This window comes from Paenochrobactrum pullorum, assembly GCF_041929845.1.
GTDB classification, from domain to species: Bacteria; Pseudomonadota; Alphaproteobacteria; order Rhizobiales; family Rhizobiaceae; genus Paenochrobactrum; species Paenochrobactrum pullorum.
In genome coordinates this window covers 1-54086 of the sequence record NZ_JBHEEH010000001.1, presented here as the reverse complement: position 1 = coordinate 54086, position 54086 = coordinate 1, and the positions used below count along the sequence as shown (strand labels likewise).

Annotated in this window: 68 protein-coding genes, 1 tRNA gene and 2 pseudogenes (1 of these 71 running past the window's edge); 45 read left to right on the top strand and 26 right to left on the bottom strand. The window is 48.5% G+C overall.

The annotated features are described in order from the left end of the window. A protein-coding gene (gene argH, locus JNC77_RS00355) for an argininosuccinate lyase (protein ID WP_374828749.1) crosses the window boundary here: on the bottom strand, positions 1-474 show its 5' portion. 927 nt of this gene lie to the left of the window's left edge; 474 of the gene's 1401 nt are visible here — the first part of the coding sequence; its start codon is at positions 472-474; its stop codon lies beyond the left edge, outside the window. 64 nt (positions 475-538) lie between these two features. Between argH and tlpA the strand changes: the two genes are divergently transcribed. Beyond that, positions 539-1210 (top strand): thiol:disulfide interchange protein TlpA, encoded by a 672-nt coding sequence (gene tlpA / locus JNC77_RS00350; RefSeq protein ID WP_374828748.1) that lies wholly within the window; start codon positions 539-541, stop codon positions 1208-1210. An 11-nt stretch (positions 1211-1221) separates the two neighbouring features. On the opposite strand, the gene JNC77_RS00345 is transcribed toward tlpA, so the two are convergent. After that, positions 1222-1704, bottom strand: coding sequence for a YaiI/YqxD family protein (locus tag JNC77_RS00345; protein WP_374828747.1), 483 nt, complete (start codon positions 1702-1704; stop codon positions 1222-1224). 142 nt (positions 1705-1846) lie between these two features. On the opposite strand from JNC77_RS00345, the gene JNC77_RS00340 reads away from it, so the two are divergent. Continuing rightward, positions 1847-2713, top strand: coding sequence for a DMT family transporter (locus tag JNC77_RS00340; RefSeq protein WP_374828746.1), 867 nt, complete (start codon positions 1847-1849; stop codon positions 2711-2713). A gap of 21 nt (positions 2714-2734) precedes the next feature. On the opposite strand, the gene JNC77_RS00335 is transcribed toward JNC77_RS00340, so the two are convergent. Continuing rightward, on the bottom strand, positions 2735-3598 hold the full coding sequence (locus JNC77_RS00335) for a YihY/virulence factor BrkB family protein (protein ID WP_374828745.1): 864 nt from the start codon (positions 3596-3598) through the stop codon (positions 2735-2737). 166 nt (positions 3599-3764) lie between these two features. Here JNC77_RS00335 and JNC77_RS00330 point away from each other — a divergent pair, with 166 nt between their 5' ends. The 7 genes from JNC77_RS00330 to JNC77_RS00300 all read left to right on the top strand — a co-directional run bounded on the left by JNC77_RS00330 (position 3765) and on the right by JNC77_RS00300 (position 8804). Next, on the top strand, positions 3765-4607 hold the full coding sequence (locus tag JNC77_RS00330; protein WP_374828744.1) for an SDR family oxidoreductase: 843 nt from the start codon (positions 3765-3767) through the stop codon (positions 4605-4607). Positions 4608-4640: 33 nt separating this feature from the next. Further along, positions 4641-4838: a twin transmembrane helix small protein gene (locus JNC77_RS00325; protein ID WP_374828743.1), complete on the top strand. Its 198-nt coding sequence runs from the start codon at positions 4641-4643 to the stop codon at positions 4836-4838. Positions 4839-4841: 3 nt separating this feature from the next. After that, positions 4842-5420, top strand: coding sequence for a cob(I)yrinic acid a,c-diamide adenosyltransferase (locus JNC77_RS00320; protein WP_374828742.1), 579 nt, complete (start codon positions 4842-4844; stop codon positions 5418-5420). Between the two features lie 247 nt (positions 5421-5667). Then, a complete protein-coding gene (locus JNC77_RS00315; protein WP_374828741.1) occupies positions 5668-6417 on the top strand; it encodes an electron transfer flavoprotein subunit beta/FixA family protein in 750 nt (249 codons plus the stop codon). Between the two features lie 24 nt (positions 6418-6441). Continuing rightward, positions 6442-7371 (top strand): electron transfer flavoprotein subunit alpha/FixB family protein, encoded by a 930-nt coding sequence (locus tag JNC77_RS00310; RefSeq protein ID WP_374828740.1) that lies wholly within the window; start codon positions 6442-6444, stop codon positions 7369-7371. A gap of 95 nt (positions 7372-7466) precedes the next feature. Beyond that, positions 7467-8342, top strand: a complete 876-nt coding sequence (locus JNC77_RS00305) for a 3-hydroxybutyryl-CoA dehydrogenase (RefSeq protein WP_374828739.1) — start codon at positions 7467-7469, stop codon at positions 8340-8342. Between the two features lie 333 nt (positions 8343-8675). After that, complete coding sequence (locus JNC77_RS00300; protein WP_374828738.1) at positions 8676-8804, top strand: hypothetical protein; 129 nt, start codon at positions 8676-8678, stop codon at positions 8802-8804. Positions 8805-8884: 80 nt separating this feature from the next. On the opposite strand, the gene cysK is transcribed toward JNC77_RS00300, so the two are convergent. The 5 genes from cysK to JNC77_RS00275 form a co-directional block, all read right to left on the bottom strand. Further along, on the bottom strand, positions 8885-9871 hold the full coding sequence (gene cysK / locus JNC77_RS00295) for a cysteine synthase A (RefSeq protein WP_374828737.1): 987 nt from the start codon (positions 9869-9871) through the stop codon (positions 8885-8887). 239 nt (positions 9872-10110) lie between these two features. Further along, complete coding sequence (locus JNC77_RS00290) at positions 10111-10536, bottom strand: DUF1178 family protein (protein ID WP_374828736.1); 426 nt, start codon at positions 10534-10536, stop codon at positions 10111-10113. Between the two features lie 17 nt (positions 10537-10553). Next, complete coding sequence (locus JNC77_RS00285; protein ID WP_374828735.1) at positions 10554-11390, bottom strand: carbon-nitrogen hydrolase family protein; 837 nt, start codon at positions 11388-11390, stop codon at positions 10554-10556. Between the two features lie 11 nt (positions 11391-11401). Beyond that, positions 11402-11665 (bottom strand): glutaredoxin 3, encoded by a 264-nt coding sequence (gene grxC / locus JNC77_RS00280; protein WP_374828734.1) that lies wholly within the window; start codon positions 11663-11665, stop codon positions 11402-11404. Between the two features lie 70 nt (positions 11666-11735). Further along, the gene (locus JNC77_RS00275; RefSeq protein WP_374828733.1) at positions 11736-12545 is read right to left on the bottom strand and encodes a ComF family protein; all 810 of its coding nucleotides are present in this window, start codon (positions 12543-12545) and stop codon (positions 11736-11738) included. An 80-nt stretch (positions 12546-12625) separates the two neighbouring features. Here JNC77_RS00275 and JNC77_RS00270 point away from each other — a divergent pair, with 80 nt between their 5' ends. Next, complete coding sequence (locus JNC77_RS00270; protein ID WP_374828732.1) at positions 12626-13531, top strand: methyltransferase domain-containing protein; 906 nt, start codon at positions 12626-12628, stop codon at positions 13529-13531. Position 13532: 1 nt separating this feature from the next. On the opposite strand, the gene JNC77_RS00265 is transcribed toward JNC77_RS00270, so the two are convergent. From JNC77_RS00265 to JNC77_RS00245, 5 genes are all read right to left on the bottom strand, one after another. Continuing rightward, the gene (locus tag JNC77_RS00265; protein ID WP_374828731.1) at positions 13533-13763 is read right to left on the bottom strand and encodes a hypothetical protein; all 231 of its coding nucleotides are present in this window, start codon (positions 13761-13763) and stop codon (positions 13533-13535) included. Between the two features lie 108 nt (positions 13764-13871). Then, positions 13872-14300 (bottom strand): 8-oxo-dGTP diphosphatase MutT, encoded by a 429-nt coding sequence (gene mutT / locus JNC77_RS00260; protein WP_374828730.1) that lies wholly within the window; start codon positions 14298-14300, stop codon positions 13872-13874. Between the two features lie 42 nt (positions 14301-14342). Next, a complete protein-coding gene (locus tag JNC77_RS00255) occupies positions 14343-15134 on the bottom strand; it encodes a GNAT family N-acetyltransferase (RefSeq protein ID WP_374828729.1) in 792 nt (263 codons plus the stop codon). Between the two features lie 68 nt (positions 15135-15202). Further along, a complete protein-coding gene (gene argJ / locus JNC77_RS00250) occupies positions 15203-16444 on the bottom strand; it encodes a bifunctional glutamate N-acetyltransferase/amino-acid acetyltransferase ArgJ (RefSeq protein WP_374828728.1) in 1242 nt (413 codons plus the stop codon). Between the two features lie 215 nt (positions 16445-16659). Continuing rightward, complete coding sequence (locus JNC77_RS00245; protein WP_374828727.1) at positions 16660-17583, bottom strand: peptidylprolyl isomerase; 924 nt, start codon at positions 17581-17583, stop codon at positions 16660-16662. A gap of 300 nt (positions 17584-17883) precedes the next feature. On the opposite strand from JNC77_RS00245, the gene secA reads away from it, so the two are divergent. The 5 genes from secA to JNC77_RS00220 all read left to right on the top strand — a co-directional run bounded on the left by secA (position 17884) and on the right by JNC77_RS00220 (position 25608). Next, positions 17884-20610 carry a preprotein translocase subunit SecA gene (gene secA / locus JNC77_RS00240; protein WP_374828726.1) on the top strand — a complete coding sequence of 909 codons (2727 nt, stop codon included), beginning with the start codon at positions 17884-17886 and terminating at the stop codon, positions 20608-20610. Positions 20611-20817: 207 nt separating this feature from the next. Further along, positions 20818-22083, top strand: a complete 1266-nt coding sequence (locus JNC77_RS00235; RefSeq protein WP_374828725.1) for a GNAT family N-acetyltransferase — start codon at positions 20818-20820, stop codon at positions 22081-22083. Between the two features lie 94 nt (positions 22084-22177). Next, positions 22178-23803 carry a phosphoethanolamine transferase gene (locus tag JNC77_RS00230; protein WP_374828724.1) on the top strand — a complete coding sequence of 542 codons (1626 nt, stop codon included), beginning with the start codon at positions 22178-22180 and terminating at the stop codon, positions 23801-23803. Positions 23804-24036: 233 nt separating this feature from the next. Next, positions 24037-24121, top strand: a tRNA-Leu gene (locus JNC77_RS00225). 128 nt (positions 24122-24249) lie between these two features. Then, positions 24250-25608 (top strand): DUF6538 domain-containing protein, encoded by a 1359-nt coding sequence (locus JNC77_RS00220; RefSeq protein ID WP_374828723.1) that lies wholly within the window; start codon positions 24250-24252, stop codon positions 25606-25608. 35 nt (positions 25609-25643) lie between these two features. Here JNC77_RS00220 and JNC77_RS00215 read toward each other — a convergent pair whose 3' ends face one another. The 9 genes from JNC77_RS00215 to JNC77_RS00175 form a co-directional block, all read right to left on the bottom strand. Further along, complete coding sequence (locus tag JNC77_RS00215; RefSeq protein WP_374828722.1) at positions 25644-26252, bottom strand: Fic family protein; 609 nt, start codon at positions 26250-26252, stop codon at positions 25644-25646. Positions 26253-26325: 73 nt separating this feature from the next. Then, complete coding sequence (locus JNC77_RS00210) at positions 26326-26496, bottom strand: hypothetical protein (RefSeq protein WP_374828721.1); 171 nt, start codon at positions 26494-26496, stop codon at positions 26326-26328. A 230-nt stretch (positions 26497-26726) separates the two neighbouring features. Next, positions 26727-26951 (bottom strand): hypothetical protein, encoded by a 225-nt coding sequence (locus JNC77_RS00205; protein ID WP_374828720.1) that lies wholly within the window; start codon positions 26949-26951, stop codon positions 26727-26729. Further along, a complete protein-coding gene (locus JNC77_RS00200) occupies positions 26948-27226 on the bottom strand; it encodes a hypothetical protein (RefSeq protein WP_374828719.1) in 279 nt (92 codons plus the stop codon). The genes JNC77_RS00205 and JNC77_RS00200 overlap by 4 nt, the downstream gene beginning before the upstream one ends. Further along, on the bottom strand, positions 27223-27477 hold the full coding sequence (locus JNC77_RS00195; protein ID WP_374828718.1) for a hypothetical protein: 255 nt from the start codon (positions 27475-27477) through the stop codon (positions 27223-27225). Before JNC77_RS00195 ends, JNC77_RS00200 begins: the two co-directional genes overlap by 4 nt. Continuing rightward, complete coding sequence (locus tag JNC77_RS00190) at positions 27474-28163, bottom strand: hypothetical protein (RefSeq protein WP_374828717.1); 690 nt, start codon at positions 28161-28163, stop codon at positions 27474-27476. Before JNC77_RS00190 ends, JNC77_RS00195 begins: the two co-directional genes overlap by 4 nt. Continuing rightward, the gene (locus JNC77_RS00185) at positions 28160-28396 is read right to left on the bottom strand and encodes a hypothetical protein (protein ID WP_374828716.1); all 237 of its coding nucleotides are present in this window, start codon (positions 28394-28396) and stop codon (positions 28160-28162) included. The genes JNC77_RS00190 and JNC77_RS00185 overlap by 4 nt, the downstream gene beginning before the upstream one ends. A gap of 193 nt (positions 28397-28589) precedes the next feature. Further along, positions 28590-29642 (bottom strand): type I restriction endonuclease, encoded by a 1053-nt coding sequence (locus tag JNC77_RS00180; protein WP_374828715.1) that lies wholly within the window; start codon positions 29640-29642, stop codon positions 28590-28592. A gap of 24 nt (positions 29643-29666) precedes the next feature. After that, on the bottom strand, positions 29667-30281 hold the full coding sequence (locus JNC77_RS00175) for a LexA family transcriptional regulator (RefSeq protein ID WP_374828714.1): 615 nt from the start codon (positions 30279-30281) through the stop codon (positions 29667-29669). Positions 30282-30332: 51 nt separating this feature from the next. On the opposite strand from JNC77_RS00175, the gene JNC77_RS00170 reads away from it, so the two are divergent. From JNC77_RS00170 to nusG, 9 genes and pseudogenes are all read left to right on the top strand, one after another. Next, a complete protein-coding gene (locus tag JNC77_RS00170) occupies positions 30333-30617 on the top strand; it encodes a hypothetical protein (RefSeq protein WP_374828713.1) in 285 nt (94 codons plus the stop codon). A 278-nt stretch (positions 30618-30895) separates the two neighbouring features. Continuing rightward, positions 30896-31381 carry a phage regulatory CII family protein gene (locus JNC77_RS00165; protein ID WP_374828712.1) on the top strand — a complete coding sequence of 162 codons (486 nt, stop codon included), beginning with the start codon at positions 30896-30898 and terminating at the stop codon, positions 31379-31381. After that, the gene (locus JNC77_RS00160) at positions 31378-32037 is read left to right on the top strand and encodes a hypothetical protein (protein ID WP_374828711.1); all 660 of its coding nucleotides are present in this window, start codon (positions 31378-31380) and stop codon (positions 32035-32037) included. The genes JNC77_RS00165 and JNC77_RS00160 overlap by 4 nt, the downstream gene beginning before the upstream one ends. 105 nt (positions 32038-32142) lie before the next feature. Continuing rightward, positions 32143-32466 (top strand): hypothetical protein, encoded by a 324-nt coding sequence (locus tag JNC77_RS00155; RefSeq protein WP_374828710.1) that lies wholly within the window; start codon positions 32143-32145, stop codon positions 32464-32466. Beyond that, a pseudogene (locus JNC77_RS00150) lies at positions 32463-33626 on the top strand (MT-A70 family methyltransferase); the annotation flags it as partial. The gene JNC77_RS00155 and the pseudogene JNC77_RS00150, both read left to right, overlap by 4 nt. A 226-nt stretch (positions 33627-33852) precedes the next feature. Then, the gene (locus JNC77_RS00145; RefSeq protein WP_374828709.1) at positions 33853-34377 is read left to right on the top strand and encodes a hypothetical protein; all 525 of its coding nucleotides are present in this window, start codon (positions 33853-33855) and stop codon (positions 34375-34377) included. Continuing rightward, entirely contained in the window at positions 34374-34625 is a 252-nt protein-coding gene (locus JNC77_RS00140) for a DUF3310 domain-containing protein (protein ID WP_374828708.1), read from the top strand. Before JNC77_RS00145 ends, JNC77_RS00140 begins: the two co-directional genes overlap by 4 nt. Further along, positions 34622-35884, top strand: a complete 1263-nt coding sequence (locus tag JNC77_RS00135) for a hypothetical protein (protein ID WP_374828707.1) — start codon at positions 34622-34624, stop codon at positions 35882-35884. The genes JNC77_RS00140 and JNC77_RS00135 overlap by 4 nt, the downstream gene beginning before the upstream one ends. Beyond that, the gene (gene nusG, locus JNC77_RS00130; RefSeq protein WP_374828706.1) at positions 35871-36512 is read left to right on the top strand and encodes a transcription termination/antitermination protein NusG; all 642 of its coding nucleotides are present in this window, start codon (positions 35871-35873) and stop codon (positions 36510-36512) included. Before JNC77_RS00135 ends, nusG begins: the two co-directional genes overlap by 14 nt. A gap of 165 nt (positions 36513-36677) precedes the next feature. Here nusG and JNC77_RS00125 read toward each other — a convergent pair whose 3' ends face one another. The 3 genes from JNC77_RS00125 to JNC77_RS00115 all read right to left on the bottom strand — a co-directional run bounded on the left by JNC77_RS00125 (position 36678) and on the right by JNC77_RS00115 (position 37878). Beyond that, positions 36678-37037, bottom strand: a complete 360-nt coding sequence (locus JNC77_RS00125) for a VOC family protein (protein WP_374828705.1) — start codon at positions 37035-37037, stop codon at positions 36678-36680. Between the two features lie 34 nt (positions 37038-37071). Then, entirely contained in the window at positions 37072-37548 is a 477-nt protein-coding gene (locus JNC77_RS00120; protein WP_374828704.1) for an MgtC/SapB family protein, read from the bottom strand. 87 nt (positions 37549-37635) lie between these two features. After that, complete coding sequence (locus tag JNC77_RS00115) at positions 37636-37878, bottom strand: hypothetical protein (protein WP_374828703.1); 243 nt, start codon at positions 37876-37878, stop codon at positions 37636-37638. A gap of 110 nt (positions 37879-37988) precedes the next feature. Between JNC77_RS00115 and JNC77_RS00110 the strand changes: the two genes are divergently transcribed. From JNC77_RS00110 to JNC77_RS00025, 18 genes are all read left to right on the top strand, one after another. Further along, complete coding sequence (locus JNC77_RS00110) at positions 37989-38783, top strand: hypothetical protein (RefSeq protein ID WP_374828702.1); 795 nt, start codon at positions 37989-37991, stop codon at positions 38781-38783. 185 nt (positions 38784-38968) lie between these two features. Beyond that, positions 38969-39610, top strand: coding sequence for a hypothetical protein (locus JNC77_RS00105; protein ID WP_374828701.1), 642 nt, complete (start codon positions 38969-38971; stop codon positions 39608-39610). Beyond that, complete coding sequence (locus JNC77_RS00100; RefSeq protein ID WP_374828700.1) at positions 39607-41634, top strand: phage terminase large subunit family protein; 2028 nt, start codon at positions 39607-39609, stop codon at positions 41632-41634. Before JNC77_RS00105 ends, JNC77_RS00100 begins: the two co-directional genes overlap by 4 nt. Positions 41635-41738: 104 nt before the next feature. Continuing rightward, complete coding sequence (locus JNC77_RS00095; RefSeq protein WP_374828699.1) at positions 41739-42290, top strand: hypothetical protein; 552 nt, start codon at positions 41739-41741, stop codon at positions 42288-42290. A gap of 197 nt (positions 42291-42487) precedes the next feature. Beyond that, positions 42488-42709, top strand: a complete 222-nt coding sequence (locus JNC77_RS00090; RefSeq protein ID WP_374828698.1) for a phage head-tail joining protein — start codon at positions 42488-42490, stop codon at positions 42707-42709. Next, entirely contained in the window at positions 42706-44337 is a 1632-nt protein-coding gene (locus tag JNC77_RS00085; protein WP_374828697.1) for a phage portal protein, read from the top strand. Before JNC77_RS00090 ends, JNC77_RS00085 begins: the two co-directional genes overlap by 4 nt. Continuing rightward, entirely contained in the window at positions 44334-45227 is an 894-nt protein-coding gene (locus JNC77_RS00080) for a S49 family peptidase (RefSeq protein ID WP_374828696.1), read from the top strand. Before JNC77_RS00085 ends, JNC77_RS00080 begins: the two co-directional genes overlap by 4 nt. A gap of 49 nt (positions 45228-45276) precedes the next feature. Continuing rightward, positions 45277-45786 carry a hypothetical protein gene (locus JNC77_RS00075; RefSeq protein WP_374828695.1) on the top strand — a complete coding sequence of 170 codons (510 nt, stop codon included), beginning with the start codon at positions 45277-45279 and terminating at the stop codon, positions 45784-45786. A 30-nt stretch (positions 45787-45816) separates the two neighbouring features. After that, positions 45817-46167, top strand: coding sequence for a head decoration protein (locus tag JNC77_RS00070; RefSeq protein WP_374828694.1), 351 nt, complete (start codon positions 45817-45819; stop codon positions 46165-46167). 57 nt (positions 46168-46224) lie between these two features. Next, the gene (locus JNC77_RS00065) at positions 46225-47259 is read left to right on the top strand and encodes a major capsid protein (RefSeq protein WP_374828693.1); all 1035 of its coding nucleotides are present in this window, start codon (positions 46225-46227) and stop codon (positions 47257-47259) included. Positions 47260-47283: 24 nt separating this feature from the next. Then, positions 47284-47667, top strand: a complete 384-nt coding sequence (locus JNC77_RS00060) for a hypothetical protein (RefSeq protein WP_374828692.1) — start codon at positions 47284-47286, stop codon at positions 47665-47667. Continuing rightward, on the top strand, positions 47664-48017 hold the full coding sequence (locus tag JNC77_RS00055; RefSeq protein WP_374828691.1) for a hypothetical protein: 354 nt from the start codon (positions 47664-47666) through the stop codon (positions 48015-48017). Before JNC77_RS00060 ends, JNC77_RS00055 begins: the two co-directional genes overlap by 4 nt. A 10-nt stretch (positions 48018-48027) precedes the next feature. Next, complete coding sequence (locus tag JNC77_RS00050; protein WP_374828690.1) at positions 48028-48489, top strand: hypothetical protein; 462 nt, start codon at positions 48028-48030, stop codon at positions 48487-48489. Between the two features lie 30 nt (positions 48490-48519). Beyond that, positions 48520-48939, top strand: coding sequence for a phage tail tube protein (locus JNC77_RS00045; protein ID WP_374828689.1), 420 nt, complete (start codon positions 48520-48522; stop codon positions 48937-48939). Further along, positions 48940-49359, top strand: a complete 420-nt coding sequence (locus JNC77_RS00040; protein ID WP_374828688.1) for a hypothetical protein — start codon at positions 48940-48942, stop codon at positions 49357-49359. It abuts the gene before it with no gap. A 17-nt stretch (positions 49360-49376) separates the two neighbouring features. Then, positions 49377-49568, top strand: a complete 192-nt coding sequence (locus JNC77_RS00035) for a phage tail assembly chaperone (RefSeq protein WP_374828687.1) — start codon at positions 49377-49379, stop codon at positions 49566-49568. Next, on the top strand, positions 49565-51427 hold the full coding sequence (locus JNC77_RS00030) for a hypothetical protein (protein ID WP_374828686.1): 1863 nt from the start codon (positions 49565-49567) through the stop codon (positions 51425-51427). The genes JNC77_RS00035 and JNC77_RS00030 overlap by 4 nt, the downstream gene beginning before the upstream one ends. Positions 51428-51430: 3 nt before the next feature. After that, the gene (locus JNC77_RS00025; RefSeq protein ID WP_374828685.1) at positions 51431-52039 is read left to right on the top strand and encodes a hypothetical protein; all 609 of its coding nucleotides are present in this window, start codon (positions 51431-51433) and stop codon (positions 52037-52039) included. Positions 52040-52144: 105 nt separating this feature from the next. On the opposite strand, the gene JNC77_RS00020 is transcribed toward JNC77_RS00025, so the two are convergent. Further along, entirely contained in the window at positions 52145-52873 is a 729-nt protein-coding gene (locus JNC77_RS00020; protein WP_374828684.1) for a potassium channel family protein, read from the bottom strand. A 193-nt stretch (positions 52874-53066) separates the two neighbouring features. Between JNC77_RS00020 and JNC77_RS00015 the strand changes: the two genes are divergently transcribed. From JNC77_RS00015 to JNC77_RS00005, 3 genes and pseudogenes are all read left to right on the top strand, one after another. After that, positions 53067-53222 carry a hypothetical protein gene (locus JNC77_RS00015; protein WP_374828683.1) on the top strand — a complete coding sequence of 52 codons (156 nt, stop codon included), beginning with the start codon at positions 53067-53069 and terminating at the stop codon, positions 53220-53222. 19 nt (positions 53223-53241) lie between these two features. Further along, a complete protein-coding gene (locus JNC77_RS00010) occupies positions 53242-53535 on the top strand; it encodes a hypothetical protein (RefSeq protein ID WP_374828682.1) in 294 nt (97 codons plus the stop codon). Between the two features lie 287 nt (positions 53536-53822). Next, positions 53823-54086, top strand: a pseudogene (locus tag JNC77_RS00005) (hypothetical protein); the annotation flags it as partial.

Genomic DNA, 54086 nt, shown 5'->3' with positions numbered 1-54086 from the left:
CGGCATGACGGTGGCTGCATGTTCTTCGGCACGTTCCAAAAACGCTTCGCTGAGGTTTTTCAACGCTGAGGCTGTTTTTTCCAGTTCTTCTTTAACCCAAAGACGGAAATCAAGCGCCACCTGATCGTTGCGGGAGCGGGCAGTGTGCAAACGACCGGCGGAGGCGCCGATCAGTTCGGCAAGACGTGCTTCAACATTCATGTGAATGTCTTCAAGCTTGCGGGAGAAAGTGAATTTGCCGCTTTCAATCTCGGCCAAAACAGCTTTCAGTCCGTCAGTGATTTTTCTGTGATCTTCGGCTGCAATAATGCCGGATTTAACCAACATATTGGCATGAGCAATAGAGCCGCGAATATCCTGACCATAGAGTTTTTGGTCAAAACTGATAGATGCGTTAATCTCTTCCATAATCGCATCGGGTCCTGAGGCAAAACGGCCACCCCACATCTGGTTGCTTGATTTTTGTTCGCTCATGCTCGTATGCCTCAGGCTTAACGGTAAAACTAATATAAGACGAAATGGCAGGAAACAGCGACTGATGACCAATATTCTGAGACAACCGAGAATCATCATACTGGCAGCCGTCGCAGGTATCCTCGCCGGTGTAGGGGCGGTATACGTGATGGAACGCCCTTCTGGCAATGATATTAGCGCGAACTTTGCCACAGGAAACAGTGATCAGGACAAGTTTTGTGCGGCAAAAGCGGGTACCTTGCAAAATCTCGACGCTGCAGCAGGCGGAACTGTTGCTGCCATGCGTGCAGCCGACAAGCCAATTTCGCTGGCGCATCTGGAATTTTCAGATGCCGAGGGCAAGAAAATGACTCTTGGGGATTTCAAAGGCAAAACGCTGCTTGTCAATTTATGGGCAACATGGTGCGCGCCGTGCCGCGAAGAAATGCCTGCCCTTGATCAGTTGCAGCAGATGCAGGGCGGCGATGATTTTGAAGTGGTGGCCGTTAATATTGATACCGGCGACAACACCAATCCGGTTGGCTTTTTAAATGAAATCGGCGTTGAACATCTGGCGCTTTATCGTGATGCAAGCTTAAAAAGTTTTAATGATCTGAAGCGTAAAAGTCTGGCTTTTGGCCTGCCGGTGACGTTGGTGATTGATAAAGATGGCTGCCAGATTTCATCGATGAATGGCCCTGCCGAATGGGACAGCCCCGAAGCGATCAAATTGATCGAGGCTGCCAAAGCGTTTTAAGTGAGGGCGCCTTAAGTTTTAAAGCCTTCTCTTTTGAGCCGTGTGATTGCCTCTTCGAGGCTTGACAAAAAGCTGGAGCGATCACGCGGAGAAAACGGGGCAGGGCCGCCGGTGATCTGGCCGGAAGAGCGTAGACTGTCCATCAGATTGCGGGTGGCCAGCGTATTGCCGATATTATTTGCCGTATGCAGTTTGCCGTTGGGGGCAATGGTGATGGCACCGGCATTGACCGAGCGGCTGGCCAGCGGAATATCGGCGGTAATGACAATCGAGCCTGCTCTGGCGCGTTCTGCAATCCAATCATCAGCCACATCAAGGCCGCTAGGTACAACAACGCGTTCGACATGGGGCACGTCGCGCGGGATCATCATATAGCTATTGGCGACAAGCAGCACTTTAACACCGTGACGCTCGGTAACTTTATATATTTCCGCCTTTACCGGACAAGCATCGGCGTCCACCAAGACGATGATTTGATTATTATCTTCACTCATGCAGCAGCAATGCCAGTTAATGACTATGGCTGCAAGGTCACACTGCTGTGCCGGATGCAATCAATGACCAGAAATAACTTGGATCAGTCTTTGACGCATGATTAATGACGAGGTTTGTTATTGTAGCGTGCAAGGTAAAATCATGTTGGTCCGCTTGTTTCCGGTGTTGTTTGTGTTTTTGTGGGCGACTGGTTTTATTGGTGCAGGGCTTTCGATGCCTTATGCCGAGCCGTTCAGCTTCATGACCATGCGTTTTCTTTTTGCCGGATTGATTTTTACGGTCTGGGCTTTGGCCACTGGCGTTGTCTGGCCAAGGCGAAAAGCTTTTATGCAGGCGGGTGTGACAGGCTTGCTGATCCATGCCATTTATTTATCGGCCATTTTTTGGGCGGTGCGTCATGGTCTGCCTGCCGGTATCGTAGGGCTGGTTTCTGGTTTGCAACCGATGGTGACGCTGTTGATTGCCGCAATGTTTTTGGGTGAGCGCATCAAACAGCAGCAAATTTTAGGGCTGCTGGCGGGCTTTATCGGTGTTGCCATGGTGATCTCGCCGAAGCTTGCAGCCGGTTCTGATGCGATTGACCCTGTGACATTGATTGCAGCTTTTATCGGGGTTGTATCGATCAGCTCTGGCACCGTCTGGCAAAAGCGCTATGGCAGCGCGATGGATTTGAAGGCGGGGACAGCCATTCAATATTTGGCGGCGGGATTGTTCACGTTGGTCTGCGCCATTCTATTTGAAACGGGAACGATTGTGTGGGCACCGGAACTGATTTTCGCCCTGATATGGCTGACAGTGGCAATTTCGGTGGGTGCCGTACTTGCTTTGATGGTGATGATCCGTGAGGGCGCTTTATCGAAAGTCTCGTCGCTATTTTATCTGGTACCGGCAGCGGCCGCTATTATGGCCTATATCCTGTTTGGCGAAACGCTTAACATGCTGCAAATTGCAGGCATGCTGATCACCACCATTGGGGTGGCGCTGACCAGCATGAAGCGTAAAGCCTGACGGGGTTTGCGGATAGAGCGGTTAGTTGACTGATAGTTCCGGTTGCTGGTCGCGTTTGCGGTAATTCATGATTGCCGTGTTGATTTCCGCGCCCAAAATGAAGATCGCGGAAATCATATACAGAAACACAATTGCCACCATGATCGAAGCAAGACCGGCATAGGTGGTGACGTAATTGGCAAATGTTTCAAGATATTTTGCAAAGGCCATCGCACCGGCGAGCCAAGCAATCAGGGTCAGCACAATGCCGGGAAGAATGTCACCGAAAGTACGTTTGCCGGCCGGCAGCCAGATATGGACGATAAAGAGCGCCAAGATCAGTACGGTAACAGCAATGAAATAACGCCAGAAGCTGATGGTACCGGCAAAGAGTTCAATATCGGGAAACCATTGCACCGCAATGCGGAAGGCAAGAGGCGCCAAAATCAACAGGAAACTGATGACCAGTAATGCCATCGTGCCGATAATTACAAAGCCCAAGCTTTGCAGGCGGCAGAAGATGATGGAGCGGGTGTCGGTCACACGATAGGCGCGGTTAAGTGCAATGCGCAAAGCTTCCACACCATTGGATGCAAAGTAAGCGGCAGCAATAACACTCAATGTCAAAAGACCACTGCGTTGTACGGTTAGGACGTTTTGCACTTCGTTGGCAATCGGCCCCGCAATTGCGGACGGCCAGATATCAAAAACGATATGCACGGCCGTATCAGCAAAAGCTTTTGCACCTAAAAAGGAAGCAAGGCTTGTGGCAAAGATCAAAAACGGAAATAATGCCATCAGGCCGGAAAGCGTAATATGACTGGCAAAAGCCCAGCCGTCATCGGAGTTAAAATGACCAACGGCATCAAAAATAACTTTGGTCAGAAACGTTTTTACTCTTCGCATATCTCTGAGCTTACCCTTAATATCCGGCACTCGTATTGCTTAAATCTTCACTTCAGGTCTGGCATGACTGTTGTAAGAAAGAAAGTCTTAATCGAATCGTTTAATGGCTTTGCCGAAAGATTTGATAAGTTTTAGCCAAGTTTTGGCGCATGAAGGATCAGAAGTTTTGACGGCGACCGCGCGACAAAAGACCATTATCATCACTGGCTGCTCGTCAGGCATTGGCGCTTATGCAGCGCGCGAATTGAAAACCCGTGGTTGGCGGGTTTTTGCAACCGCCCGTAAGCCGGAAGATATCGAGGTGCTGGAGCGCGACGGGTTGGAGGCTTTTTATTTTGATTACAGAGATGAAGCCTCCATTGAAGCGCTGGTGAACACTGTGCTGGAGAAAACCGGCGGCACTCTCGATGCGCTTTATAATAATGGTGCTTATGCTCTGCCTGCTGCGGTGGAAGATTTGCCGGTTGATGCGCTTCGTGAGTTGTTTGAAGCCAATTTCTTCGGGTGGCATAGTTTGACGCGTAAAATCGTGCCGGTGATGCGCCGTCAAGGTTATGGCCGTATTGTGCATTGCTCTTCTATTTTGGGGCGTGTGCCGATGAAATGGCGCGGTGCTTATGTGGCATCCAAATATGCGCTGGAAGGCTTGATGCTGGTGCAAAGAATGGAATTGCAAGGCACCGGCATTGAGGTATCATTGATCGAGCCGGGGCCGATTGCCACGCAATTTACCTATAATGCGGCAAAACAGGCCGAAAAACATATTGATATGGCGGCATCGGTTCATCATGATCTGTATTTGCGCCAGATGCAGAAATTGAAATCGGGTGGCAAACAGTCAAAAGACAAGCTTGGTCCTGAAGCGGTTTTTGATGTATTGCTGCATGCATTGGATGCAGCTAAACCACGGCCACATTATTTGGTGACACGTCCGGCGAAGCTTGGCGTCATTGCGCAGCGTTTTATGCCGATGCGCTGGTTCTATAGAATGCTGTCAGGCCAGTCATAAACGTCTTACAGTGATAAACATAATGGGTGGATGATGGATTCTCTATTAAAATATGGCGCGATGCTTGCGATGGCCGCTGTTGCCTTCGTGCTGTTTTTAGGTTTGCGCAATATGATGCGTGGCGGCGACGGGCACTATTCCAACAAGATGATGCAATTGCGCATTTTTTTGCAGTTCATCGCATTGGTGCTGATCTTTGCAACCATTTATTTCAGTCGTCATGCAGGTTAATCCATGGTCAAGCTCAACAAGATTTATACCCGCACCGGCGATGATGGCACCACAGGGCTGACCATTGGCGCGCGCCGCAAGAAAAGTGATCTGCGCGTTGAAGCCTATGGCACGGTGGATGAAACCAATGCTTGTGTCGGCATGGCGCGCTTGCATCTGGAAGCCTATCCGGAAGTGGATGCGATGCTGTCGCGTATTCAAAATGATCTGTTTGATTTGGGCGCTGATCTTTCCGCACCTGATGATGGTACAGTGTTACCATATGAGCCTTTGCGCATTGTGGCCTCCCAAGTGGAACGCGTGGAAGCCGATATTGATGCGTTGAATGCTCATCTGGCACCACTGCGTTCTTTCATTTTGCCGGGTGGGTCAGCGGCTTCCGCGATGCTGCATTTGGCACGCACTGTTTCAAGACGTGCCGAACGTCTGATGGTGGCATTGAGCGATATTGAAGGCGAGGTCGTCTCCCGCGAGGCCTTGCAATATATCAATCGTCTGTCGGATTTTTTCTTTGTCGCATCGCGTGCGGTGAACGATAATGGCGCGCTTGATGTTTTGTGGGTGCCGGGCCAAAACCGTTAAGAGAAGCTAAAAATGCTGATAAAAATCAGCGTCAGCAAAGAACCGTTATCTTTAATGCGGCTTTCAGCGTTATCTGATTGACGGATAGATGAAGCGTCATTACGTTTCAGTAAAATTTATCGCCAAACTCATCAATTGTGTGAACAGGCTTCTGATGGTGGTGAAATCGGATGAAGATGCCAGCAGGATGTTTAAGCGAAGTGACAATTATCATTTTGCTGCATTGATGAAATGAAAGGTTATGTGGATGAAAGTCCTCGTCGCAGTCAAACGTGTCGTCGATTACAACGTCAATATCCGTGTCAAACCTGACGGAACCGGCGTTGAACTGAACAATGTAAAAATGTCGATGAATCCGTTTGATGAGATTGCGGTTGAAGAAGCAATCCGTTTGAAAGAAGCTGGTCACGTTTCTGAAATCGTCGTTGTTTCAATTGGTCCGGCTCAGGCACAGGAAACATTGCGCACCGCGCTGGCGATGGGCGCCGACCGTGCCATTCTGGTTAAAACCGATGATCAGGTCGAGCCTTTAGGCGTTGCCAAGGTGTTAAAGGGCGTTGTTGAAGCCGAACAGCCGAATATGGTGTTTTTGGGCAAGCAAGCCATTGATGACGACAGCAATCAGACCGGCCAGATGCTGGCAGCGCTTCTCAACTGGGCGCAGGCAACATTTGCTTCCAAGCTCGAGCTTGGCGATGGTAAAGCAACAGTAACGCGTGAAGTTGATGGCGGCTTGCAGACAATCAATGTCAAACTACCGGCAATTGTAACCGTTGATCTGCGTTTAAATGAGCCGCGTTATGCGTCCTTGCCGAATATTATGAAGGCGAAGAAAAAGCCGCTGGATGAGAAATCACCGGCTGATTTTGGTGTCGATATTGCACCGCGCTTGAAGGTTTTGAAAACAGAAGAACCGGGCGGCCGCAAGGCTGGCGTCAAAGTGGCTTCCGTTGCCGAGCTGGTTGAAAAGCTCAAAAACGAAGCTGGCGTTCTGTAAGTTAAGGATCAAGGATTTATACTGATGGCTATTCTTCTGTTTGCTGAACATGATAATGCGACCTTGTCCGACCAGACCGCAAAAGCACTGAGCGCTGCACAGGCGATTGGTGGGGATGTCGATATTCTGATTGCCGGTCAAAATGCGCAAAGCGTTGCCGATCAGGCAGTAAAACTTCAAGGTGTGCGTAAAGTTCTGCTGGCTCAATCCGATGCGTTGGAACATCGCTTGGCAGAGCCAGTGGCGGCGCTGATCATTAAGCTTTCCGATGGTTATGACACGGTGATTGCTGCAGCCACCACAAGCGCTAAAAACATTTTGCCACGCGTGGCAGCTTTGCTTGATGTGGCGCAGATTTCCGAAATCATGGAAGTGGTTTCGGCGGATACTTTCAAGCGTCCGATCTATGCTGGCAATGCCATTCAAACCGTACAGTCGACTGACGCCAAAAAAGTTATCACTGTGCGTAGTGCTTCTTTCTCTGCCGCTGGCACTGGTGGTTCTGCGGCGATTGAAACTGTTGAAGCTGTGGCTGATCCGGCTCTGTCTTCTTTTGTTGGTGCAGATTTATCAGGCGGTGAACGTCCTGAGCTGACATCTGCGAAGATCATTGTTTCGGGCGGTCGTGCGCTTGGTTCTGAAGAGAAGTTCAACGAAGTGATCTTGCCTTTGGCAGACAAGCTTGGTGCAGCTGTTGGTGCATCGCGCGCGGCAGTGGATGCAGGCTACGCGCCTAATGATTGGCAGGTGGGGCAGACCGGTAAAGTGGTTGCACCTGAACTTTATATCGCGGCTGGTATTTCCGGTGCCATTCAGCATCTGGCTGGTATGAAGGATGCAAAAGTTATTGTTGCGATCAACAAAGACGAAGAAGCACCGATTTTTCAGGTGGCTGATTATGGTCTGGTGGGCGATCTCTTTACGATCTTGCCGGAACTGGAAAAAGCGCTTTAATTTTTTGTCAGAACCAGCTTGGTTCTGACAAATTTTATCAACGGTTTTAGCCCTGACTGAATGACAGCGGGGCGTTTAAACGGAGGAGTGTTACGGTGGCGATTAAGTCAGTTGGAATTATCGGTGCCGGACAAATGGGCAGCGGAATTGCACATGTATGTGCGCTCGCCGGATATACAGTGCTGTTGCATGATGCAGATGCCGACCGTTTGGAAAAAGGTATTGCCACTATCAATGGCAATATGGCGCGTCAGGTTGCTTCCGGTAAGCTGGAAGATGCGCAGCGCAGTGAAGCGATGAAAAAAATCGTGCCCGCCAAATCCATGGAGGAACTGGCTGGCGTTGATCTGGCGATTGAAGCCGCAACCGAAGATGAAGATGTCAAACGAAAAATCTTTGCTTCCCTTTGTCCAATCCTTAATCCGGAAGCGATTCTAGCGACCAATACCTCATCCATCTCCATCACCCGACTGGCGGCAACCACTGACCGTCCGGAGCGTTTCATGGGCATTCATTTTATGAATCCTGTGCCAGTGATGAAACTGGTTGAGCTGGTGCGCGGCATTGCGACCGAAGAAGTCACCTTCAAGGAAGCACAAGCTTTCGTAAAGTCGCTGGATAAAACCATCACTGTAGCGGAAGATTTTCCGGCCTTTATCGTCAACCGAATTTTGCTGCCGATGATTAATGAGGCGATTTATACGCTTTATGAAGGTGTCGGTTCGGTGGATTCAATCGACACTGCGATGCGCCTTGGTGCCAATCATCCGATGGGGCCATTGCAGCTCGCTGATTTTATTGGTCTCGACACATGCTTGTCGATCATGCAGGTTCTTTATGACGGATTGTCGGATAGCAAATATCGCCCGTGCCCACTGTTGGTCAAATATGTAGAGGCTGGATGGCTGGGGCGTAAAGCAGGCCGTGGTTTCTATGATTACCGTGGTGATGAGCCAGTGCCGACACGTTAAGTTCGGATCGTATGTTACGAATTCTAATGGCGCTGGTGCTTATGCATTTAAAGCATGTCTCCCAAAAGTGGGCACCGGTTTTGGGATAAAGACATGCATAAAAACAAAACGCTAGAGCGAGCACAGTGGATACGATTAAGTGCGACACGCTTTAGCGCCATTTTTTATTTTCTGATTGTGGATAACAATCAATGAAACCTGATTTAAGATTTCATTAACCAGAGCTGTTCAGTGTGTATTCATCTTTAAATGTTAAATATTTGATTAATGAGAGCGTAAAAAAATTAACGCATCATTGGTTGTATATGGATGAAGATATCAAGGGTGAAAGTGATGGGCATTTTGGTTCAAATTTTTGCAAGTATGAACGTTATTCGTGAATTCGTGGTGCCAAGCTATCGTCCGGAACGTCATTATATGCGTGGTCCGGGACCTGCTTGTGCAGCGCGTGGTGCACGATGAGTAGCATGTCAGACTATCTTAAATAAAAGCCCGGTCGTAATCGAAACCGGGCTTTTTCTTTATGCTAATGATTGAAAAGATTAGTCGTCGAGACCTTCAAACAAAGCGGTCGACAGATAACGTTCGGCAAATGAAGGAATGATGATAACGATATTCTTGCCCTTGTTTTCGGGACGTTTACCAACTTCGATAGCAGCGGTTAGTGCCGCGCCCGATGAAATACCAACCGGAATACCTTCAACGCGTGCCAGTTCACGTGATTTGGCAAATGAGTCTTCATTGGAAACCTGAATGATTTCGTCGTAGACTTCAGTGTCCAAAGTCTTTGGTGCAAAGCCTGCACCAATGCCTTGAATTTTATGCGGGCCCGGCGCGCCGCCGGAAAGAACGGGCGAATCTTTTGGTTCAACCGCAACCACTTTAAATTCAGGTTTACGCGCTTTCAAAACTTGTCCCACGCCGGTGATGGTGCCGCCGGTACCAATACCGGAAATCAGGATGTCGGCTTCACCATTGGTGTCGTTCCAGATTTCTTCTGCTGTGGTTTTGCGGTGAATTTCAGGGTTGGCCTGATTTTCAAACTGCTGAGGAATAATGGCATACGGTGTGCTTTCAGCCAATTCTTCGGCCTTGGCAATCGCACCTTTCATGCCTTTCGCGCCTTCCGTCAGCACCAATTCCGCACCGAGGAATTTCAGCAATTTGCGTCGTTCAACCGACATGGTTTCCGGCATGGTCAAAATCAGGCGGTAGCCTTTGGCAGCAGCTGCAAAAGCCAAAGCAATGCCGGTATTGCCTGAAGTTGGCTCAATTAATGTTGTTTGGCCTGGCACGGCTTTGCCCTGCGCTTCCAGTGCTTCGATCAATGCCAGACCGATACGGTCTTTGACGCTGGCTAATGGGTTGAAGAATTCAAGCTTGACGAGAAGGTTGGCGACAACACCATTTTCTTTGGCGAATTTGTCAATCCGCACCAAAGGTGTGTTGCCGATCGTATCAAGGATCGAGTCGTAAACATGACCGCGACCGATTTGCTTATCTGAAGTTTGGCTATCTGATTTCGACATGGTTAGATCCTTATACCTTAGAACCCTTGAGTAAAATCTCTTGTGACATTGGCAGTGATCTTAGTCCTGCTTTGGATAAACTCAAGTTTTCACCTTGCGTAGAAATCTATATATGGGGTATATAATTCCAATATTAAAGTTTATTAGAAAAATATTTCCCTAAATGGGAGCGCTGCTTCCATATCGGGAAAATATCTTGTTCATGAAGCGCGCTGCTTTTAAAAAATGAAATAAAGTGATCAGTTTTTGTCTTCAGGCAAAGCCGGAAGCGGCATGATTTCAATGCCTTCATCAACGAGGGATGTCACGTCTTCGGTAGTTGCTTCGCCGTAAATGCCGCGTTTTTTTGTTTCGCCATAATGGATTTTACGTGCTTCTTCGGCAAATTTATCACCGACATAATCCGCATTTTCCCGCACCTTACGTGCCAGATCCTGAATGTCGTTCAGAATTTTTTTCTGCGCTTCATCCAGGGTAACTGCGATCTGGTCTTTTTTGCGTCCGGTTGAAACAGATGGTGCCATCAGCGCTTTTTGCACGTTTTGTGAGCCGCATTGCGGGCAGCTGACAAAACCGCTTTTCAGCTGCTGGTCAAAATCATCATTGTTTCGAAACCATGCTTCGAAATGATGGTTGCTGGCACAATTAAGTGAAAAGCGGATCATTTTCTTTGTTTTAGTCCTTAAAATTTGACAATTTGCGTGCTGAATTTGCGCGCATTGGCTAGATTAGGAATTTTTTTGCGCGCAAAAGTGGATTCACTGACGTCAATTTCTGCAACAATCACACATGGCTCATCATGGTTGGCTTCCGCCAAAATTGTGCCCCAAGGCGAGACGATGATGGAGTGACCATAAGTGCCGCGCCCATCTTCATGAAAACCGCCTTGAGCGGCAGAAATCAGGAAGGCACCATTTTCAATGGCGCGGGCGCGCTGCAAAATATGCCAATGCGCTTCACCGGTCTGGCGGGTGAAGGCTGCAGGTGCTGTCAGCAGATTGGCACCAAGCAAAGCCTGTGCCTGAAAAAGCTGCGGAAAGCGGATATCGTAGCAAATACCCATGCCGATCTTGGCAAGCGGCGTTTCAACAACAATCGCTTTGTCACCCGGTTCATAAGTGGCGGATTCGCGCCAGCTTTCGCCATTATCCAAATCCACATCAAACATATGGATTTTGTCATAGGTGGTAACTTTTTCGCCCGTCGGCGCAAAAATCACACCACGATTGGCGGCTTTATTATCAGCTGAACGAATGGCGGTGGAACCAATATGCAGATAAATGCCGTGTGCTTTGGCAAGCTTTGCGGCCGCCAGAAATACCGGATCATCGGCCTCGTCGCGGATAGTGGCGAGCAGCACGTTTTTATCGCGTTGAAAGCCGCCGGTTGCTTCAGGGGTTTGAACATAGTGAGCACCTTGGCGCGCAGCCTCTGCAACAAGTTGGTCCAGAGATTCAACATTGGCGTTGATATCACTGCCGACACGCATTTGGATGGCGGCTGCGCGAAAAGTGCTCATGGTTTTTTCCCTTATAGTGTTCCGGTCTCTAGAAGTGTGTCCAGCTTGCCAGTTGCGTCCAGAGCATGCAAATCATCACAGCCGCCGACATGATAATCACCGACAAAAATTTGCGGAAATGTGTTGCGGCCTGATTTTTGTTGCATTTCTGCACGAAGTTCGGGGGTGCCACCTGCATTGATTTCGTTAAATGCAACATTTTTCTGTGACAGCAAAGCTTTTGCTTTGGTGCAATAAGGGCAGCCCGGACGGGTATAAATTGTAACATCAACCATGATTAACTCCATTGTTGATGCTCATATATGCTTTTATTGCGTGTGCTGAAAGCCCCCGTTGTTTAAAGCTTCATTGTATATGTTCGGGCAAAACACGGCTGAAAGTTAAAACGTCTACGGATTGCGCGCCGTGACGCAATAATGTGCGGGTGGCAGAGCGTACTGTTGCACCTGTCGTATAAACATCATCAATGAGCAAAATCCGTCGCCCGCGAATATGGATATCGCCTCTATCGGGCACTTTGAAAGCACCATCGACATTGCGTTGGCGTTCTTTGCTGCCAAGGCCGGTTTGTTGTACCGTGTTGCGGGTGCGGATCAAAGCATCAACGCAAAAGGTTTTGTTGGCGGATTTAGCCAGGCTGCGTGCAAGCTCTGCCGATTGGTTATAACGGCGCTGCCAGAAGCGCCAGCGATGGAGAGGCACGGGGATGATCACATCGCAATCATCAAGCAATTCACGTCCTGCACGTGCCAGCCACTGTGCCATCCATGGTGCCAGATCGGTACGGTCATAAAATTTCAATGATACCGCCATGCGTTGCGCCGCCCCCTTGTGCAAGACGGCCGAGCGCAGGCGCTTGAAAGGCGGTGGAATGGCAATGGCCTCGGCACATAAAAAATGCGAGCCGAAATCATGGGCAAAGGGTGTGCCGAGCACAGGACAAAAGGGTTGTTCGATAAAGCGGATTTCACACCAGCAGGTCGGGCACAAGGAACCAGGATGCGAAACATGGCGTTTGCAGCCGATGCAGGTAGGCGGAAATAAAATATCGGCAGCGGTTTTGAACGCCTTTTTACTGAACGCAGAAAAGCTGAAATTGAGCCTTTTCGGCTCTTCATCATCGTCATTATTTTTCAAACTGACATGGTTTGTCATTGCATTCGCTCCCAATCGAACGCATGTAACACTGGTTCACCATGCCAGAAGAAATGCGGATTGTAAAAGGCGGATTATAAATGTCGGGTAGCGGAATTTTTGACCGCCGATTGATGTTGCAGTTTCAAAAGCGTGCTTTGGCAAAGCCCGTCGCAGACGCTGACTTTTTACTATCGCGCGCAGTTGAAGATGTGCTGGATCGCTTAAGTGCGGTCGAAAAGCATTTCGGCACCGGTGTGGCGCTGATGGGCTATACGGATGCCTTGGCGCAAGGTTTAGCGCATTCGGAAAAAGTCGATAAAGTCATCCGCATTGAGCAGGGCGATTTCTATTTTCAAGACAGCGGTGCTGCTTTTGAAAAAGGCGTGGTTGAGCCAAACGAAATCCTGCCGCTGGAGCCACAAAGCGCTGATCTGATTATATCCTTGATGTCTCTGCATCTGGTCAATGATTTGCCTGGTATGCTGATCCAGATTTCCCGTGCATTGCGCCCTGATGGTTTGTTTCTGGCAGCTTTTCCCGGCACCGGCACTTTGGGTGAATTGCGTGAAAGCCTGATGCAAGCCGAGATCGAATTGACCGGCGGTGCGGCTGCCCGTATTGCGCCTTTTGCAGATATTCGCGATGCGGGCGCTTTGTTGCAGCGAGCCGGATTTGCATTGCCTGTTACTGATGTTGATACAGTGACGGTTCGTTATAATTCTATGTTCGATTTGCTTAAAGATATTCGCGCCATGGGTATGCAGAATATTCTGCTTGATCGATCGAGAAAGCCACTGACGCGCAGTGTTTTCATGCGTGCGGCGCAGATTTATACTGATCGTTTTTCTGATCTGGACGGGCGCATCAGAGCAAGTTTTTCAACACTGTGGATGTCGGGCTGGAAGCCGCATGAATCACAGCAAAAGCCGTTAAAGCCCGGTTCTGCCAAAGCCTCGCTGGCAGATGCATTACAGCAATTTCAAACCAAACCGGATGAAGAATAGATTAGTTACGGATTGAGCCTGTCTTGGTCATGTCGACACTATACGGGAACAATGCTTGCATGTCTTGACGGTTGGCACGTTCATTCATCAATGGAATGATGATCATACCAAGGGCAAGAGCCGCCGAGCCGAATAATAGTGCAATACGCAATGCGCTGCTTTTGGCATTGGAAAGCGGACGATAGGATGGATCGCGGTCGATCTCTTTGATGTCTTTTTGTTGATTACCCATTACTCAAAACTCCGGGTGGTATGAGCCGCAGTGTGGCGTAATGAAGTGAAAGATAAATTAACAAAACTGCACAGATTGGTTATTGTCACAGTTAATCACAGATAGATATTACAATAAATCGCATAAAATAGGGATGAGTGGTTCGTCAGCCGGTGGCATCGGATAATCACGCATGTCACGCGGCTGTACCCATTTTATCGCTTGGCCTTCCATGCCGCGCGCAATGCCTTCATAACGGCGGCAAATATAAAGCGGCATAAGTAAATGAAAATCATCATAAGTGTGGCTGGCAAAGGTAAGCGGTGCCAGACAAGCTGTTTGGGTGATAATGCCAAGTTCTTCCTGCAATTCGCGGATGAGGGTTTCTTCCGGTGTTTCACCGGCCTCCACCTTGCCGCCCGGAAACTCCCATAAGCCTGCCAATTGTTTGCCTTCAGGGCGCTGCGCCAGCAAAACGCGGCCGTCATTATCCACCAAGGCGCAGGCGGCAACTAACAGAATACGGCGTTGTGGGGTGCCTGATTGAGTGCTGGTCATGATAATCCCGTTGATTGAATTGACATTATAACTGAAGAAATATCAGCCTTGCGGCATTTCTCGGTAACAGTAGCGATAGCTCTCGCTAAAGCCCAGTTTACGGTAAAGCGCTAATCCCGCAAGATTGCCTTCTTCGATTTGCAGCCATGCGCGTTTGGCGCCCCGTTGCTGTGCCCATTGCAGGCTAGTGGCAATGAGTGCTGCCGCCAACCCTTGGCGTTGATGCGAGGGAGCAGTTGCCAGATCAAAAAGCCCTGCCCATGCATAATCTTTAACGCAAAGACCCGCTGCAACTGTCTGATCGCTTTCTTTGGCAATCATCATCGTTTTTGCGGGGCGGATCTGGCTTAAAATAGCGGTGAGGGCTGGTGAGAGTGCATTTTGTTCAGCAAGGCTTTTACCATGCGCCGCAAGTGATGCTTTGGCATAAGCCTCAATATCGTCGCTCAGCATAATATCAGTCGGTTTACTGGCAAAATCCGGTTCAATGGATCGCACCATAGTAATGGTGCGTCCTTTTTCCACCCAGCCAAGATCATCAAGATATTGGGTCAGTTCGGGTGCAGCAAGCGGAGACAGGCGGAAAACAGGGCATTTTCCGGCTTGCTCAAACATTGTTTTGATCGCTGTAACGCGTTCATCAAGATTATGAAAATCGCCCGGATCAAGCGGATTGACCGAATTCAAGCGCTTCGACTGATGATCCGGTGTCAGACGGATGGCCCAGCTCCCGCTATATTGCACCTGACTTGCAGGCCATGCGCGAAAGCCTAAAGCTTCGAGCTGGCGCACAATAGTGAGATCAGGTGTTGTGATGGACGGGGAGCTGGTCATCATCTGTGTCTTTTTTTGCGCGCACCTCATCCGAAAACCGCTTAACACTTTTCGGGATGCGCTGTTATTTAACTGCGGTAATCGCCGTTGATGGCGACATATTCTTTGGTCAGATCACATGTCCAAACCGTTGCTTTGCCGCGGCCAAGACCAATATCCACACGGATATAAATATCTTCGCCTTTCATATAGGCAGAAGCTGCATCCTCCGAATAATCCGGATCACGTTCGCCCTGATGCGCCACGCGGATGTCACCAAACCAGATGGCTAGCAGATCGCGCTCGGCTGGTTCACCGGCTTTACCAACGGCCATAACCACACGACCCCAATTGGCATCTTCACCGGCAGCTGCGGTTTTAACCAGTGGTGAGTTGGCAATGGAAAGTGCAATTTTCTTGGCAGAAACAGCAGATTTGGCACCGGTTACTTCAATTTCCAGCATTTTTCGGGCGCCTTCGCCGTCACGCGCAACCTGCATGGCGAGTGATTTTAATAAGCGGTTCAGCGCTTTTTTGAACTGGTTGAGACGGGTGTCTTTCACATCGGTGATTGCCGGTGCGCCGCGCTCAATAGCTGTGCCGGTCGAAAACAGCATTAAAGTGTCGGAGGTGGATGTGTCGCTATCAACTGTCATCGAGTTGAATGTCGGATCAACACCCTTCGACAACAGGCTCTGCAATACTGCGGAAGAGATCGGCGCATCGGTGACGATGAAAGACAACATAGTGGCCATGTCGGGCGCAATCATGCCTGCACCTTTGGCAATACCATTGATGGTAACAGGCACTTCACCGATCAGCACGGTTTCGGTTGCAACCTTCGGATAAGTATCCGTAGTCATGATCGCTTTGGCAGCTTCCGTCCAATAATTATCGACGGCATTTTGTGCCATATCACCCAGCAGATGCGAGAATTTGCTTGCATCCAATGGTTCACCGATCACGCCGGTGGAAGCGAGAAAAATTTCTGTAGTCGAGCAGCCGATAGCCTGAGCTGCGGCTTCTGCGGTGGCTTGCGTACTGGCGCGGCCTTTGGAGCCGGTGAAAGCATTTGCATTGCCGGAATTGACCACAACTGCGCGAGCCTTACCATGAACAAGGTTCTGCCGGCAGAAATCAACTGGAGCTGACGGGCATTTCGAGCGGGTGAAAACACCTGCTGCTTCTGCCGGCTGATCAAAGATCAGCATCATAACGTCTGTTCGGCCTTTATATTTGATACCCGCTTCTGCGGTGGCAATACGCGCTCCCTTGATCGCGGGCATTGCCGGATAATGTTTAGGAGCAAGCGGAGAAATAGGTGCCGACATGATAGCCTCAAATACTGGTCATGTAATGTAATTGTGAATTTTTCTGCTTTTAAAGCAATCAACTTCTGCATCTCTTATGCTGCTTTTCCAAGCCTTTGCATAGAGATACCTTGTGCGGGGCGTAAAAAAACGGGCACTTTCAAAATTAATTAAAAGCACCCGTTGTATTTTTGTCTGATCAGGCGATGATTTTATGCCTGAAACCAAGGCCAGACTTACGGCTTGGCAGCTTCTTCTGCATCCTGTTCAGCTGCAGCTTCCTTCATGGCCTTTTCAACAGCCGGATCATTATAGGTGATTTTCATGCCATCGCGCAGATCTTTGATCATGGTGACATAGCGCTCACGCATAATCATTGAACGGATTTCATCTTTTACCTGATCAAATGCTGGTGGCTGTTTGGCGCGTTTGTCTTCCAGCTTGATAATGTGGAAGCCAAACTGTGATTCGACCGGCTCTTTGGTGTAGCTGCCCGGTTCCAGTGCGAAGGCGGCTTTTTCAAATTCCGGCACCATCATACCCTCGCCGAAATAGCCCAGATCACCACCTTGTGCGGCAGAGCCGTCAGTGGAGTTTTCTTTGGCCATATCTTCAAATTTTGCGCCGCCATCCAGTTTTTTGATGATTTCTTCAGCGTCTTTTTTCTCTTTGACGAGAATGTGACGGGCGCGCACTTCGTTTTGAGCAGGCAAAGCTGCAATTTCTTTGTCATAACGAGCGCGTGCATCTTCATCGGAGATTTTGTCGACGATTTCAGCTTTGAAAACTTCGTTATGCAGCGCGCGGTCCTTCAAGAAGCCCATACGGTTTTTAAATTCTTCTGTCTGGTCGAGCTTGTTTTTCTCGCCTTCAGCGGCCAGTGCTTTAATGTCGATGAGTGCAGCCAATGCAGCCAAACGGCGCTGTTCAACCGGCAGGCGGCCAAATTGCGGATCCAGATCGGTTGCAGCCTGATCGACTTCGCCTTGCGTGATGGCAACACCATTAACAGTGGCCAGAACTTTGCCCGGTTCATCTTTTTCGGTTGTCGCTGCAGCAGGGGCCGGAGCGGCTGCTTCCTGTGCGATAGCTGTGCCCATTACGCCACCCAAAAATGCTGTTGCGGCGAGCATGGCAAGGCTTTTACGGTATAGTGTCATCAAAAATTCTCCATTGGAACCGTCTACCGACCTGATAAATACGGCATAATTTGGCCTTAAAAAGCATCTGTTATCATAGATGATAACGCGCTACTACGTTGACATCACGCAATCCCACTCTTATCTCTCCAACGGCTTTGCGTCCAGTAAGCTTGCGTTGTTTGCACGATGGTTCGAAAATTGCGCCTTCAAGGTTGCATGCGAATATTGTGCTTTTTATGCTAATGCTTAGATTGATGTAGATAAAAGCATTTTAATGCCGGTAGTTTAGCTGGCTGAACGGACAGGAAAGGACCAGGAATGGTCAGCTTTGGCGGTCTCGCCCGTAAGATTTTCGGCTCATCTAATGACCGCCGTGTCAAAAGCATGCGTCAGCGCGTTCAAGAAATTACAGCGCTTGAGAAAAATTACGAGGCACTTACAAACGAACAGTTGCAGGCAAAAACCGCGGAATTTCGTGCGGCGTTAGCCAATGGCAAAACTGTGGATGATTTGCTTCCCGATGCGTTTGCCACGGCCAGAGAAGCCGCAAAACGTGTGTTGGACATGCGTCCCTTCGATGTGCAGCTGATTGGCGGTATTGTGCTGCATGAGCGTGGTATTGCCGAAATGCGTACCGGTGAAGGTAAAACCTTGATGGCAACCTTGCCGGTTTACCTCAACGCCCTTGAAGGCAAAGGCGTGCATGTGGTGACGGTCAATGACTATCTCGCCGGTCGTGATGCCCAGACAATGGCGAAGCTTTACAACTTCCTTGGCCTCACGGTTGGTGTGATCGGTCATGGTATGGATGATGATCAGCGCCGCGCTTCATATAATTGCGACATTACGTACGCGACCAATAACGAACTTGGTTTCGATTATTTGCGCGACAATATGAAATATGAGCGCGCCCAGATGGTGCAGCGCCCGCATCATTACGCGATTGTCGATGAAGTTGATTCGATTCTCATCGATGAGGCTCGCACGCCACTGATTATTTCCGGTCCGCTGGAAGATCGTACCGAATTTTATAACCTCATCAATAATTTTATTCCGAAATTGACTGCGGAAGATTTTGAAGTTGATGAGAAAGCAAAAACGGCGATTTTCACAGAAGCCGGTACCGAACGCATGGAACAGCTTTTGGCAGAAGCCGGACACCTGAAAGGTGAAGGACTTTATGACATCGAGAATGTCGCCATTGTTCACCATCTCAATAATGCGCTACGTGCCCATACATTGTTCCAGCGTGATAAAGATTACATCGTCAATAATGACGAGATTGTTATCATCGACGAATTCACCGGCCGTATGATGCCGGGGCGCCGTTACTCCGAAGGTTTGCATCAGGCATTGGAAGCCAAAGAAGAGGTGACGATCCAGCCTGAAAACCAGACACTGGCTTCGATTACGTTCCAGAATTATTTCCGCATGTATACCAAGCTTTCCGGTATGACTGGCACAGCGGCAACGGAAGCTGAAGAATTCGGCAATATTTACGGTTTGGAAGTTGTAGAAATTCCAACCAATCTGCCGGTTGCCCGTATTGATGATCATGATGAAGTTTATCGTACGGTTGAAGAGAAATTCAAAGCGATTGTGCGTGATATTCGTGAAGCGCATGCCAAGTCGCAACCAGTGCTGGTCGGCACCACTTCGATTGAAAAATCTGAAATGCTGGCGGATCGTCTGCGTAAAGAAGGTATCAAAGGTTTTCAGGTTCTGAACGCCCGTTATCACGAACAGGAAGCGTTCATTATTGCACAGGCCGGTGTACCGGGGGCAGTGACTATTGCAACGAATATGGCTGGCCGTGGTACAGATATTCAGCTCGGCGGCAATTTGGAAATGCGGGTGCAGCAGGAACTGGCCGATGTGCCGGAAGGTGAAGAACGCGAACAGAAAATTGCGGCCATTAAAGCTGATATTGCCCGATTGAAAGAAAAAGCACTTGCTGCCGGTGGGCTTTATGTTCTGGCAACCGAGCGTCATGAAAGCCGCCGCATTGATAATCAGTTGCGTGGTCGTTCCGGTCGTCAGGGTGATCCGGGACGCTCGAAATTCTTCCTTTCCTTGCAGGATGACTTGATGCGCATTTTCGGCTCCGATCGTATGGATGGGATGCTCCAGAAACTGGGTCTGAAGGAAGACGAAGCCATCGTTCATCCATGGATTAACAAGGCTTTGGAAAAGGCGCAGAAGAAGGTGGAAGCGCGTAACTTTGAAATGCGCAAAAATCTGCTCAAATATGACGATGTGATGAATGATCAGCGTAAGGTGATCTTCGAGCAGCGCCTTGAAATGATGGACAGTGAAAACCTGACCGATGCCGTTACTGAAATGCGCCATGAAGTGATTGAAGACATGGTCGCAGCCCGTATCCCTGAAAATGCCTATGCGGAAAAATGGGATATTGCCGGCTTGAAGGAAGATGTGGCAAAGAGCTTGAACCTTGATCTGCCTGTTGAAGAATGGGCCAAGGAAGAAGGTATTGCTGAGGAAGAATTTCTCAATCGCATCATGGAAGCCGCAGATAAAGCAGCGGCTGATCGTGCCGAGCGCTTTGGCGAACAGATTATGACATATGTGGAAAAATCTGTGATCCTGCAATCGTTGGATAATCTGTGGCGCGAGCATTTGGTCAATCTCGATCATTTACGCTCAGTCGTTGGTTTCCGTGGTTATGCGCAGCGCGATCCACTGAGCGAATATAAGACCGAAGGTTTTGAACTGTTTCAGGCCATGCTCGGCAATTTGCGCGAAGTTGTGACATCGCAGTTGATGCGGGTGGAGCTGGTGCGTGAGGCAGCGAGTGAGCCTGCACCAGAATTGCCGGTCATGAGTGGCAGCCATATTGACAGCTCTACCGGGATGAATGATTTCGATCCGGATGCATGGGCAGAACATCAAGAAGATGACCGGATTATTGAGCCGTCCAGCCGTGATGCCAGTGATCCACGCACATGGGGGCGTGTCAGCCGTAATGAAAATTGCCCTTGTGGCTCCGGCAAGAAATACAAGCATTGCCACGGTGCGTTCGATTAAGAGTGCGTTCGATTAAGAGCGTCAATACTGCATAAACCAGTTAAGCCGTTGTTTTGTTTGCATTGACAAAACAACGGCTTTTTTATTTGTGTTTTATTAAGCTTCTGGTTTTCTTTATATTAAAGGATTTGCCCTATAGAAATTGCACAATATGCTATTCAGGCAGTAATGAATGATGCCTGAGGAAAATTGGTCGAGGGGATTTCGATGGTTGTGCATCCATTGCTTGAGGAGAAGGCGCAAGAAGCAGAAAGGGCAGCAAAATCTGTTTTTGCATGCGCGCTCATGCCGGAAAATGGCACGCCATACGCCTTGCAACCGGAAATTCCGCGTAAACTGGATATTTATGCCGCTTCCGCAGGTTATGAATTACGCGATGAACTGGATTTTTTAAGCAAGCGCACCATTGAACCCAATATTTTTTTCAATGCGCGGTTTTTAGCACCGGCTATGCCGCGGCTGGAAGATCGTATTGTCCGTTTTATGGTAATGCGTGACGAGAATGAAGAACGCAGCCGTTTGCGTTTTGTGATGCCCTATACGATGGAGCGTCTGGGCTGGAAAACAGGACAGGCGATGATGCGGGCATGGACAACCGGCTTTTCTCCGCAAGGCACGCCTTTGATTGATCAGGATGACCCTTCAGGTGTCGTGAATGATCTTTTTGATATTTTGAACCGCAAGCATTTGCAATTGCCACAGGTGCTGGTTTTTCCACATATGCGCTCGCATGGTGCAACAACGCAGGTGATCCGCGATGTTGCAGATAAGCGAAAACTGCCCATGCATGTGCTTGAGAATGAGCCACGCCCGTTTCTAATCAGTGATCTGGCGGGGGACGCGTATTGCCGAGAATACATAGATGCCGGTCACAATATGCAGTTGCAATATTTGTCTGAAAGTCTTTCAGAGCTTGGAGCCGTGCGATATGTGGTCAGCACTAGTATTGATGATATCCGGCTGAAGTTTGAGCGTTTCATTCTGTTGGAAAACCGTACGGAAAGAGCCCGGCATAAAACAAAGATCGTCGGGGATCGTTATCGTGAAGCGTTTGCACGTGAAGCCGTTAATAATCTGGCAGAACGTGGTGCCGTGCAGCTTCATTCATTGGAACTCAATGATAAGACAATTGCGGCAGTCATCATTTTTATTGAAAATAGCGATGCATGGATTTGGAAAAGTGCTTATGCGGAAGGGTTACATGCATTTTCACCCGATGTTTTATTGTTGCGCGATGTGATTAAAAATACGATCGACGATCCGAATATCAAACGCATGGATGCTTGTGTACTGGCTGAACATCCGTTGATTGAAAGTATGTTCAATACGTGCGAGCCGCAAGAGACACTGATTGTCGGCTTGAATAGAGATGCGCATCGTTTGGTTGAAAAGGCGGCGGTTAAAGTCAGGCTACGAAACCAAAGCAGTGCTTTGAAGCAAGCATACCGTAAATTAATCCGCCATTTTAAATAGGGATAAGCTTGTTATAATCGTCAATTTAACCGGACATAAAAAGCGCAAATTCAGAACATAAAGAGCTGGATTATAAATTCAGAAAGTATAATTTATGCATTTTACTCGTCCTTCAATTTCCAGTGGTCTGCTTTGTGTTTTGACCGCGATCTATTTTTTATTATTTACCAACAAGACATTTTGGCCCCTGATTTTTGACTATTTTAATGGCCAGCCGCTGAAAGTGGCTGTCATGGCAGTGGCTTTGTTGTTGCTGCATATTGCCATTTTGGTTTTGTTTTCAGCACATTATGTCATTAAACCCTTTTTGATCTTTATGATTATGGTGGCCGCGGCCGGCTCATATTTTGCCGAGACATTCGGCACGATCATCACCCGAAATGTGGTTGAGGCAACCTTGACGACAACCGCCGGGGAATCTCGCAATCTGCTGACAGCAGGTTTTATTACGCACATGTTGCTATATGGCCTGCTTCCATCGGCTTTGATCGCATGGGTAAGGGTCATTCACCGGCCTATTTTAAATAAGATCATGATCAATACCCCAATCATCTTGGGCTGTGTGGCTGGTTTTGTTATTTTGATCGGCGCTGATTTTGGCGCTTATTCTTCGATGTATCGTATGCACCGCCATGATATTATGGGCTATCTGGTGCCCTATAAGCCCGTCGCAAGCACGATCGATTACTTTATTCGTGATTTAACCGAGCGCCAGATTGTCATGCAGCCGCTAGGTCAGGATGCCAAACAGGTACAAATGACATTACCGGCGGGTAAAAAAATGCTGACTGTTGTAGTGGTGGGCGAAACCGCAAGAGCACAAAATTTCAGTCTCAATGGTTATGAACGAGAAACTAATCCGGAATTGAAGAAACGTGATGTGCTCGCATTTACCAATACGACCAGCTGCGGCACGGAGACCTCTGTTTCGGTGCCTTGTATGTTCTCGCCATTTCCACGCACCGATTATTCCAGTGCTAAATTCAAGGCTTCAGAAAACCTGCTTGATGTGTTGCAGCATGCCGGTGTGAACGTTGAGTGGTGGGAAAACAATACCGGTGACAAAGGGGTTGCCGACAGGTCAAAGATGATTGATCTGCAAACTTCCAATGATCCGAAATATTGTGCGGGCGGTGAGTGTATTGATCAGATTCTATCGGATTATTTGCGTGACCATTTGGCAGAGTTCGAGGAAAATACGACGCTTGTTTTGCATATGACGGGTAGCCATGGCCCTGCCTATTATATGCGCTATCCGCCGGAAATCGCACAGTTCAAACCAGAGTGCCGCACGGCCGAGTTCTCGAAATGTGAGGATAGTCAGATCGTCAATTCTTATGACAATTCCATTCTTTATACGGATAAGGTTTTGTCGCAGATCATCGATATTCTTAAAGACAATGAAGACAAGTTTGTTTCGTCGATGATTTATATGTCCGATCACGGCGAATCACTGGGCGAGAATGGCCTTTATCTGCATGCAGCGCCTTATTTTATTGCACCCGATACGCAGACACATATTCCGTTCATTGCATGGTTTTCACCAGATTATCAGGCCGTGACGGGTATGGATTTGTCGTGTTTGCGGGCAAGTTCCGGCGAGGAGGCATCACATGACAATCTTTTTCATACGGTTTTGGGCATGATGAATGTGAAAACATCGGTTTATGATCAGTCACTTGATCGATTTGCAGCCTGCCGGAAACAGGCTGAACCTTAAACTTATTCAAGCCGTTTGATGATCCACTTTGTCATCAAACGGCTGTTTTGCTCATAATGGCTGTGCGGTCTCTTGCTCCAGGGATAAATATTCTTAAAAAAGTCATTTTAGTGCATGAAGTTTTGTCAGTGGTGATTGACCTGAGAGAGGGAAGCCGTTATATCCCTGACCGCTACCGAATAATAGTTCCCCGTTCTGGTTTACAGGACGTACCCTCGGTAGTTTAGAAATGTGCGGGTGTGGTGGAACTGGTAGACGCGCTGGATTCAAAATCCAGTTCCGAAAGGAGTGTCGGTTCGATTCCGACCACCCGCACCACTTTTCCCACTTAAAAATCCCCGTAACCTATTGATTTAACTCGATAATTTAAATCAACCAAAATACCCCTCTTGCAGGGCACATGATTTCTGTTACATTCTTTGTTACACAAAGGGCGGCAGAACATCATGGCAGCTAAAAAATCGAACTATAATGCTGATCGATATCTCCTCATAAGAGCAGGTAATTTTCATTACAAACGCCGCATACCAACAAGCGTCATCGCAATGGATGATCGAGGAGAGTTCGCTCAACAATCACTCAAAACAAGTGATCTGGCCGAAGCACGCGCAAAGCGCGATATTCTGGAACGGGCAGACGACGAATACTGGGCCGCCCTGATCCTTGGCGGCGATTGCGAAAGAGCGATAGATAAATATAATCAAGCCAGAAAAAGAGTGGAAGCTCTTGGCTTTACATATCGCCATCCAGCCGAAATTTCGACAGAACAAGTCGATACTATCCTGCGGCGCATAGAAACAGTCCTTAATGACCAAATGCCAAAGCCCGTCGTTCAAGCCGTGCTCGGCGGCGTGAAAAAACCCGCAATGTCAGTTCAAAAAGCGTTCGAACTATATCGGGATGAAATTGCAGCCCATGAGATTGCCGGTAAAAGTCCCGCTCAGCGCAAAAAATGGGAAAAGGTCAAACAACTCGCCGTTGATTATTTCACACAAGTTGTTGGTCAAAGAGCCATCGATGAGATCTCACGCGAAGATGCCCAGAAATTTTATCGTTATTGGATCGATCGTGTCGCGCCGGCTAAAGGTGTGGCAACGCATTCAGCCTCTATGGGCAACCGTGTCATCGGCAATATGCGGGTGCTTTATGATGCTTATTTTAAATATCTGGGCGATGACGGACGCGTAAATCCGTTTGCCAATTTAAGCTTCAACGAGCGCCAGAAAAACACGCGGCCGCCATTTGAAACTGAATGGATCCGCGACGTAATCATGAAGCCCGGGGCGCTTGCGAATATGAATGACCAAGGGCGCGGCGTTATTCTGGCAATGATCGAGACAGGGGCGCGTCCCAGCGAGCTTTGCAACCTGACCGCTGCCGAGATCGTGCTTGATCATGACGTGCCGCATCTCAAGATCGCGCCGCGTTTTGATCCGGATGACAAGCGGGAAATCAAAACACAATCTTCAATCCGCGATGTGCCTTTGGTTGGTGTGGCTCTGGAAGTTTTTAAAAAGCATCCAAATGGCTTCCCGCGTTATAAAGACCGTGAATCCAGCATGTCTGCGGCGTTGAATAAATATCTGCGTGAGCATGGTCTTCTGCCGTCTGAAAAGCACAAGGTTTATTCATTCCGGCACTCGTTTGAGGATCGTATGAAAGAGGCGGGCATTGATTCAGAGCTTCGTCGTATTTTGATGGGGCATACAGTTGACCGGCCAACTTATGGATCGGGCGGGGCGCTCAAATGGCGCCAGCAGGAACTGCTTAAAATTCAGCTGCCGTTCGAGCCTTCGATTGTTTGAACTGTATATGCTAATGAAATATACAGTTCATGCTTCTACTTTCCCTCGCCAGTCGCGGCATCAATTACAGATAAAAGTTGATTGGCCAGCATGCCCTTTAAGAGTTCTTCCATAATAGAAACGTCAATTGTGCCATTAGCTTCTGCTTCGTCTGCTGCTTCTAGTGCTGCGAAATAGCCGCTTCTATCTTCTTGGATCTGTTGTGGGATAGTCGGGCTGCCTGGGAGTTCCGATTTTAGAGCGACACAAAGAATTATATAGGAGAGCATTCTGCTTGTTCGTCCGTTTCCGTCTACGAATGGGTGAATCCAGTTATGTCTCCACATTATATACGCAGCTAAATGGAATGGTGATTTTTCATGTAGGTTATTGTTGATGTATTCGCACATCTCAATTACTAAATTTTTGACAAGGTGTGGCTCTGGAGGAATATGTTTAGATTTTGTTATTCCTACAGATGTTCCTCTGTATTGCCCTGGATTTTGAACTAGCTCTTTTACTGCGATCGCTTGCAACTCCAGAATCAAAGATTCTCGCAAAGAAAATGGAAAATGTGGATCAAGTGACTGTCGTATTACTTCGAGGCCATAATCAAATTGTTCAAACCCATTTTGGATTTCAAGCTGTTCAACAACAAGAGACATTTAGTTTTTACCTTATCGATTGCTAAAAAAAAAGCCGTGCAGATCGCACGGCTCTTATTTGTTGTTAAATCGATCAGCTAGCGGTCGCAGCTTGCTGGTCTACCATTTCTTTTGTTATTTTTTCATTTTCAAATGCAGTGTTACCGAACACAAAACTCCGGCGCTGTTCATCTTTGTGCTGCTCGGATACTGTGATCGCTTTAGCGAGCTCTATAAGCCTGGAAATGCTTTGTGTTGTCGTCATGATCGTACTCCTAATGTATCGATAAAATATATATGGTTTAATTAATGTCAATAATAGCCAGATGATAAATATAATATGTTGCAAAAACATATGCTTGGAAGATTTTGTGGTGACAATAGTATTGTTTTAGAGCTCTAGTGCTAATGAATTGGCCGTCATGTTGGTTAGCCTGAGCTTCATGATAACATATTAATGCAGAAAAATGTTCAAATGGCGGCAGCAGGAACTGCTTAAAATTCAGCTGCCATTCGAGCCTTCGATTGTTTGAGGCGTTCGCGTAGCTTGTTGAGCTGCCCTTCTTGTTCAAGAACTATTTCCCGCTCCTGCTCCAGTCGCTCATAAATAACCAAATATTGTAAGCCTTCTTGCCCATGCTCCAATATGATCTGGGCAAGTCTGTCCATTGCACGATCTATGCGCTCAAGTGTGACAGGGCGTGGTTTGATTTTTCTCATTCTCCACTTCCCGGTGCCAAGGCCGCGCGGCCAAAACCATATTTATCGGCCATATCAAACACCCATTCCGGTAATTCTGGTTGCCTTTTGTATTTTGACCGACGTTCACCAAACCAAAGACCAATAGCTGATAGATACATTTGTGCAGCTTCTGCCTTCGTCGGATTTTGCATTAAGTTTAATCGTGCGCTATCCAGTTCGACATGATCGTGAAGCTCAATAACACTCTCAAGCTTTTCAAAGTCGGCTCTTACTTCTGCGTATGCTAACTTCATCGCTCGCCCCCTTGCGCCAAGGCGCCGCGGCCTGATTTAAGAATGCGGATGCGTCGAATAGCTTCTGTTGTGCTTATATCGCTCGAAAGTAGGTAGTCGTAACTCTCTATAATCATCGCTGCCGTGTATCTTACTTCTTCACAATTATCGTATCTTACGCGCCATATTACACCCCCATCATTGAAAGACTGGGGGTTTACGATGGTGGCAATTGCACCACCACCAAGGTCAACCTGTGCTGTCAGCTTCATCGTCCTGCCACCGTGGTCGGGGCGGCGGGTAAAGATGCAATCGCTTCTTTACGTTCTGTTGCCGCCGCAATTGCTTCCTCTTCGGTTTCGAAGTTCAATACCTCGTCGTCGTCATCGCTTGGATCAAGTGTAGGGGCGCGAAACACATATCTGCTATCGCCCCTGTAACTTGAGTGAACTAGGTGTATCGAATATTCAGGATGGTTTACGATTGCTTCGTAAGCTGTATCGCCATTATCATCCGGATCATTATCTCGGTAATACCAGTCGGCGTTAGCGAAGCCTGCCTGTGCTGGGTCGGCAGATGGGGCGCGGATGGCATCACGGGCATATGATTTTACAAGCTTCTCGTGAGTTTGCGCACTCATAGCGGGGTAGTATTCATAAAGCTCGTCTGGCAGCTCAGGTAGCCGCCCTTTAGATCCACGCACCGCCGCCGCATCAGTTTTCGACAAGTTTGCAGGTGCTGATAGCTTTTCACTCGCAGAATCTCTGTTCACGTCAAGGTAGTGATGGAGTGTATGCAAAAGCCATTTCGCTTCTTTCTTCTGCATCTGTATTCGAAGAATTTCGCCGCCCTGTGCGTTGAAGGAGAGTGAGATTAATTCTCTTTCTTTTGGCCAGGTGGAGCCACGTCCTGTCACTGGCTGCCCAAAGCGTCTGATATTTTCTTCTTGGCTGATCATGCCCGCACCGCCTTAACTGCGTTTTTGCGAGCAAGGCTGGCGGCGGCTGCTGCGAAGCGCATAATTGCGCAATCGCTAAAACCGTGCAGCTTCAAGTTTTCAGGTGTCACCGCTTCTCCGGCTGCTGCCATGTCTTGCATGGTCGCGGCCATTTCTTTGACCGTTAGCGCTTCGCTAGCCTGCAGTGTGATGGCTGCTTGTTGGGCGGGTTTGATGCTTTGATAAATGATCATGATACACTCCAATTGAGAAGGTTGGTGCGTTAAAATCAGCACATCTGATTGTTACCAACTCGAATGTATATGATGTTTCTATAATCGCTACAGTTAGTCAAGTCATTTGTAGCTATTAACGCTACAAAATAAAAAACGAGCCCCGCAAAGGACGGGACTCGTTTGTAATTAGCCTTTGAACCTAGACTAAAGTTTAGCCGTATTTGAGTGCTGTAGCTTTGATACGATCGGAATAATCGTACATCTGATCAAGGCTTTCAATCACAAGCCTTTCTTCAGTCTCTCCATCAAATAATCCAATGTATTTTGTTGTCCTATTAAAGTGTAGGCGAATTAATGGCTTGCGGTTGTTGTCGTCTAGCAGAACTGCACAGTAAGATTTCGCATCGCGCATAATGACACGATTGGCGCTCACAGCTTCGCGCACTATGGCTTTGACGATCATATAACCTTCAATTTCTTCTTCCGTTGTCACAATGTCAGACGTTGTTTCTATAGGTTGGTCGTTATTGGTAACTGGTTTTGGGTCTGCCTCTGCTAGGGCATTGGTTAGGCGGTTTTTAACGGCATCCATAATGACTTCACGAAAAGCTGTCTTGGTCACATCTGTAAGCATTTCGCGAACTGGAGCAGTTAATCTACCTTCGTAAATGCTTGCAGAAACGATTCGAACAAAATCGTCTGTCGGGTTCTCGATTAATTTGTAAATTGCTTGCTTAATGCCCGAAGTATATTTGAGGCGCTCTGCCGTTGCTAAAATATTTTCTTCATTAAAGCTATTTTTTTCAAACTTTTTCAATTCTGATAAAATTGATGAGTTGTAGTCTAGTGCGTCAAAGACAAAGAATGGTCGCGTATCCAGCCTATTTGGGGACTCTAAGTCTGTGTAGAAATTGAATTTTTGCCCATTTGTTAGGATCGCAAATTTAGCGTTCGTTACACTAAAATAACGATATAGTTGATCAAGATGTTTCTTCTCAAGTGTTACTGATATTGGTTTGCACTCTATCAGAATTCTGATGTCGTTATCTATTTTTACCGCGTAATCAACTTTTTCGCCTTTTTTTCCGACTGCGTCCGCGGTGAACTCTGGTATTACCTCACTAGGATCAAAAACATCATAACCCAATGCACGTAAAAAAGGTAAGACAACCGCAGTTTTTACTGCTTCCTCAGTGAGTAGTGTGTCGGCATGGGTTTTTACTCGCTCTGAAATGCTACGTAAGCTTTCATCGATACTGCTCATGTTTCTCCCCCTTTAGTGAATGGCCTACCTTGGTTTAATCCAATCGATAGGTGCTGCCCATTCAACTTCTATATTAGTTATATCGGCTACTGTTGGATTTAAGCTTTGAAGTGTCCAGGTTCCGTCATGGTCACCTTTACGCAGTACTTTGACAAAGATTCTTTGATCTACCAGTTGTACTACGCAGCGGCGATTAATCATCTCGGCTGGTGGTAATAGCTTGGAATAATATAATAGGGTTCCTGCTTCATATGCAGGAAACATGGAGTCGCCAGCAACTTCTACCGCTACCGTATTGGGCTTGGATTCGGCTGGTGCTTCTACATATTCTTGGTCGCCATTATCAATTGCTTCAATAATAGCTCCAGCGCCTACACGGCCTTTTAGGGGGACTTGTATTTCTTTTGGGGCAGTCAAGCCAGTGATAGCTTCAATGGTTAAAAGCTCGTCACCATTTATGCCTCTTTTGCCTGTCAGCATTTTATTTACGGCTGCGCGATCAATCGACCGGTTTAACCTCTCGGTTAACAGGCGTGATAGTTCCGACTGTGATATATCTGTTTGTTCAAGTGCTGAACGTAGCCAATCTGACAACATGTCATAGCCATAACTTATAGAGCTTGTCACGTCACTTTCCATGATCGCTACATTAAACCTTGCATTTGTATCTAAAATCGCTACATGTGTGGTATGGAACCAGCTAAAACAATCATTCTTTGTCTTGGTGGCTCGTCGTCGGTAGCGGCGATTGTTGGTGTTCATCGTACGCGTGTTTGGAATTGGATGAGGCCGAAGGAAAAAGGCGGTACGGGAGGTGTCATTCCTTTTAAGCACGCTCCTTTACTTATTGCTGTCGCACATCAGCGTGGAATCGATTTAACTGCTGACGATTTTTTGCCACCAATCACCCTTGAAATTCAGGATGATGTTTCTCTTACGAAATTGAATGAGGAGGGTGTGAATGGCAGCATTTAAGCGATGTAGGCATTCGTCAGACCCTCCGTTGGTCGCAGATTAATTCTCAAATTTCATCAAACTAAGTGCCTCGAATTTCGGGGCTTGCACTGGCTTGCCCCAGAACGGGAAAGCTGTGCCGTTTTTTTAGGTGCCTCCTATGATTCAAGTGAAAAACACCAGCCTGAAAGACCACATTTTTCATAGCTCTCATTTGAGCAAGCAGGATTCTGCTTGTCACGGAAACGATGTGATCAATGTTTTCTGTGATGCCTTAAGCTCCAGTGCAGGTGCCCATTATGAGTAATCTGCGCCCGACAAATGAACAACAGCGCCGCCAGTTAAAAGCTGTCGTTCGCCGTTTGCTTGAAATGGCTGGCGGTGTTTCCAGTTTTGAGCATGTGACACGTGTGCAAGCACCGGCGCTTTCAAAATATGGCTCGCTGGATGATGCGGCGGCGCATATGCCGATCGATATCGCAATGGATTTGATGTTGGACACACGTTCCAACGGCATTTTGTCTGCTATGGCCGCAATGCTTGGGTTTAAACTTGTGGCACTGGATGCTGACGGGCAGGGCGAAAACCTACCGGACATTACCGATGTTGCTTCACTTTTGTGTGGAATTAGCCAGCTCGTTAAAGCTGTCTCAAACTCTGTTGCCGATGGTGTGATTACGCCTGAAGAAGAGCGGATTATCTCCGGTAAAATGGAAAAATCCATACAGGAAATCCGTGCTTTGCAGCGCCGGGTTAAGGCCGCTGTGAAGGGCGGTGCGGCATGAGTGAGCCACAGTTTTTGTCCGCACGATGTGATGAATGTCACGGAAAATCTCAAACTCAATATTTACTTATCATCTGGCGCATTCTCCCTCGGCAGATGATTGCCCGCTTTCGCGTTTTGGTTCTCGAACGCGAAGGCGGGTTTGCATTTGCTCAATTATCTAACGAAAGGAATGCGAAATGTCGCCAATCAATAAGCTTGAAAGCATTGAAGTTATCAATGGCAAAGCGGATGCTGAAGTTGGCGTGCGGGTCAAAACGCTTGATTTCAGCCAGCTCATTGCTGGATGCGTCAAGCGAGCTATTGCGCGGCAGCAAGCAAGGCGAAAGCGCTGGGAAGCCATGGGATGGGATACTAATCGAGAGCGCCACGGCTCGAGCGATTGAAGGCTTTAAAAGATGCCGCCCAGTCTTCAACTCCTCTAAAGTTTTCAGCAACTTCACGGGCTATTTCGACGCTGCTTTGAAGGTCGACGTCATTTGTTTCTTTAGCGACTTCGGCCAGTTTATCAGCATATTCGCCAATTGTCCGATGAATAAACTCCCTCTGCTCGTTCGTCATTGTGGCAATGGTGATGCACAGTGCTTGCTGCAAAAACTGGTTGATAGCGAGCGTATAGCAGAAGGTTTGCCACCTTTGCGGAGGGCTTACGTATGATGCACTTCATTCGTGGAAACTCCGACATAGTGCTTGGCTGCTTAATTGCGCTCGTCTGTGCGTCACCATTTTTCATCATCATCTGGCTGGCAGAAAGGCACTGATATGCATCAACCTTCCGTCATTCTGAATTTGAAACTGACAGATCGGGTTTCAAGGCGTTTGAACTTAAGTGCCAAACGGCTTGGCTACAGCCCGCGTGAATATGCACAGCTGTTGTTTGAGGCGGCCTTTGCAGCGCGTATTGGTCAAGAACGCGACATCCCGCCATCCGATGCTGAATTGGATGAACAGGTGAAGTGCGTCCTGCTTTTGGCAGGCAAAACCGACACCGCCAGTATGGCAAAAGCGACGGGTATTCCTGAAGCCAGATGCGCGGCAATATTGGAAGCCGTGCGTCGGCATAAACGCGGGAGAGCAAACAAATGACGCTTTATCCTGCGCATCCGCTGGCCGATATTTTTCCGATGCTTGATGAAGTCAATTTACGCACATTGAGCCTCGACATTAAAGAAAACGGACAATTTGAACCTATCCTTTTGCTGGATGGCAAAGTGCTGGACGGACGCAACCGGCAGGCGGCATGTGCGCTTGCAGGTGTCGAGCCGGTTTATGAGCAATTTTCCCTTGATGATCCGCTGTCTTTCGTTTTGTCAAAAAACCTGCACCGCAGGCATCTAACTGAATCTCAACGAGCGATGGCCGCTGCTTTAATCGTAGATTGGGAACGTGGAATTAATCAAAATACAGGTGGGTCAGCAAATTTGCCGACCCGCCGAGCGGCAGAAAAGCTAACAATTTCAGAGCGTGCGGTAACAGCCGCTCGACGTGTAAGAGATCATGGCTCATCAGAGTTAATTGAAGCTATCCGTCAAGGAAAAGTGTCTATTCACGCCGGTGAAGCACTTTCAGAGCTTGAACATGCAGAGCAAACAAAAGTTCTGCGGCAGGAAAAGAAGGCTATTTTATCCGCGGCCAAGCATATCCGCGCCGAGCAAGCCAAAGTGCGTCATGCGGTGCGTTTGACCAAGATGGAAATCGTGGCAGAGCGCGGACGGCAGACGGCATCAACTTCTGAAGCGCTTATTTATCCGGTTTATTATGCTGATCCGCCTTGGCGCTTTGGTGTGCATTCGGAAGTGACTGGGCGCGAAAAGTCGGCCGAAAACCATTATCCGACAATGCCAACGCCTGAAATTATTGAGCTTATGCAAAAACTGATTGGCGGCAATCACCCGGCTGTGTTCTTTTGCTGGGCAACCAACCCGATGTTGCTTGATGCTTTGCAGGTGATGGAAGCTTGCGGCTTCACATACGTTCATCACTGGATTTGGGACAAGGTTGTCGTTGGCACGGGCTATTGGGGCAGGGATTGCCATGAGCTTTTGCTGATCGGACGGCGTGGCGATGTGGCCGCGCCTTTGGCCGGAAAACAACCAAATACGGTTTACAGCGAGCGCAAGACGGATCATTCGGTGAAGCCTGATTATTTCGCTGAGCAGATCGAGCGGCTTTTTCCGGACATTGCCAAGGTTGAATTGTTTTGTCGTCGTCCGCGCAAAGGTTGGGACGCATGGGGCTTTGAGGCCACGCAGCCGGTTGAGCCGGACGAAGAAACGATTGACGAGCCAGATCCGCATTATGATGCGGTTTGCGCGGTTTTTGCGCATAACAAAATGGCCTCGCCCAACATCATCAGCAAGCTTTCCCAAGTGCCATATGCGGATGTGTGCCGCGTGTTGGAGCAATTGGAAGCTCAAGGTCTGGTCAGTGCGCCAACCAGCTCCGGCAGGCGCAAGTGGATCGGAGGGCGCAATGTCTGACGAAGGTAAAGAGTTGCGCAGAATTCGTAATAAGCTTTCAGCCTTGAGCGGCGCGCAATGGTTTTTGGCGGCGGATGATATCGGCAATTTTGTCGAGGCCAAAACTGCTCAAGGTGACGTGGTGGAAGTGGCACGGTTTCACAAAGGCGCAACGCCTGAAGAAATCGAATTCTTCGCCAATGCGCCATATATCGCAATGTTTTTGCTTGGGCTGGTTGATCGGGCGATTGCGAGCGTTAAGTGCGGCCAGTCAGCGCGTGCAAATAAACCTGCACAGCATGATCCGCGCAATTATGCGGCGGAAGCGTCCATGAAGTGCGGTGAGCCTGCATTCAAGCTTTACATCCACGAAAAGCACGGGCTGGAAAAGCCGCTCACCGATGATCGGGTGGCGGTCAAACTGCGCTCGTTGCTCGGTGTGTCATCACGCAAAGCACTCAATAGTGATCCGCAAGCGGCAGAGCGCTGGCGCTCGCTTCGTGCCGGTTACACAGCATGGCGGAGGGCATCACGATGAGCGATCCGGTCAATAATCCTAAGCATTATAACAGCCATCCGTCTGGCGTGGAATGCATCACTATCACTGAGCATATGGGCTTCAATCTTGGCAATGCCATGAAATATATCTGGCGGGCAGATCTTAAAAACGATGCCATGGAAGATCTGAAAAAAGCACATTGGTATATCGAGCGCGAATTGGCTTTGCGGGCACGAGAGGGCGACCGGCCCAACCCTGTATATGAGGGAAAGGAGGTGGCGGAATGAAAGAGGAAGCCACCATCAGAAGAGGTGTACGCAATGCACGCTACGCGGCCATACCGAACCATGTCTTTGAGGATGTGCGGTTGAGTATGGAAGCAAGGTGGTTGCTTGGTTACCTTTTGTCAAAGCCGGATAATTGGACTGTCGTCTTGCGTGACATCATGAATAAAGGCTCATGCGGGCGCGATAAGGCGCGCCGGATTGTTGCCGAGCTGGTCGAGACTGGTTATGCGGAAAAAGAGCAGGCGCGGGAAGGTGGACGTTTCAGCGCATTATCTTTGGTTATCTATGATGAGCCGATTAGGTCGGCTGTAGTTGAGCCGCAAACCGACTGCGCTGTGATGGATGAAAGTGTTGCATTTCTACCGCAGACTGAAAAACCGTCGACGGTGAATCCGTCAACGGAAAAACCGGCGCCGGTAAATCCCCCCCTAGTAATAACTGATAATCTAGAAAATACTGATCATAAGAAAGAAAAAAAAGCGCGCGAAAGCGAAAGTTCGAAAAAGAGTTTAGAGCAGGATAGTGTCTCCGCTGAGGATGATCCAAAAACCGCGGCGTTCGAGAAGAGGGTTATCCGGTTCTTGAACGGAGTTGGCTATGATGCTGGGATCTGGCCAAAATGGGATCACCAAACTACTTTGGCTTGGATCAAGGGGCATTTTGCTGGGCTTATACCGGCTGAGCGCAAAGAGGCTGAGCGTTGGCGTGATGCTTATTTGCTGAATGCTGCCGAGCGCAAAGTAAAACCCCAAGGAGCAGGGATATTCTTCCGAGATCGGCTTTGGAATGCGCTTAATCCGGCAATTCTGGATCGTTTGGAGGATGCCAAGGCGGCAGACGCTTCGAAAACAAACAAGCCTGATGGTTGGGCTGCTTGTTTCGGGCCGGTTGGTATGGCGCGTTTGTTCGGTCATTTCTACGAAGGCGCGGCTGATGAGGCGCTGGCGAGCAAGACTTTCCTGCCAAATGCTCTGTTTGCCAAAGCTTGGCCAAAGGTGATGCAGTTCCGCATGGTGCAGCAGCAAAAGGGCGGGGCGGTGTTTGGTCAACTTTGGCAAGAACTTGCTCATTTATTCGAACCTGTGCCGCAAGGCACTGAAGGCTTGGATGCATGGAAGCGTGAGTTTAAACGGCGTAATTGGCCTTGGTTGTCCGAGTTTGACCGTTTGCCGGTGGTTTATTGCCCGAAGGGTGGCGTGGCTGGATTGGCTGCATTTGAAACAAAGCTTGCAGAGGTGAAACAAGATGCTGCTCAATGATATCGAACGCTCTGCACTTGAAGCCAAGATCAATCAGCATCCAAAGGTGATGATGTTGGCGGCTGAGAAAGAAAGACGGCGCCGTGAAATTGCAGCAGCAGCTGTGCGGCTTGATTCGGACGCACCGTGGATTGCAGCCCGTGTGATGTCCGGAAAAGAGCTGATTCTGGAAAAAAAGCTCATTGAATGCGGAATTGAGTGCTTTGTGCCTGTGCGTAAAGGGGCAGAAAAGCGTCGCAATCATAAAAAAATTCCCGCTGAAATGATTCCGATGATGACAGGTTATGTGCTTATCCGCTGTCCAATATCCGGCGAAGCACTACACGGAATTCTTGGTTTTGAGCATGTGATCAATTTGGTCGGTGGAAATGAAAAACCGTACTTAGTCCAAACTGCAATGGTGAAGCTTATCAAGGGCAAGGCACAATCTGGTGCCTATGATTGGGATAAGGAAAGCACAATTCAACTCAATCGCGGCATGCGTGTCCGCATCATTGAAGGGCTGTTTGCCGGTGCTGTTGGGATGGTTGTTCAAGCGGGTAAAAAGGGTGATGCAGTGCTTGAGATTGAGTTTCTGGGTGGTTGTGTTCCTGCACTCATCCCTCTTGCAATGCTCGAAAACTTGTGACAGCTATTATGGCGGATGATCTGTTTAAGATAGTGAACCTCACTACACGGTAAAACGTGGGGCTATATGCCTGAGGTGTCCGCGCACAGACCCCGCCCTGACACTCTCAACTTTGAGAGATCGATTCAGGGCCAGTGCGTAAGCTATGTCTAGACAACTCTAGCATTAATCAACTGAACTTCTGCCAATTCGCACGAGGTTCTCATCTGGGTCTGATGCAGCGAATTCATATGTTCCCCATGGTGTTTGTCGGGGTGGGTGTAATGCATGTTTTCCAACTTGAGCCGCCAGTTCGTCAATGTTATCTGCGTAAAAATATACGCCGCATGGACTTTTACCTGGTATCAACCAACCATCAGGTGCTTTGGTTAAATGCAACTCAGCACCTTTACCGTCGATAAGCATCTGGTAGTCATCGTACACGACATCATCTTTTGGTTTGAAACCTAGCAATTTATAGAACTGAATGGATGCTTTGAGATCATTAGAAGGCAATACGGCTATCATACGTGTGGGGGTAATCATGAAGGCTCCGGTAAAAAAGGAAGTCTCGCGTGGTTTATTCTTCGTCTTCTACTGTGTTTTTTTCAGCCTTACCATTTGAAAAAAGTAACAGCGTTATAAAGGCAAAAACCATTACCATAATGGCAACGTCAAATGCACCTAATGCACAAGCAATACCAATAGCCCCGGTTGCCCAAAGACTAGCCGCTGTAGCAGTTCCTTTAACGGATGAGCTTAATCTAAGAATAGCACCGCCACCGATAAAGCCCATGCCGGTAATTACGCCTTCAATGATACGTGCAAGTGCTTCAGGATTGTCAGTCGTAATTCCTTCAGCAGCTTGTACAAATCCGCAACTTGCTACCGCCACTAATGGAAAGGTACGAAGCCCCGCGCTTCTTTCTTCTCGTTCACGATGCCAGCCGATTGGTAGAGCCAGTATGTAAGCCGCAACCAGTGTGAAAATATGAGGCCAGACATTAAAGTTGTCAGTAAAAAAGGTTTCAATTAAAGCGCTGTTAAAATCATTCATTTGGGTGCTCTCGTTTTTTATGAATGAGAAAGCAACGAAATATCAGCGTAAAAGTTCCGCTTTAGAACTTCTATAATTAATTGGACGCTATGCGGCCAGCATTAATGAATTGTAGGTTGTTTCAAGGGCTACAGTTTGGAGCGCGATTGCGTGAGGATTGTTCTCGCCTTTGCGAAACACTCTCATTACTAAACGAGCAATGCGATTTTTCTCCTCATAAGTCTTTGGGCATATATTCAGTTTGTTGCAGGTTATCTCGTATGCTTTTTGCATTACGACTAGATCCTCTGGAACAAAAACGCCATTAGCAGGGCCATTAGTAAAAGGCATGGTCAGTACTCCTTAAATCGTTTTATCGAATAGGGGCAACTAAACTTTGACTGATACAAATTGTTTGTAAACACACAACAAGTTACAGTTTATTACAAAGACCACAGGAAATGAAGCTTAACACTTCGACTGGTTTAAACGCTAGTTACAACCTTGGCGCAAACAAAGCTGCCTATCTAAACTTTGATATACGTGGCTTTGAAGCGATGCTGACAAGGGCAGAGCAACAGGTTTTGCCAACTGCAATCAGTAATGGCTTAAACCGAGTGGCGGCTATCAGTCGGCAGGAAGTGCAAAAGGCAATGGACTTGCAGCTTGATCGGGTCACACCTTACGCCAAGCGCGGTGTGGTTTATGAGAAAGCCAATAAGGATCGTCAGTCTGCTCTGGTCATGATTGCCGGACGCTCATGGGGGCTGAAGAACTCAACGCCACCGGCCAATTTTCTGACGCCGCAATTCTTTGGCGGTGAGCGTAATCTGAAGTCTTTCGAAGTGCAGCTGCAAAAATATGGCTTCTTGCTGAAGGGTGAGTATGCCGTACCAGCTCGGGACACACCACTTGATAATTACGGAAACATGCGGGTAGCCCTGATAGTCCGTATCCTTGCTGACCTGAGAATGGCACCAAGAACCGAGGGGTATAACCGTAGACGTACCGATGCCTCTTTGAAACGGAATAAGAATTACCGCTTCGCTCGTTTCTTTGTGCCGGAACGAAACTCACACCTCTACCCTGGTGTTTGGCAGCGGGATCCGCGTGATAACAGTATTAAACCTGTCATGCTCTTTGTGAAGGTCAGGCCGTATTCCAAACGCATAGACTTTGTTCGCATCGTCCAAGATACATCAGAGCGTTTATTGGGCAGGTTTATTGCTGAGGAAATCGGCAAGCGGATGAAATAGTTTAAGGCTATTAAACGCAATTCAATCTCAAATCTTTTCGGGTCCTTCCTGACCAGTCTCAGCTGCGGGTATTTCGCACCGCAGCTCATGCCCAGTCTGAGGCTAAAATCAAAGCCTAAAGTCGGGACTAAAGAACTAAAGTCGACACTAAACAATTCCGATTTATTAAACTCAGGGTGCAAGTCTTGCCAACTTTATCGAAGGGTGAGTTTGCGAAGCTGATCAACGTCTCGCCCGGGCGTATCTCGCAATATATTGCATCTGGCCAGATCGGCGGTGATGCACTGGAAGGTTCGGGGCGCAGCGCCCGAATTATCGTTGAGAAAGCCAAGCGCCACTTAAACAATCGTCTGGATGTCTCGCAGCGCGTTGGCCTTAATGGTTTAGCCACCAAGGTTGGTAGCACCACTGAAGAGCCGGATTTATTAAAGTCTGTGCCGCCAGCGCCTTCATTCCAAAGCCATGCTGATTTGGTTTCAGACCAGATTGCACTCGAAAAGCTTGAACAGGCGCGCATGCAAACTGCGCGGGCAAGGCGTGAAGAGGCATTAGCTGAAGGTCGTTATATAGAGACAAATGAGGCGAAAGCTGAAATCACCCGCGCAGTGGCAATGGCCTATCGTGTGATGGAGGGTGGCTTGGCAGACATGGCCACAATGCTGGCAGGCGAATTTGAAATCCCGCAGCGCGATATTCTGCATCACCTGAAACGTGGTTTTCGCGATGTGCGTGAACGCGCAGCACAAGGATTTAAACAGGATATGGAAACTGTGCCATTACTGATTGATGATGGTGAGGAGGCTATTGAAGAGGCAGGTTCATCATGACGCGATTGAGCAATGCTCAAAGGCTTGGCCTTGAGGTCTTGTTTGAACAAACGCAGCCGCCACCGCCGGTTGATTATCTAAAATGGGCAAAACAGAATATCGTCTTTTCCGATCGCATCACGCAGTTTCCGGGGCCATATAACGAGGCTCTCTTTCCGTTTTTCTCCGAGATATTAAAATCACTCACACCGGACGACCCATGCCGGATGGTGACGATCTCGAAATCGGCGCAGGTTGGCGGGACAGTGCTGGCAAATATCTTTACACTCGGCACCATGGATATGGATCCGTGCGATTTTCTTTATGTGCATCCGACAGAAGAAAACGCGTCTCGTTGGTCTAAGCAAAAGCTGATGCCCTTGTTGCGGGAAACGACATCTCTGGCGGCGCTCTTTCCTGAGAAAAGCCGCGATGGTGGCAATTCGATCCACTATAAAGAACGTGCGGACGGGCGTGGTGCTATTCAGGCAGCGGGTGCCAATTCGCCTTCAGGCTTGTCGATGATCTCACCGCGCAAACAAGTGCAGGATGATTTGTCGAAGTGGCAGAATAACGAGGCCGGTGATCCGGAAAGTCAGGCAGAAAGTCGGTCAAAAGCGTTTATTGCAGCCAAGATTTTAAAAATCTCAACACCGCTGATTGCGCCGGGCTGCCGGATCAGCAGCAATTTTGAACGGGGAAGCCAAGAATATTACCATGTGCCTTGTCCGCATTGCCGGCATTTGCATCCGCTTGAGTGGGAGCATATGCGCGATCACATTGATGCCGATCATCCGGAACGTGCTTGTTTCTATTGTCCGAAATGCGGCTCCGAAATCCGCGAGCATCATCGGGCATGGATGGTTGATCCGGCCAATGGTGCGAAATGGGTGGCAAAATATCCGGAGCGGGCGCGTTATCACCGCTCGTTTCATATTTGGGTGGCCTACTCGCCGCTGGAAAGTTGGGAGGCGCTGGCACGGGCCTATCTGAATGTTCAATCAGGTGGCCCCGATGACAAGACCAAGAAGTCCGGTGCGGAGCAGGTTTTTTATAATGACTGGCTTGGCGCACCTTTTGAGGTTGATGGTGAGTCAGTTGATTGGGAAATCCTGCGTGACCGTGCCGAGCTTGGCGATATTAAGCGGGGTGTTATTCCGCCACGCGCTTTGATCCTGACTATCGGCATTGATGTGCAGGGGGATCGGGTTGAATGGCAGTTGGTCGGCCATGGTAAAAAGCATTATCGGGTTGTGATTGATCGCGGAATTATTGATGAGAGTGCAGGTCGTCACCTGCCGGGCTTCGTGGCACATTCCGGTCATATCTCAGAACAACAGGTGCAAGCGGCTCTTTCCAATCTAATACGGCGAGAATGGCCGGATTGCTGGGGCAATAAACGCCGAGCTGATCTCAGCGCTATTGATGGCAATGCTTACACGGAAGATGTGTGGGAATGGGCACGTAAACATCCTATTTCTGATGTGATTATGGTTCGTGGTGATAACCGTGAAACAGCATCGAATTTGACACAGGTCAAAAAGGAAAAAGACAAACGCGGTCGAACGCTCAAATATCAGCGCCGCTTCTTTAACTTTAATGCGAGTGTTTTGAAGGCGTCTCTCTATCGTTCATTTAAAAAAGAGGACCCGGAGCAAGCAGGCTATGTGGATTTTGCGTCCGGCTTGGGCGATGATTTCTTCCAGCAGATCACCTCTGAGCGCCGTGTGCAAAGAAAGAACCGTGCCGGTCATCCTTTCTATGAATGGGAATTACCTTCAGGGGTTCGCAATGAGGCGCTGGACATGATGAACCAAGCGCAAGCCGCAGCTTTTCGCATCGGTATTAATCGCTGGACTGAAGATGAATGGGACGCTTTGCGTGAGCGTCTTTCACAAGAACCAAAGCCTGCACAGATGGATCTCGAAGACCTGATGCATCAGCCGCAGGTGAATGAAGCATCAGTGCCGATTGCCGCAAATCAATCCATGATTGATGCCGCTATTGCGCGAGCAAAACAACGTGCGGCAAGGCGCGGCATTTGACTTGATAGTTCAAACTATTCAAATATATAAAGTTGTTACAATAAATTGATTTAAATTGGTTGCCGATTTAAAATTTAATAATCCTGTGAAGGTCAGACCATTTTATGGAAACAGAACAGTTTATTGAGATCTTTACTCATGTCCGCATCTTGATTGCGATGATAATAAGTATCTCGGTAGCTCGCATTTTGTCTGGCGTGGCTAAATTTCTTCAGCATCCAAAACGAAATAAACTATCAGCACTACACTTGCTGTGGGCCTTTTCAATTTTGCTTGAGCTCATTCTATTTTGGTGGTGGGGTGTTCGTCTTGGCGTAGATATCGACTGGACTTTTTCTACTTATATGCTTCACATCACTTACGGTGTTACGCTGTATTTGATGTCGGCATTGTTATTTCCTGACGATATTTTGGAATACCAAGGCTATCAGGATTTTTTCATTCAGCGTCGATATTGGTTTTTCACACTACTTGCCTCAACCTGGGTGATAGATATAGCCAAAATTATTGCTGTGGGAGGCAATGTAAGTTCAGCTTTTGTCGTACATGCATTCACTACAATTAGTGTGTGTATCCTTGCGGTAATCTTTAAGAACCCCAAGATTCAAATCGCTCTGGTTTTAATTTACATAGCTCGACAATTATTTTCTATCTGATTGAAAAATAAGGCGATCCAATCACGCAATATGTTGCTGCGCTGTTTAGGATCGTCACTATCACATGCTGATTGGCTAAACGGATAGCGTTTTTTTCAGATATTTTCAAAACTAAATAAAACTGCTGACGCCTGACCAAGACTTGGCTGCCCCGCACCCAAAAGCACGCTCTAAATTTCTTTAAAAGGTAAAATCTCATGACAAATCGCGCATTGCTAGAGCAGCGGTTAACGCAGGCGCGTGAAGCCTTGCATAAATTGCTCACCGGAGCTTCAACCGTGCAGCTTAGCTATCAGGGTGAGAGCATCACCTATAGCAGTTCGGATGAAGGCCGTTTGCGCAACTATATCCGCGAGCTGGAAAGCCAGCTCGGTGTGAGTAGTGGTCGCACACGCTCAAGGCGGGTGATGTTCGGATGAGCACAGTAATCCTTGATCAAAACGGCACGCCGTTGCCTGAGCGTGTGCGGGTTGCAGCCCGCAGACGTGCCGCAATGAATGCGGCAGCTTATACGGCGGCAGGCTTTGACCACTCTTCGATGGCTTCATGGCGACCCGGTACTTATTCCGGCCAGTCTGCTTTGGGTTTGTCACGTGATACGGCGATTGATCGTATCAATGATGCTGTGCGCAATTCCGGCTGGGCTTCAGCCGGTGTCAGCCGTCTGGTTGATAATGTCGTTGGTACAGGTTGGCGATTGTCTTCAAAGCCAAATGCCCGAACGCTGAATTTGACCGAAGATGAAGCCGATGAGATCGGTGATCAGATCGAAGCGCTGTGGTCTGATGTGGCAACGGATCCGGGCAACTGGTTTGATGCGGAACGTACCAAGTCGATCTCCGGATTGCTTGGCCTTGCTGCAAGACATCGCTTTACTGATGGTGAAGCTTTGGCCGTATTACCATATCGGATGGGAGCCACCGGATATGGCACTTGCGTTCATATTATTGATCCGGCGCGGATTTCCAATCCGTTGGGGCAAGTTGACACTGACACATTGCGTGATGGTGTCGAGCTTGATGAATATGGTGCACCGGTTGCTTACAATATCCGCAAGGCGCATCCGGGTGATGTGTTTATGCGTCAAAGAGAAATGTTCATCTGGGAGCGTGTTGAGCGCGAAGATGATTATGGCCGTCCGCATGTGGTGCATTCATTTGATGCTGTTCGCGCCGGTATGACACGCGGTGTATCGCGCTGGGCAAGTGTGCTTCAGCAGCTCAAGCAAGTCTCCGACTATAATGATTATGAATTGCAGGCAGCCTCACTTAATGCGGTGATGGCGGCATTTATCAAGACCCCGCTCGACATGGACGAGCTGGCGGATTCCCTTGGCGGCAGTGGTGCCGGTAAGTCACTGAGTGCACTGTCGATGGCACAGGATGCTGCCTATAAAACAGACCCGATCCGATTGCGCGGGGCGCAGGTTAATTTCCTCAATCCGGGTGAGGATGTGGTCTTTACGAAATCGGAACATCCTAATGCGGCCTTTGAAGTGTTTGTGAATGCGGGCTTGCGCAATGTCGCAGCCGCCATTGGCCTGACCTATGAGCAGCTCACTATGGATTGGTCCAAGGTCAATTACTCCTCGGCACGTGCGGCATTGTTGGAAATCTGGCGCAGTCTTTCTTCAGAGAAACATTCATTTGCACATTCCTTCATGCAGCCGATTTATCGGGCATGGCTGGAAGAGGTCTTTGATCGCAGGCTTATTAAACTGCCGTCTCGTGCCACCTCCTTTGAAGCTAATCCGGCCGGATGGGTGAGGGCTGCATGGATTGGCAGCGGTCGCGGTTGGGTGGATCCGGAGAAGGAAGCCAAGGCAACGGCTATCCGTTTGGCCACTGGTATCACCACGCAGGAATCCGAGTCTGCCGAACAAGGCCGCGACTGGAAGGAAGATATGATGCAGCGGGCGCGTGAGCAGAAATATGCAGAAAAACTCGGTATCAAGTCGGGTGAAAATGCCAGTGCCGGCGTGGTGTCACGTTTTGTCAGCCCGCCTGAAACACAAGATCAGGATGATGAGGAAGAAAACGCACAATGATTTCCTATGCTATGCCTGAGATTGCCGCCCGTTTGTTCAATACACCTTTGATGCTGAATGAAGGCAAAGCCAATATTATTGCGCGCGCATTCGGACCACGGGTGCTTGGGCGTGAGGTGGATGTGCAAAGCGGCACACAGATGGGCATTCTTACAGAAGATATGCGAGCGTTACGTGATGGTTGGACGGGTGAGAAAATCTATAATGGCCCGAAGATGGTTGGTAATGTTGCTGTCATCGAAGTGGAAGGTTCACTCGTCCATAAAGGTGCATGGGTCGGCAAATCTTCCGGTGTGACATCCTATGAAGGTTTGAACATCCAGATTGCTGATTGCATAAGTCGTGATGATATCAAGGCTGTTGTATTTGAAATCGACAGCTTTGGCGGTGAAGTGGATGGGTGTTTTGACTGTGCGGATGGTTTGTTTGCGCTGTCTGCCCAAAAACCAACCATTGCCATTTTGACCGATCACGCTTGTTCGGCGGCTTATATGATTGCATCAGCCTGCCGCCAGATTGTTATTCCTTCCACCGGATATGCCGGATCGATTGGTGTGATTTCGATGCATATTGATGCGTCTGAATGGGCAAAAAAACAGGGCATTGGTGTTACCATTTTAAGAGCGGGTGAAAAGAAAGCCCGCCCTGGTACATTTGAAGCGATGTCTGATCAGGAATATGAAGAGGCTATTTCTGATCTGGAAGAAATGCGCATGGAATTTGCGCAAAAGGTTGCCCGTTACCGTGAGGGCAGACTGAGCTTAGAACAGATCATGGCGACCGAAGCCGATACTTATCGCGGTGAAAAAGCGCGTTCCCTTGGACTTGTCGATGCTGTGGCTTCGCCAAGGGATGCTTTTGAGAGTTTCATTGCTGCAACGGGCGCGTAACGCTCTCAAGTTTTATACAACTCCACAATAATCAAACAGGAAAAATCAGATGTCTTTAGCACGCGCTATTCAGGCTGCCGTGGGCGGCCGGTCTATGAAATCACGTCTTGAGGAAGAAAAGCCAGAAGACTTGGAAGAAGAGCATCGTGAAGATGATGCCACGGAAGAAGAACACGACAATGATGCTGAAGGCGATGACGACGAAAAGCCTGAAGCAGACGAGGATGATGTCGTCACGGAAGATGAAGACAAGCCGAATGCTTTTGCCCGCGGTCGCCGTGCGGAAAAGACCCGTATGTCGGCAATTCTTGGATCAACTTATGCTGACCGCGATCCTTCATTGGCCGCACATCTCGCGTTTAAAACGTCGATGAGCGCGAAAGATGCGATTGCAACATTGAAGGCAAGCGGCGGGAGTCAACCGCAAGGCGGTAACTTGGCCTCACGCATGCAAGGGCGGGTGCCTGCCTTGGGAAATGGTGGTGGGGCATCTAAGCCCCGATCGGCAGATGACGCGCTTGTAAGTTTTGCCAAGAACCGTAACGCCTCGCGCAAATAATGCGGGCAAAGTTCACGAAGGGATCGAATAATGAATACCCAAGATTATAATCCGGGTGATCTGCTGGTTGGCGATTATCCTGTCGCGGTGCGAACCGTAAAGATTGCGCAAGGTCAGGTGTTAAAGCGCGGCGCTGTTGTCGGTGATACCGGTACTGCTTTTGTCTTGTCTGAAGCGGCAAGCACAGATGGTTCTGAAACGCCGGCCGGTGTATTGGCAATTGATGTGGATGCCACCGCGGGTGCAATCGCAACGCGCATTTACGCCTCGGGCGGCTTTGATGCATCGAAGCTCATTTTGGGTGATGGTCACACCATTGATACGGTGGAAACAGCTTGGCGCAAATCACAAGCCCCGCTTTTCACTCACCGTTTGGCCTGATCAGACACTGATCTTAGGCCGAAGCTTTAACAGTTCTTTTTCCCATAGGTAACAACAATGGAAAATCTTTTTAGCACAGTCGCGCTTGTGACTGTTATCGAAGCGCGCGACCGTCCGACAGCGTGGATCCGCGATACTTTCTTTGCCAACGGCTTTCAGTCGGATACGGAAGAAATCGCTTTTGACAAACTGAAGCGCCGTCGCAATGTCGCACCGTTCGTTTCGCCACTGGTGCCAGGGCGTGAACGTGCCATTCGTGGCCGTCAAACCACGATGTTTACACCCGCCTATGTAAAGCCGAAAAACACCATTCGTGCCGGTGAAGGCATGCGCCGTCGCCCGGGCGAACGCATTGGCGGTGAAATGACAGCAGAAGAGCGCTATCTGCAAACCGTCACCGACACATTGTATGATCAGGATGATGAAATCACCCGCCGTGAAGAAATCATGGCCAGTGAAGCGCTGCGCTCCGGCAAGATCATTGTGAAGGGTGAGGATTATCAAACCCAGATCATTGATTATGGCCGTGCAGCTGATCTGACCGTGGCTCTGACCGGTGCTGACCGCTGGGGTGAAGGCGGCATTAATGTGCGCAAGTCCATTCGTGATTGGGCAACACGTGTTGCACTTCGTTCCGGTGGAACGGCCACGGAAGTGATCTTGGGTGCAGAAGCGGCAGAGCTTTTGCAGACTGATGAAGAAATTCGTCAGCTGCTTGATAATCGCCGTCAGGCTGGTGGCGAAATGCAACTCGGTCCGATTGCGGCAGGCGCTGAGGATATGGTCGCGGTTTATCTGGGCTCGATAGGCCAGTTCAACTTCTGGCAATATACGCAGCTCTTCCAGGATGATGAAGGCAACGACATTGAAGTCTGGCCAAGCTTTGGTGTGGGCGTGGTTTCCAAAACACAATTGCAGGGCTTTACCGCACATGGTGCCATTCAGGATGTGCAGGCACAGCTCAAGCCGTTGTCCCGTTTCCCGAAAATGTGGGTGCAGGAAGATCCGTCCGCCACACTGATGATGACGCAGAGTGCGCCATTGTTGGTGCCTGGTGATCCGAACGCCTCACTCTTTGCGCTTGTTCGCTAATCATCAGCTTGAAAGGATTAAATCATGGCAGCGAAAATGATCAAACAAGCCTATGGAGCAACATTGGTGGTTGGCGGCAAAGATGTGCCGCCCGGCACACCCGTCACATTGCCGGAAGATGAGGCCAAACGCTTGGCCGCAATCTTTGGCGTTGTTGGCGGCAAGGTGTCAACGGATCCGGCAGCGGATAAGACTGATCGCAAAACGGAAGCACAAAAAGCAAAGCTTGATGCCAAGTTGAAGGCTTTGCAAAAGGCCGTGGATGATGCGCGTGAAGCCTATGACGAAGCGGAAGCCGCACTCAGTGACGCCAAGCCAGAAGACAGCGATGCAGCTTTGAAGGCGTTCGAGGCGGCTGAAACGGCGCTTGATGAAGCTGAAAAGGCTTTATCCGAGGCCACAGTATGACACGGCCCGCGGTTTTTGCCGGAATGGGGGAGGCGTTTGTCTCTTCTCTTGGCAATGTCGATGTGAGTTTGAGCCGTAAAGGCGAGCCACTTGAATCCGTATCAAAAAGACTTCGTGGAATTTTACGTGCTGTGCGTGAAGCTGACCTGCTGGAGTTAGAAGGTGTATCGGCTGAAGGTGTGCGTTTTACGCTGAGCCTGCAAGCCGTAACTTGCGAGCCTGTACGCAATGGCGATCAGGTTGAAATTTTGAACTCTGATGATGGGCGCAATATTGGTGACCGGTTTATCATCCTCTCGCATGTGGATGATGGCCGCTCCATGAAGCGTTTTTATCTGGGCAGTGAATAAGGTGAAACACATGCATGTGCGTTATCAAATCTTGGAAGCCATTCAAAAACGTTTGGAAAATGTAGTTGCCTCAGTCGCTGGCACTGTCAGCCTGATGCGGGCGGGTGCCGTTGATGAAGAAAGCCAGCCGCATTTTACCGTTCTTCATACTGGTGAAACCGCGACACCGGATGGTCTCGTTTATGATGACGAAAGCGGTCAGGAACGGGTGCGTTATAATCGCCGTTTGAACGTTAATGTCATCGTGCATTTTAAAGGCCGCAGTGATCCGCAAAAAGAGTTTGATCAATTGGCGGTGCTGATTGAAAAGGCTTTGCCGCCTTCGCATCTTGATGATCTGGCAATCGACATTCTGCTCACTGCATCTGAAATGTTCATTGATCCGCAGACCGCGCAAAGTCTTGGTTCCGGCCGCCTGATCTTTGAGGTCACTTATCGCACCTATGCAGGTGACGCGGCGCGCGCTGCATAAATTTATCCGACAATTTAGGAGTTTAAAGCCATGGCTCAACATATGGGGCGTGAGCTGGTGATCAAACGCAAGATGGAAACAGAGGATGATTTTGTTTCTGTTTGCGTGACGGAAAACCGCTCGATTGAAATCAATAACGAAGAAATCGACATCACCAAGCCGGATTGCGCCAATCCGGGCAGCAAGCTGGTGCGCTCATTAATGTATGGCATGCAGAGCATTTCCATCCAGCTTGATGGTGCCTTTGTCGGCAATGGCGCACAAAAAGCCATGACGGCCGATGCGGTCAATCAGGTTGTGACGCCATATCAGATTGTTGTGCCGGGTGTTGGTACATTCGAAGCAGATTTTTTGGTCTCAATGACATTTTCAGGCGATAAAACCGGTGAGCTGCAAGCGCAAGGGCGCATGGCGGCATCCGGTACTATCGGCTTTACCGCGGCGGCGTAAATGATGGATCCATTCGTTAATCCTGTGCGCGGTGAAGCGCCTTGTCAGATCGGTAATGTTAAGCTGGTTCTGGTGGTTGAGTTTGGTCGTCTGGCACAATTATGCCAGCTGGCTGACTGCGATGATATGCAAACGCTTTATCGCCGTCTCATTGGCTTCCATCCAAAAACTGTAATGGCTGCCATTCGTACACTCACCACGCATCCTGATGGTGATGATGCAGCGCGTGAACTGGCGCATAATGCTTTGCAGCAATTAAGTGCGGCCGATGAGCCAGCCTTTCGTGAAGCCATTACATCGGCCTTGTCTGGTCACATTGCCAAGGGGCGTGAAACGCGTGGTGATGCTGATCCGATCTCTGATTTGGAAAAAGCCTTTGAAAGAACCAGTCAGGGAAACGCCGAAAGCCCTTCAGTGTAAAAACACGCATTATCCATATGCAGCGTGTGGCCACCGGTCAACTTGGCTGGTCGCCACAGCAGTTCTGGCGCTCGACATGGTTGGAAGTGCAGGCTGCCATTGAAGGGCGATCAGGGCGCAATTTTGACGATGTGATTACACCGGAACGTGCGCGCGAAGTGGCACGTCATTATCCGCCAACCAAATCAATCAGGGAGAAAGCCGAATGAGCGCTCGTGCCGATATTATGGCTTTTATTGATGCCAATAGCCGTGGCTTCCACGATGCGATGAAGCGTGTGCGAAGTGACGCGAAAAACACTGCACAATCGGCACAGCGCGATTTTTCAAAGCTTTCGGATGGCATGGTTCGCTCCATGAACTTCCTCAAAGCTTCGCTGGCTGGGTTGGGGGTTGGCTTAAGCTTACAAGGTGCCAAAGAAATCATTAGTGATGTGGCATCAATTGAGCGGGAGGCCAAACGTGCCGGTGTTTCGATCAAAGAGTTTCAACAGCTGAAATATGTTGCAGAAAGCAATCATGTGGATGTCAATTCCATGATTGATGCCATGAAGAAGTTGAAGATGCATGCTGATGAGTTTGCCTCCGGTGGCAAAGGCACCAATGCAGATATTTTTACGCAATTGGGCATTAGTGCAAGCCAGATGCAGGAAAAGCTCAAAAAGCCTGCTGATCTGTTCGCCGAGATTTTGGACAAGGTTGGCCAGCTTACCAAAGCATCACAAGTCAAAGTGATGGATAATCTTTTTGGTGGCGGGGCTGGTGAGCGCTTTGTCGATCTGATCGCCATGGGTGAAGACGGCATTCGAAAAGCCAAAGAAGAGGCAACAAGGCTTGGCTATGTCATCGAGGACGATCTGGTCAAACGCGCGGCAGAACTGGATGAAGCGTTTAATTCTGTTGTCTCAACAGTCAGCCAAAGCTTGAAAGTGGCGATTGTCAGTGCCGCAACCGAATTAAAATTCTTCTTAGACCTTTTTAACAAGACCGAAGATCGTAGTCTTTCGACACTTGAGCGTCAGCTGGAAGAGAAAAAACGCTCTCGCACGATTATGAGTGAGGACTCCTATCGTGGTTTCATTCTACGTGGCCGTGATAATGGCCGTATTGCTGTCATCGATGAGGAAATAGCAGGGCTCGAAAAACAGATTGGTCTGATTAAAGAACGGAATAATCTTAATAAGCCCAACGAGGGGATTAAGCTCAAAGAAATCATCATTGATGACAAACCGAAAGGACGTTCCGGCTCATCGCGCAAAGAGGCGATTTCCGAGGCAGAAAAACAGAAAAAAGCTGCCGATGAGCTTATTCAATCGCTTGAGCATGAATATCAGATGCTTGGTAGAACAGCCTCTGAGCAGCGTATTGCTAATGAACTGCGGAAATTATCCATTGGAGCAACCGATGAGCAGAAAACGCGCATTGAGCATTTAATTACGGCTATTGATGCGCAAAGCAAAGCGCAGGAACTCGCCAATAAACGGCAACAACAGTTCATTGATGGTGTCAATCAGCTGGAAAGCGATACGGTTGATGCTTTGGGGCAGGTGATTGCCGGCACCGAGAATGCGGCAGATGCCTTTAAAAAGCTGGCCATTGAGATTGTGAAATCTGCAATCACAGGCAAAGGCGCTTATGCTGATTTTTTCCAAAGCATGTTTGGTGGTTCTGGTGGCGGTCTTGGCAATGTTCTTGGCGGGTTGCTTGGCTTTGGTGGTCAAAAATCCATCGCTATGGCTGGCGGCATTGGCCTTTATGCCAAAGGCGGTATTAGTGACCGACCGGCAATCTTTGGCGAGGCGGGGCCTGAAGCAGCAGTACCATTGCCTGATGGTCGCAGTATTCCGGTTGATCTTCGTATGTCGGCACTGCCGTCTCTTCAGCCGGCGCATCATGAGAACAATCAATCTGCGACGGTTTTTAACTTCGCGCCTGTCATTAATGCACCGAATGCCGATGCTAAAGGGCTGGAACAGGTCGAAAAGCGGCTGGATAAAATGCAGCGCGAAATGCCTGCCACTGTCATTGAGACAATGCGTAAGGCACAAAGCTCCAATGTAAAGTTTTGACGTATGGCGATTTCATATCCTTACGATCTCCTGAAAAACATGCCTGGTTGGTCAACCGAATTTGAGCTGTTTTACCGACAGGAGATGAGCCGCACAGCAGGTGGTGTTACGATCATCAAAAACCTCGGCTCTCCATTGTGGAAAGCAACGTTCCAGATCAGAATATTGAGCATCAATGCACTGGATCAATGGCGCGCCAGATTAAACACATTGGATGGTGGCTTGAATGCATTCTGGGGGTATGCGTCCAGTCGCAATTATCCAATTGCGTATCCAAATGGTGTCGGTATGGGCAGTTATGCCGGCGCAAAACTGGCCGAGATTGATGCGAACCGAAAGATTATCCGCATAGGCTCATTGCCCTCTGGTTTTAAAATCAGCATTGGCGATCATATCCAGATCGGGGCGCGCAATCTGCATCAGGTCATCGATGTGGCCGGTAGCCAGTTGGAAATCAGGCCGCATTTATGGCCGGAATCGAAGGTGAATGATCCGGTCACTTTGGTGCGGCCGTCATGCAAGATGGTGATGGTGCCGGGTTCATTAACAAGCACTGCCGATCCGGCTACAGGGCGCGGATCTATAACATTTCAGGCGATTGAGAGCCGGTGAGCAATAATGACGACGGTTAGATGGTGTACTGTCACCATCCTAAGGCGCCAGACTTGGGTTGCAGCTGCTATCGTCTGGTTTGATACATCAATCACGGCGCTTATTTTAGTCTTTCTTGGAGGTCTCCGATTGTTTGAGTGCCTGATTTTCTGCAAATTCACGCTGCGCAATCCCATTGATCATGGTGGTGATATACGCCGTAAAGATCGGTAAAATAGTCAATCCCACCATCGCCATGGCGGTGGTAATAAATTTGCCGGCAACAGTTACCGGTAGGATGCTTGAGCCTAATGTCGTGACTGTCATGGCGGCCCACCACAGTGCGTCAGGGAAGGTTTGAACGCTGTGATTGACATTGTTTTCAACGACAAAAAATATAAGAGTAAGAAAATAAATAATTGATGCCAGAAATATTAAATAAGAAATAAGTATGGCAGTGGTGTTGTGCCGTACAAGAATTAAAACAATAAAAACAAGCGCCGCCGCTCCTCTTATGAGCGGTATAAGACGTATGAAATAGATTTGTTCTTGGCTCAGATAAAGATTAACATCCGAAATTAAAGATAAATATGGAATAGCAATCAGCAGAATGAAGAAATAGCGTCTGAAGAATTGCCGTTTTTTATCTGCTAATAATAATAGTATGAAAAAATCAAAGATGTAATAAAGGCAAACAAAAAGTTGTATTTCTGAATAAATCGTTTTTCCCATGAATGGATTATCGCCAAATGCCTCCAGCGATAGACTTACGATTAAAATCGTAGAAGCAATAACAGCGAATACATTTAGAATGCCTTTAATCTTTAAAGCATGTTCTGGCTTGAGATGTTTCATACTTCACCTAAATGGCAGCTGTTATGCGGATCGATTCTTTAATTGATATAACGCCATATCTGATTGATTACAAAGTTGTGGCGTTCATGCCGCATAATAATCGACATATTAAGTCGTGACATCAATGTCGACCTGATCATGGGATGCAGGTCTGTTTTATTTCCGATGATTGAGAGTAGGTAGGATTTATACGATGATTAAAACAAGACGAAACGGTGCCACCCTTTTTATTGAGGAAGGCACCAATGCACAAATATTATTTTTTATTTCCGATGCTGCTGCGGCAAGTGTCCAACGACACCTGAAGAACATTAACACCAATTCCGATCATCGTGATTCAGGGAATTGAGAGTAGGTAGAAGTTCGCTATGAAAAATCAAAAGCCATGGTATCTTAAGTCAATTACGAGAAAAGACGAAGGCCTGCACGAAATTGTATTCAATGTTGACGGCAAGCCTTCGGTCGTAATGACCATTAAGGGCTCATTCTCACTTGATGGTAGAGATGGTGAGTGCGGTACGCTCTCAACTCCTAATAGTGAGCTAGAAAATTACCCTGATCCTGTTCAATTTATTGCTGAAAAGAATGGGGGTAAAGGTGAGCTTATTTTGACTGTTGCGACAAGCGATCTTTCGCCATGTCCGCTGTCGCCTCTACAATAGATATAGCCATTTTCGTCACTTCTCGCGGTCTCTGATCGCCACTTCCTGCAAGGGTTTTTGTGCCGTTAACTTCCGTTATCACTGCATTCCGAAATTCTTCAATCCAGTGGTCGCCATTCTCACCTTTTGTTGCTGCGAGCTCTAAAAGTAGTCTCTGGATCATCATTAATTTGGCTTGTTCCATCGCATTATAGCGAATTTCAAATTCTGTCGTGTTTACCACTCCCAATTATTGAGCAGCCAGCAAACACGATTCCCCATTCATCACCTAATTCGTAGGTTCTAATATGCGCCATATTTCAACCGCCAATCAGGCGGCGCTTGAAGCGCGTGCCTTGGAGGCGCGTGACTTCTTATGGATCGTTGCCCGTAATCGCTTGACCGGCATCCAGCAGACAGAAGGTTTGTGGTCCGATGTCGGTAATGTCTCTGCCGCCGTCATCAATCCCGATAATGGCTTGCCTGTCACGCGTTATTGGTATGGAACTGGCAGTCTCGTTGTGATTGACGATATCCCGCTGGTTGCCAATCTTTCCGTGCAAGAGATCAGG

Coding starts and splice junctions, on each gene's coding strand:
- tlpA (WP_374828748.1), top strand. CDS start 539: ATGACCAATATTCTGAGACAACCGAGAATCATCATACTGGCAGCCGTC.
- JNC77_RS00345 (WP_374828747.1), bottom strand. CDS start 1,704: ATGAGTGAAGATAATAATCAAATCATCGTCTTGGTGGACGCCGATGCT.
- JNC77_RS00340 (WP_374828746.1), top strand. CDS start 1,847: ATGTTGGTCCGCTTGTTTCCGGTGTTGTTTGTGTTTTTGTGGGCGACT.
- JNC77_RS00335 (WP_374828745.1), bottom strand. CDS start 3,598: ATGCGAAGAGTAAAAACGTTTCTGACCAAAGTTATTTTTGATGCCGTT.
- JNC77_RS00325 (WP_374828743.1), top strand. CDS start 4,641: ATGGATTCTCTATTAAAATATGGCGCGATGCTTGCGATGGCCGCTGTT.
- JNC77_RS00320 (WP_374828742.1), top strand. CDS start 4,842: ATGGTCAAGCTCAACAAGATTTATACCCGCACCGGCGATGATGGCACC.
- JNC77_RS00315 (WP_374828741.1), top strand. CDS start 5,668: ATGAAAGTCCTCGTCGCAGTCAAACGTGTCGTCGATTACAACGTCAAT.
- JNC77_RS00310 (WP_374828740.1), top strand. CDS start 6,442: ATGGCTATTCTTCTGTTTGCTGAACATGATAATGCGACCTTGTCCGAC.
- JNC77_RS00300 (WP_374828738.1), top strand. CDS start 8,676: ATGGGCATTTTGGTTCAAATTTTTGCAAGTATGAACGTTATTCGTGAA.
- cysK (WP_374828737.1), bottom strand. CDS start 9,871: ATGTCGAAATCAGATAGCCAAACTTCAGATAAGCAAATCGGTCGCGGT.
- JNC77_RS00290 (WP_374828736.1), bottom strand. CDS start 10,536: ATGATCCGCTTTTCACTTAATTGTGCCAGCAACCATCATTTCGAAGCA.
- JNC77_RS00285 (WP_374828735.1), bottom strand. CDS start 11,390: ATGAGCACTTTTCGCGCAGCCGCCATCCAAATGCGTGTCGGCAGTGAT.
- grxC (WP_374828734.1), bottom strand. CDS start 11,665: ATGGTTGATGTTACAATTTATACCCGTCCGGGCTGCCCTTATTGCACC.
- JNC77_RS00275 (WP_374828733.1), bottom strand. CDS start 12,545: ATGACAAACCATGTCAGTTTGAAAAATAATGACGATGATGAAGAGCCG.
- JNC77_RS00270 (WP_374828732.1), top strand. CDS start 12,626: ATGTCGGGTAGCGGAATTTTTGACCGCCGATTGATGTTGCAGTTTCAA.
- JNC77_RS00265 (WP_374828731.1), bottom strand. CDS start 13,763: ATGGGTAATCAACAAAAAGACATCAAAGAGATCGACCGCGATCCATCC.
- mutT (WP_374828730.1), bottom strand. CDS start 14,300: ATGACCAGCACTCAATCAGGCACCCCACAACGCCGTATTCTGTTAGTT.
- JNC77_RS00255 (WP_374828729.1), bottom strand. CDS start 15,134: ATGACCAGCTCCCCGTCCATCACAACACCTGATCTCACTATTGTGCGC.
- argJ (WP_374828728.1), bottom strand. CDS start 16,444: ATGTCGGCACCTATTTCTCCGCTTGCTCCTAAACATTATCCGGCAATG.
- JNC77_RS00245 (WP_374828727.1), bottom strand. CDS start 17,583: ATGACACTATACCGTAAAAGCCTTGCCATGCTCGCCGCAACAGCATTT.
- secA (WP_374828726.1), top strand. CDS start 17,884: ATGGTCAGCTTTGGCGGTCTCGCCCGTAAGATTTTCGGCTCATCTAAT.
- JNC77_RS00235 (WP_374828725.1), top strand. CDS start 20,818: ATGGTTGTGCATCCATTGCTTGAGGAGAAGGCGCAAGAAGCAGAAAGG.
- JNC77_RS00230 (WP_374828724.1), top strand. CDS start 22,178: ATGCATTTTACTCGTCCTTCAATTTCCAGTGGTCTGCTTTGTGTTTTG.
- JNC77_RS00220 (WP_374828723.1), top strand. CDS start 24,250: ATGGCAGCTAAAAAATCGAACTATAATGCTGATCGATATCTCCTCATA.
- JNC77_RS00215 (WP_374828722.1), bottom strand. CDS start 26,252: ATGTCTCTTGTTGTTGAACAGCTTGAAATCCAAAATGGGTTTGAACAA.
- JNC77_RS00210 (WP_374828721.1), bottom strand. CDS start 26,496: ATGACGACAACACAAAGCATTTCCAGGCTTATAGAGCTCGCTAAAGCG.
- JNC77_RS00205 (WP_374828720.1), bottom strand. CDS start 26,951: ATGAGAAAAATCAAACCACGCCCTGTCACACTTGAGCGCATAGATCGT.
- JNC77_RS00200 (WP_374828719.1), bottom strand. CDS start 27,226: ATGAAGTTAGCATACGCAGAAGTAAGAGCCGACTTTGAAAAGCTTGAG.
- JNC77_RS00195 (WP_374828718.1), bottom strand. CDS start 27,477: ATGAAGCTGACAGCACAGGTTGACCTTGGTGGTGGTGCAATTGCCACC.
- JNC77_RS00190 (WP_374828717.1), bottom strand. CDS start 28,163: ATGATCAGCCAAGAAGAAAATATCAGACGCTTTGGGCAGCCAGTGACA.
- JNC77_RS00185 (WP_374828716.1), bottom strand. CDS start 28,396: ATGATCATTTATCAAAGCATCAAACCCGCCCAACAAGCAGCCATCACA.
- JNC77_RS00180 (WP_374828715.1), bottom strand. CDS start 29,642: ATGAGCAGTATCGATGAAAGCTTACGTAGCATTTCAGAGCGAGTAAAA.
- JNC77_RS00175 (WP_374828714.1), bottom strand. CDS start 30,281: ATGGAAAGTGACGTGACAAGCTCTATAAGTTATGGCTATGACATGTTG.
- JNC77_RS00170 (WP_374828713.1), top strand. CDS start 30,333: ATGGAACCAGCTAAAACAATCATTCTTTGTCTTGGTGGCTCGTCGTCG.
- JNC77_RS00165 (WP_374828712.1), top strand. CDS start 30,896: ATGAGTAATCTGCGCCCGACAAATGAACAACAGCGCCGCCAGTTAAAA.
- JNC77_RS00160 (WP_374828711.1), top strand. CDS start 31,378: ATGAGTGAGCCACAGTTTTTGTCCGCACGATGTGATGAATGTCACGGA.
- JNC77_RS00155 (WP_374828710.1), top strand. CDS start 32,143: ATGCATCAACCTTCCGTCATTCTGAATTTGAAACTGACAGATCGGGTT.
- JNC77_RS00145 (WP_374828709.1), top strand. CDS start 33,853: ATGTCTGACGAAGGTAAAGAGTTGCGCAGAATTCGTAATAAGCTTTCA.
- JNC77_RS00140 (WP_374828708.1), top strand. CDS start 34,374: ATGAGCGATCCGGTCAATAATCCTAAGCATTATAACAGCCATCCGTCT.
- JNC77_RS00135 (WP_374828707.1), top strand. CDS start 34,622: ATGAAAGAGGAAGCCACCATCAGAAGAGGTGTACGCAATGCACGCTAC.
- nusG (WP_374828706.1), top strand. CDS start 35,871: ATGCTGCTCAATGATATCGAACGCTCTGCACTTGAAGCCAAGATCAAT.
- JNC77_RS00125 (WP_374828705.1), bottom strand. CDS start 37,037: ATGATTACCCCCACACGTATGATAGCCGTATTGCCTTCTAATGATCTC.
- JNC77_RS00120 (WP_374828704.1), bottom strand. CDS start 37,548: ATGAATGATTTTAACAGCGCTTTAATTGAAACCTTTTTTACTGACAAC.
- JNC77_RS00115 (WP_374828703.1), bottom strand. CDS start 37,878: ATGCCTTTTACTAATGGCCCTGCTAATGGCGTTTTTGTTCCAGAGGAT.
- JNC77_RS00110 (WP_374828702.1), top strand. CDS start 37,989: ATGAAGCTTAACACTTCGACTGGTTTAAACGCTAGTTACAACCTTGGC.
- JNC77_RS00100 (WP_374828700.1), top strand. CDS start 39,607: ATGACGCGATTGAGCAATGCTCAAAGGCTTGGCCTTGAGGTCTTGTTT.
- JNC77_RS00095 (WP_374828699.1), top strand. CDS start 41,739: ATGGAAACAGAACAGTTTATTGAGATCTTTACTCATGTCCGCATCTTG.
- JNC77_RS00090 (WP_374828698.1), top strand. CDS start 42,488: ATGACAAATCGCGCATTGCTAGAGCAGCGGTTAACGCAGGCGCGTGAA.
- JNC77_RS00085 (WP_374828697.1), top strand. CDS start 42,706: ATGAGCACAGTAATCCTTGATCAAAACGGCACGCCGTTGCCTGAGCGT.
- JNC77_RS00080 (WP_374828696.1), top strand. CDS start 44,334: ATGATTTCCTATGCTATGCCTGAGATTGCCGCCCGTTTGTTCAATACA.
- JNC77_RS00075 (WP_374828695.1), top strand. CDS start 45,277: ATGTCTTTAGCACGCGCTATTCAGGCTGCCGTGGGCGGCCGGTCTATG.
- JNC77_RS00070 (WP_374828694.1), top strand. CDS start 45,817: ATGAATACCCAAGATTATAATCCGGGTGATCTGCTGGTTGGCGATTAT.
- JNC77_RS00065 (WP_374828693.1), top strand. CDS start 46,225: ATGGAAAATCTTTTTAGCACAGTCGCGCTTGTGACTGTTATCGAAGCG.
- JNC77_RS00060 (WP_374828692.1), top strand. CDS start 47,284: ATGGCAGCGAAAATGATCAAACAAGCCTATGGAGCAACATTGGTGGTT.
- JNC77_RS00055 (WP_374828691.1), top strand. CDS start 47,664: ATGACACGGCCCGCGGTTTTTGCCGGAATGGGGGAGGCGTTTGTCTCT.
- JNC77_RS00050 (WP_374828690.1), top strand. CDS start 48,028: ATGCATGTGCGTTATCAAATCTTGGAAGCCATTCAAAAACGTTTGGAA.
- JNC77_RS00045 (WP_374828689.1), top strand. CDS start 48,520: ATGGCTCAACATATGGGGCGTGAGCTGGTGATCAAACGCAAGATGGAA.
- JNC77_RS00040 (WP_374828688.1), top strand. CDS start 48,940: ATGATGGATCCATTCGTTAATCCTGTGCGCGGTGAAGCGCCTTGTCAG.
- JNC77_RS00035 (WP_374828687.1), top strand. CDS start 49,377: ATGCAGCGTGTGGCCACCGGTCAACTTGGCTGGTCGCCACAGCAGTTC.
- JNC77_RS00030 (WP_374828686.1), top strand. CDS start 49,565: ATGAGCGCTCGTGCCGATATTATGGCTTTTATTGATGCCAATAGCCGT.
- JNC77_RS00025 (WP_374828685.1), top strand. CDS start 51,431: ATGGCGATTTCATATCCTTACGATCTCCTGAAAAACATGCCTGGTTGG.
- JNC77_RS00020 (WP_374828684.1), bottom strand. CDS start 52,873: ATGAAACATCTCAAGCCAGAACATGCTTTAAAGATTAAAGGCATTCTA.
- JNC77_RS00015 (WP_374828683.1), top strand. CDS start 53,067: ATGATTAAAACAAGACGAAACGGTGCCACCCTTTTTATTGAGGAAGGC.
- JNC77_RS00010 (WP_374828682.1), top strand. CDS start 53,242: ATGAAAAATCAAAAGCCATGGTATCTTAAGTCAATTACGAGAAAAGAC.